We start from the raw sequence: 57671 nt of genomic DNA, 5'->3' as shown, positions 1-57671 counted from the left end.
GTAGCCGACTATTTTAAGAGCCAGCAGCGCAAGATTGACTTAAATACCGTCTACAACTATTTAAGCGCCCTCGAAAGCGCCTATATAATCAGAAAGATTCCCCGTTATGACATCAAGGGCAAAGAGATTCTACAAACCAACGAAAAATATTATATCGGGGATCAGTCCTTGGCCTATGCGGTCATGGGCTACAAAGACAGGCTGATTGCCGGGATACTGGAAAACATCGTTATGCTGGAGCTTGAGCGAAGGGGCTACCGTGTTTTTGTAGGAAAGCTCGATACCAAAGAGGTTGACTTCATTGCTGAGAGAAAAAATGAAAAAGTTTACGTTCAAGTATCCTATACACCCGCTGTCGCCCAGGAAACCATTAACCGTGAGTTTGCTCCGCTGCTGGCCATCAAAGACCATTATCCGAAATACGTCGTTACAATGGATGATTTTTGGAATGATAACGTGGAGGGCATTAAGCACAAGCATCTTGCGGAATTCCTGTTGATGGACGTGTATTAAATACACAAGCATAGCCTTAAAAATAAGACAATTACGTTTACAAATACCTGATTGACAAATATGTTAACCAGGTTTTTATTTCCTTCTTATAATTAGTATTTGCAATAAATATTTTAGTTTTGCGAGTGCGAACGATGACTGGCAGAATTTTCTTTTCGGCAGGTATCTATTGAGACCAATCGTGACTTTTTTACAACACAAGACTGATGTCTTGTGTTGCAGCAAGCACTGAATTTGGCTAGCCAAATTCGCTTGTTAGGGGGATGCCCCCCTAAAACCCCAAAAAAAATGCAGGGCTCATGGGTATTCCTATTCCGTCTTACTCCCGCTTTCATGTGCCTATGCACTGAATCATGAATGATGGCACATCAAAGCACTCGCGGGGATCGGTCCGCCGTACGCTGAGTGGTGACACTCCTCGTACCGCGGCCTTTTGATTACAAATGAATGCCTTATTTTTTGGCGATGCCATTGGGTCCGCCTTTATGTATTTTTATAAGAACATTTAATACGAAAGGGAGGAAAATGAATGGGAAATTATGGCACTATAGACCAATGGCGTAATGAATACTACTACAAATTGCGGGACTGCAAAAAAGCCATGATGGATGACTGTGCCTTATCGCAGGCGTACAACAGCAACACATTAAAGAAGTTTATGGAACAGCTTATTGGGACACATGGCTTGGAGAATGTGTCCCTTTTGCTGTCCAACACTATCCGGGAAGCTCCTTGGGACAAGCGTTACTCCAGTAAAGTCAAAGCTTGGGCGAACCGCTATCCGGAAATCCAACCGGCACCTGCGGAAGAAAAAGAGCCTCTGCGTATTTTCGCCCTAAACTTATATGAACATCCCGCCATCCTCAATCAGGCTGCGCGGATTGCTATGAAAAAGGAAAAGGAACTCTCCCAGCCCAAGCCTAAGGAGCAGGCACGATGAGAAAACGCAATATTCCAATTCTTGTACGACTGGACACCAAAGAACGGCAGAACCTTGCCAAGCAGGTAAAGAAATCGGGTCTGTCCCAGGAAACCTTTATCCGTACTCTCATTAACGGTTATGTGCCCAAAGAACTTCCTCCACCCGATTACTACGCCATGATGCGCGAGCTTCGCGCCATTGGCGTCAACTTGAACCAAATCGCGGCCAAGGCTAATGCCACGGGGCACATTGACCGGACTCTATTCCAGTATGAAGCCACCCGGCTGAGAAAGACCGTGCTGGACATCCAGGCAGCGGTCACGTCGCCGGAAAGGAGAAATGAAGATGGCGACCACAGCAATATGGGATGTAAAAGACCGCCTTGATCGGGTAATCAACTATGCCGTTAATCCCCAGAAAACAGAGAACCTCGATTTCTCAAATCCGGATTTCCAGGGGCTTCGCAACGTGCTGGAATATACCGCACAGGATGATAAGACTGAAAAACAGTTTTACGTAACCGGTATCAATTGTGATCCGGTTATTGCCTGTGAGCAAATGACCCGGACAAAGCTGCAATTCCAGAAAACCGACGGCATCCTTGCCTTCCACGGCTATCAATCCTTTATGCCGGGAGAAGCTACTCCCGAAGCCGCCCATCACATCGGTGTAAAGCTGGCAAAAGAACTTTGGGGTAACCGCTTTGAGGTGGTGGTTTCCACCCATATTGACAAGCATCACCTTCATAATCATTTTGTTCTCAACTCCGTATCCTTCGCGGACGGCAAGCGGTACTACGACAACAACGCTACCTATGCCCTCATGCGGGAGACTTCCGACCGGCTGTGTCGGGAATACGCCCTGTCCGTCATCGAAAACCCGCAGTGGGGCAAATCCAAGCACCACGCCGAGTGGCAGGCCGAACAGGAAGGAAAAGCCACCTGGCGAGGCCTCATCCGCAAGGATGTGGACAAAGCCGTTGCCGCATCCATTACCTTCACGCAATTTATCGTCGCCCTACGTCAACAGGGCTACGAGGTAAAAACGGGTGTAAAATATATGGCGGTGCGTCCCCCGGGAAAAGAACGTTTTGTTCGGTTGAAAACTTTGGGCGACGATTATGCCGAGGAAGCTATTAAGCAGCGGATTCTTCGAAACCGCGCTCCGAAACGGCCACATTCATTTCCGGAGCCAAAGCGAAAACGCTATGCCATCCGGAGTAGTAAGAACTTGAAAGCCACAAAAAAGCTTACCGGTATGCAGGCACTTTACCTTCACTACCTCTATAAAATGGGCATTTTGCCAAAAAAATCCGCGTCCAGCAAAAGGACGCATTTTTTATTGCGCGAGGATCTCCGGCACATGAAGGAACTTACCGCCCAAACAAAGCTACTCTGCGCCCGCCATATTTCGAGCAAAGAGCAGCTTCTCACCTATAAGCAGGGATTACAGCAGGAAATGACTACTTTGTTTGACTCCCGCAAAGCTCTTTATAACCGGATACGCCGGTGCAAGAACGATAAGCAAGTTTCGGCATACAAGGGGCAGATCTCCGGGCTTTCCCAACAAATCAGCCTGCTCCGTAAGCAAGTAAAGCTCTGTGCGGACATCCTGTCCCGTTCTGGGGAAATGCAGAAAAAGCTGTCCCGGATTAAGCAGGAGGAAATCCAGCAAAGGAAGGAGGAAAAGACCTATGAACAACGGAGCCGACGCAGCGGATCAGATCGTTAATATGACCTTTAAAGGAATTGAGGTACTAGCCAGAATCTCCGGCGAAGGTGCTAAAAACCTTGCCACCTACCTGTACGCTGTGTTGAGAGATCAGAAGAAAACCAGAGGTAAAACCCGTCTTGAAACGCTTTTGCGCAGCGGCAAGGAACTGAAAGTCTTTACAGTCAGAAACGAGGACTTGCAGAAATTCACCCAGGAAGCCAGACGCTACGGCATTTTATACTGCGCCCTGCGGGACAAAAAGAATCTGGACGAGATGTGCGACATCATGGTACGGGCCGAAGACGCCTCCAAAATCAACCGCATCGTGGAACGTTTCAAGCTGGCTACCGTGGACACCGCAAGCATCAGGAGTGAAATCGAAAAATCCAGGGCAGCCAAGCAAAAAGAAGCGCCGGATAAAAAAGGCCCGGACGAGAAAGCGCCTCCCATAAAGGGAACTCCCGCCGAAAAAAGTGCGGACGCTTTCCTGGACGAACTCATGCTAAAACCCACACAGTCGGAGCCTGCCGCCAAACAGCCTGACAACCCAAACCCTACGACGGCGACGGCGGAGAAACCCCTTCCGTCCGAGCCTACCTCAGAGCGCAGCGGGAAAACCGCCGGGGGTACAGTTGAGCCTGAACGGAAATCCGTCCGTCAGGAATTGAAGGAAATCCGGGAGGCTCAAAGGGAGCAGACGGAAGCCAAGCGCGAGCCTGCTAAAGAAATGCAGAAAACTACAAAACAGACAGCTAAATCAAACAGGCAGAAATTAAAGTCCAAATCCAAAAAACCGAAAGAGAGGTAAGATGCTATGAGCAGTTTCGATGATCTTTTCCGGCAGGAAAAAGAAGCACCTGCCTCCCGAAGCGACCAGCCCTTTGACAAAGAGGTATGGAAGCAACGGAAGCAGGAACAGCGGGAAATGGTATACTCCCTGATCGACGACACGGCGGAGACCATAGCGCAGGACAGCGCAAAATTCCAAAGCTATCTGGATGTACAGAGTCGCTTTGACCGTTACAGCGTTTCCAACGCCCTCTTAATCCTTGCCCAAAAACCGACTGCTACCCGCATTGCGGATTTCGATACTTGGAAAGAGCAAGGCATCTATATCCGCAAAAAGGAAAGCGGTTTTTACATCCTGGAACCGGGTGAGGAATACCAACGCGACGACGGCACCAGCGGCATCAGCTATAACCCCAAAAAGATGTTCGACATTTCCCAGACCGGGAAAGCCCTAAAACACGAGACTTCGGCCTATCCCGACGACCGCACCCGTATCAAGGCGCTGATGGATCACGCCCCTGTTCCTATTCGTATCAGTGATACGCTGCCGGAAGGCACAAACGCGCTGTATCAGCCGGACACGCGGGAAATTCAAATCCGGCGCGGCATGGACGCGGAAAATATTTTCCGCGCCTTATCCCAGGAACTAGCCCATGCCGAAATGGACAAAGGCGACGGAGATTATGGCCGTTCCGAACATGGCTTCCACGCCTACTGCGCGTCATATATGCTTTGCAAGCAATACGGTGCGGATACAAGCAGTTACCGTTTCAACCACGCTCCAGAAATGCTGGAAAACATGAATCCACAGGAGATTCGCGCCGAGCTTTCAACCATTCGAGAAACTGCTGGTGAAATTTCCGGCAGGATGAACCGGATGCTGGCGCAGCAGCGGCAGCAAAAACGGCCGGAACCGGAACGTTAGGAGGGATTGCCTATGAAGGAAGAAGAAAGGGTGCTCACCCTGGACGACTACGAATACGGCGTGGTGGTGAACGCTTTGAACGAACTGCGAAACGACCTGATTGAAGAACAACGCCCCACCGATGCTGTAGATGAGCTGCTTCTCAAAACCATCGACGCCCCGACCAAAAAGCAGAAGCGCAGGAGTCACGATGAAGCGCGCTGAAACCGCAAGGAGCAACCTGATACCCTTTGCGGTTTTTTTAATCCCTGTGGTATGGGCGGCCTTGCTGACCGCCCCTTCCCTTTCCGGAGGGCTTCCTGAAATTCTTGCCAATCTCACGCTAGCGATAAACAATCCTTTTGACATTCGGTGGGTAAACGATTCGCTCAAGTGCATCCTGCTCTTTGTTGCCGCCTACGCCATGGGCACAGGGATTTACCTCTCTACCAAGCGCAATTACCGCAGGCGGGAGGAGCACGGCAGCGCGCGCTGGGGAGGCGCGGCGACTGTCTGCAAGAAATACCGGGACAAAGATCCTCAAAAAAACAAACTCCTGACGCAAAACGTTCGTATCGGCCTGGACGGTCGTAAGCACAAACGGAATTTGAATGTCATGGTGGTGGGCGGCTCCGGCTCCGGCAAGACAAGGTTTTACGCCAAACCCAACGTCATGCAGGCTAACACCTCTTTTATCGTTCTCGACCCCAAGGGGGAAATTTTGCGGGACACGGGAAACCTGCTGAAAGCAAAAGGTTATGAAATCAAGATTCTGGATTTAATTAACATGCACCTGTCCCATTGCTACAATCCCTTCGCTTACCTCAAGGACGACAAAGACGTGTTAAAGCTCGTCACCAACCTGATCCGCAACACTACGCCCAAAGGTTCCAACACCAATGACCCCTTTTGGGAACGCGCTGAAACCGCTTTACTGGAGGCATTAATCCTCTATCTTCTTTATGAAGCGCCTAAGGAAGAGCAGAATTTTCCGATGGTCATGGAGATGATCGCCGCCGCCGAGGTCCATGAGGATGACGAATCCTATCAAAGCCCCCTTGACGAGCTGTTCGAAAGGCTGGAAATGCGGGAATCGGAGCACCTAGCAGTCAAGCAATATAACATCTTCAAACTGGCGGCGGGCAAAACCGCCAAATCTATTCTCATCGGTTTGGGTGTCCGGCTGGAAAAGTTCAACCTGTCCACCCTTGCGGGAATCACCACGGTGGATGAAATGGAACTGTCCTCAGTCGGGGAAAAAAAGACAGCGCTCTTTGCCGTGATACCCGACAACGATTCATCCTTCAATTTTATCGTCGGGATGCTTTACACCCAGCTATTCCAAAGCCTCATGTACCTTGCCGACTATAAGTACGGAGGCAGGTTGCCCATTCATGTCCACTTTGTCATGGATGAATTTGCCAATGTCGCTCTGCCTGATGAATTTGACAAGCTGCTTTCCACCATACGTTCCAGGGAAATATCCGTGTCCATCATCCTGCAAAACCTGGCACAGCTCAAAGCCCTGTTTAAGGATACCTGGGAATCTATTCTGGGTAATTGTGACGAGTTTCTATATTTGGGCGGCAATGAGCAAAGTACCCATAAGTATGTATCCGAGCTTTTAGGCAAGGAAACCATTGACATGAACACCTACGGTCAGAGTAAGGGCCGTAATGGAAGCTACTCCGTCAATTATCAGTTGTCGGGGCGCGAGCTTCTGACCCCCGACGAGGTGCGGATGCTGGACAACCGCTATGCCTTGCTCTTTATCCGCGGTGAACGGGCCATTATGGACGACAAGTATGATATCCTTAAACACTCCAATCTGAAACTGACTGTTGACGGCGGCGGCCAAGCTTTCCGGCACGGCGGTACGGAAACCGCCCTGGACTGGAAAGCTGTGGTCCTAAACGAAAACAGCGATTACGAGCTTCTCTCCGAGGAAGAACTCGAAACCCAGATACAATCCTGAAAAACAATACATTGGAGGCATGATTCTATGAAAATGTCCAGGAAAATCAAAATGACTATTGCCGTTTACTGCACACTGGTACTAATGCTTTCCTTCTTGGCCGCCCCTGCTTACGCGGCAGGCGATCCCCTTCAGGTGGTCAACAATCTGTCCGACTTCATCTTTGGACTGATCCGCGCCATTGGGATGATTCTCTTAGGCTTCGGCATTGTGCAAATCGGCCTTTCCCTTAAATCCCACGACCCTTCCCAGCGGGCCAACGGCTTCCTGACGCTGGCGGGCGGAGTGATTATTACCTTTGCCAAAGAGATTCTTACTCTGATTACAGGAGGCTGATCGCCATGTTTAATACATTTCCGATCAATGAAGAAATGCACATTCATTCACTGAACAGCGAACTGCGGAAAGCTACCATCCTCAAGAGGCTGGGTGACAACGATTATCTTGCTGAATATAACGGAGTCAAGTGTCATGCAATCTATAACCCGTTTGTCAATAAATTCTACGTGGATGACAAATATGGCGTCATCAGGGACAAAATGCCCAGCAGGGATGAACCATGCCGGTAACGATTACAATGATAAGCCCACGTTTCGTACGCGGGCTTTGTCTCGGAAATGAGGTGAGTTTATTTGTCAAACGGCAACTGGGTCATCGACAATCTCAATAACGCCCTGGCAACCTGGAATGCAAAGCTGGCGGAGATTTTGCAAATTATTACCCAATCGCCAACTGAATTTAAAGGCGGCGGTATTTGGAATGTTATTGTTAATATTCATGGCGCATTGCAGGCCGTTGGCATGGCCCTGTTGGTGTTGTTTTTTGTCATTGGCGTAGTGAAAACCTGCGGCAGCTTCGCCGAAGTCAAAAAGCCGGAACACGCTTTAAAGCTGTTCATCCGTTTTGCCCTGGCCAAAGGCGTCGTGACTTATGGACTGGACCTAATGATGGCTCTGTTCAATATCGTGCAGGGGATTATCTCCACCATCATGAGCGCTGCAGGCTTTGGGACGACCACCCAGACCGTACTGCCCGACACCATTGTGCAGGCCATTGAGAATTGCGGTTTCTGGGCGAGTATTCCACTGTGGGCGGTGACGCTTATCGGCGGATTATTTATTACGGTGCTTTCCTTCATTATGATCCTTACGGTGTACGCCCGTTTTTTTAAAATATTTTTATACACCGCAATTGCCCCTGTGCCTCTGGCCTCCTTCGCCGGAGAGCCGAGCCAAAGCATCGGCAAAGCCTTTCTGAAAGGCTACGCCGCCGTGTGTCTGGAAGGAGCCATTATCGTCCTGGCCTGCGTAATCTTTTCCGTCTTTGCGTCCTCCCCACCGATGGTGGACACCGGTGCCAGCGCCGTCACAATGGTATGGTCCTATATCGGGGAGTCGATTTTCAATATGCTGGTGCTGGTCGGGGCTGTAAAAATGGCTGACCGGGTGGTGCGGGAAATGATGGGGTTGTAAATTTAATACTCTCAGGTGTTTATGTCCTCATAATATTGGTTTTCCTTCTGCTCCCGCCTGTGCCGGATTTTTCGACGGATGGCCGCAACCCAACTCAGAGCCACAAGGCCAAGCAGGGCTAAAAAGATTAGGGTTGTCAGCATTTCATGTTCCTGTACAAAGTTTGGGAACAAAGCGCCCACCAAAAGAACATAAAGCAACGGCACGCCCAAGCGAAAAACCGACGCAATCTTAAAGATGAAGTTTAGAGCCAGCATCAGTAAAAATAAGAAAATGGATGTATACAACACAAACGAACCCTCCTTTCCTATCCCTATTATTACGTATCAAGGAAGGAAATGGAAGGCTGTGCACGGACTATTTTAGCGGCGTACCTTTATTAATCATTCCGTCTTTTCCCCAGCAAATCTTCAATAGAAATATCCAATGCTTTCGCAATCGCAACAATCTCATAATCCTGAACAAGACGGTATTGCCCTTCAAGACGTGAAAGACTTGTCGCACTGATGTCCAAGCCCACGGTTTGCAGTTTCGCTAAAAAATCTTTCTGCTTAATTTTCTTTGCTTTCCTAAGGGCAACAACCTTGGCTCCAATCATGTTTTTATTGCCGGGCGGGTTCTGTCGTGGTTTCATACCCTTGCACCTCACTATTCTTCTCAATTTTATGTGAAGAGACAATGGTTTTAATGCGATAATCGCAGTAAAATATAAAAATAAGTCGATAATCGCAGTAAAAACCGAAAGGAGTCCTTCTAAAAGATGAGACAGAAATCTGCTGTTTCATGGTACGTAAACACATCAAGCTGCATTATGAGGATGATGAAGAACACTCTTTTGTCATCCGGCTTAAAATCAGACAAAGGAGATTAGAGAATGAAAAAGGGGTCTCTCTATGACGAGTTTGAAAGAGAGAAGAAAAAACTTAACAGACTTGGTAATAAAACTTTGAAAAACGGTATTCGCCTTATAGAGGATGAGGCATTTATGGAACAGAACCGTAAGGTTGACGAATTGGTGGTCAAGATCCAAATCGAAAAAGAAAAGCATAAAAAAAACCGGCAGGAACGGTAAAAAAAATCTTGATGGCGCTTCGTTGAGGGGCGCTGTTTTTTTTCGGAGGTGGATATACTTTGGAAGTTAAAATCAACCGGGAAATCCGGGATTACACGGAAAGCTTGTTCTTTGGACTGTCCATGCGGCAGTTTGTTTTTTCTCTCCTAGCTGTTGGCGTTGCCGTCGGCATCTACTTCGGCCTGCGGAATGTCTTAGGCACGGAAACAGTGAGCTGGGTGTGCATTTTGGGTGCGTTCCCCTTTGCCGTCATGGGGTTTATCCGCTATCACGGCATGACAGCGGAACAGTTTTTCTGGGCGTATTTCAAATCGGAGTTTATCCTGCCCAAAAAACTGATGTTTTATCCGACAAACGTGTATTTCGAAGCGTTGAAGCAGAGCATTCAAAACAAGGAAAAGGAGGAATGGAAACGACATGATTAAGACCCTGCAGAAAATTGTGAAGCAGGATAAGGAGAAGTTTGTTGTCCCCAAAGGCGTCCAGCAGGTTATCCCGATTAAGGCCATTTGGTCTGACGGGATTTTTAAGGTGGGCAACAAATTTTCCATGTCCTTTCGTTTTACAGATATTAATTACGCGGTGGCCTCCAAAGAAGACAAGGAAGCAATGTTCCTGTCTTATTCGGAGCTGCTCAATTCTTTGGACAGCGGAGCGACCACCAAAATCACCATCAACAACCGCCGCTTGAACAAAATGGACTTTGAAAGCTCTATTCTCATCCCGCATAGAGGGGACGGGCTGGACGATTATCGTGGGGAATACAACCGGATGCTTTTGGATAAGGCCACCGGCGCTAACGGGATTGTCCAGGATAAATATGTAACCGTATCGGTGCTGAAAAAGAATATTGAGGAAGCACGGAACTACTTCTCTCGCATCGGAGCCGACCTGATCACCCACTTTTCCCACCTTGGCTCCAAGTGCGTGGAACTGGATACTATGGACCGCCTGCGCATCCTGCATGATTTTTTCCGTCCCGGCGAAGAAACGGATTTCCGGTTCGATCTATCCGAAACAATGCAAAAGGGGCACGACTTCAAGGATTATATTTCTCCAGACACCTTTGAATTTGCAAAAGACCACTTCCGCATGGGAAACAAGTACGGGCGCGTCATTTTCTTAAGGGAATACGCCAGCTATATCAAAGACAGCATGATATCCGAACTCTGCGATTTTAACCGCAGCATGATGTTGTCGTTGGATATTATCCCCATCCCCACGGATGAAGCGGTACGGGAGGTGGAAAATAGACTGCTTGGGGTGGAAACCAACATCACAAACTGGCAGAGACGGCAAAACCAGAACAATAACTTTTCCGCCGTTGTGCCCTACGACATGGAACAGCAACGCAAAGAAAGTAAGGAATTCCTCGACGACCTGACAACCCGCGACCAGCGGATGATGTTTGCGGTGCTGACCATGGTGCATGTTGCAGACAGTAAGGAGCAGCTGGACAGCGATACCGAAACCTTGCTGACCACTGCGCGGAAGCATCTCTGCCAGTTTTCCACCCTGACATTCCAGCAGATGGACGGATTAAATACGGCGCTGCCCTATGGGCTAAGGAAAATCGAAGCTATCCGGACGCTAACCACCGAGAGTACGGCGGTGTTTATTCCTTTCCGGGCGCAGGAAATTTCCCACAGCGGCGGCATCTATTATGGCCAGAATGTCATATCCAAGAACATGATAATCGCCAACCGCAAGCTGCTCTTAAACGGTAACAGCTTCATCCTGGGCGTATCCGGTTCCGGCAAGAGCTTTACAGCCAAGCGGGAGATTGTCAACCAGATCCTATCCAGCGATGACGACATAATACTGATCGACCCGGAGCGAGAATATTCTTCCCTTGTCAAAGCCATGGGCGGTGAGATCATCCATATTTCCGCAACTTCACCGAACCATATCAATGCCATGGACATGAACCGCGATTACGGCGACGGGGCTAATCCGGTCATCCTAAAATCTGAATTTGTCCTTTCCTTATGTGAGCAGCTGATCGGTGGCCAAAACCTGGGGGCTAAACAAAAGTCCCTGATCGATCGCTGCACCGCAAGTGTTTACCGGAAGTATCTGCAAAGCAACTTTCATGGGATAACGCCCACCTTGCAGGATTTTCATGCGGAGCTTTTAAAACAGGATGAATCGGAAGCGCAGGAAATTGCCCTGGCTATTGAGCTGTTCACCAGCGGCAGCCTGAACACTTTCGCCAAACCGACCAATGTGGACGTCAACAACCGCCTGATTTGCTACGACATTCTGGACTTGGGCAAGCAGCTTTTGCCCATCGGTATGCTGGTGGTACTGGACAGCATCCTAAACCGGATTACCCGGAACCGGGCCAAGGGTAGAAATACTTTTATAATTATTGATGAAATTTACCTGATGTTTCAGCATGAGTATTCGGCTAATTTCCTTTTTACCCTGTGGAAGCGCGTCCGGAAGTACGGGGCGTTCTGCACAGGCATTACCCAAAATGTTGATGATTTGCTGCAGAGTCACACAGCCAGGACCATGCTGGCCAACAGTGAATTTATCGTCATGCTCAATCAGGCTAGCACCGACAGAATGGAGCTGGCCAGGCTTTTGAACATTTCTGACCTTCAGCTCAGCTACATCACTAACGTGGACGCCGGGAACGGGTTGATTAAGGTGGGAAGCTCCCTTGTCCCCTTTGCCGATCAATTTCCGCGCAACACCAGGCTCTATCGCCTGATGACTACAAAACCTGGCGAACAGGCTGAAATCTAATCCTATATGTTCATTGGGGAAAGCCGGTACGTAATGACGGCTTTTTCATCATATTGAAGGAGGAAATTCAATGGAAAATATCCGATTTGCAGGCAAAGAGCATGAGGCCTTTTATTACAATATGCTTAAAGCGGCAGGTAATACCGACGTGTATCACAGGGCGTTTTTTTACACGATGGGGATTAGTAAGGAAACAAGGGAGAATATTCATTCCTTATTTGATTTTGAAGAGAATTGCATCGAGACGCAAAATCTTGCGGCAGCCTGGCAGACGGGAGGAACCATCCATCTGTGCCGCTTGGCTTTTAACCTTTGGAACGGGTGGACAGAGGGGGGAAAAGAGAGGTACTCCGCGCCGTATGAACTGTTTGACTGCCGTTTTGCTCCTTACTTTTTTGAAGCTATCCGGCTGCGCTATCCCGAGTATTGCCGGGGTACGGAGCATCCTGATCGGCAGCTCTCTGCAAAGGAACTGTAAACCTTTCAGATAGATTATGTCCAGTCGGGGAGGAGGTGTGGGTTGATGAGAGAAATAAGGACGAAATCTGTTATCAGAGATATTAAGGTACTGGATAAGGCTTCGGATGTATCTCATAGGATGAAAAACGCCTATATCCGTACAAAGGAGCAGACGGAGCAAAATGGGCATAACGAAGACAGTAACTATGTGGATAAGGCAGTGAGTGGAGTAAAAGACGGTACGGAAACAGTTGCTCAAAAAGCGCTAACTGTGGGAGAACACGGTAAAAACGCGGTGTGGGAAATCAAGGAACGGCGGGCAGGCGTGACGGGTACTTCTAACACTATTACTCGCGGGGATCAGTCGGGGCATACCTCCTATCCCGGCGCTAAAGTCCCAAAATCAAAACAGAGATATGTTCAGGGCAAAGCAACTTTAACGGCGAAGCAAGCGGCTGAAAGAAAAGCTGCACAGACCTTCCAAAATTCAGTTTTTCAGTCCGCAGAAAAAGCAGCATTGCAGGGCGGTAAAATTCACGGCCAAACAGGACGCAGGATCAAACAATCTGCCAGAGAGAGTAGTATAACCGTAAAGCAAGCGGCTAAAGGCACGGTAAAAACGGCGCAAAGAAGAGTTAAGACCATCGAACGCAGTGCTAAGACAGCCATTAAGATCTCACGGTCAGCAACCCAAAACACCGTTAAGACCGCCCAAACCGCTAAAAGGGCTACGCAGGCGGCAACAAGAGTGGCGGCTGTCTCAGCAAAAGCGGCGGTAAAAGCAATGCAGACCACAATTAAAGCAATCATTGCGGCGTCGAAGAGCCTGCTTGCAATGATTGCCGCAGGCGGCTGGGCAGCGGTTGTTATCATCCTGCTGGTATGCCTGGTAGGGCTCATGTCAGAGTCAGTTTTCGGGGTTTTCTTTTCCAATGAAGACACCGGTAAGAATACGCCGGTTATGACAGAGGCCGTTAGCCAGCTGAACGGAGAATTTGCGACAAAACTTGATCAGATAGAGAAGGAAAACCCGCATGACACGCTGGATTTATCCAACAACTATAGTAGCAATATAGTCAGTAACTGGCGGGACATCCTGGCGGTTTACGCGGTAAAAGTGGCCTCTGATCCGGAAAACGGCATTGAAGTTGCCACCCTTGACGACACAAAAGTTGGGATCTTGCGGAATATTTTTTGGGATATGAACAAAATCGACTACTGGCTGGAAACAATTGAGCATGAGGGAACGGCAACCACCACGGATAAGGACGGCAACACAAGCGAAGAAACGGTTATCAGCACCGAGACAGTCTTGCATATTCATGTCACCTCTAAATCTTATTCGAACATAATCGTCGAATACCATTTCAATCCGCAGCAAGTGGGAATGTTGAACGAGCTTATGCAGGACAAATACCAGCAGCTATTTATGAGGCTTATCGGCAGCTATATGGATATTACCCTTTCCCCGCAGGAAATCGCGGCTATTACGCAAAACCTACCGGAAGATTTGGATGAACAACGGAAAAATACTGTGCTGGCTGCTTATTCCCTTCTCGGCAAAGTAAACTATTTTTGGGGTGGCAAATCCACAGTTATCGGCTGGGACAGCCGGTGGGGAACACTTACCAAGGTAACAGCCGAGGGAAGTCCTACCACCGGAACAGTACGGCCTTTCGGATTGGACTGCTCGGGCTATGTGGCATGGGTGTTTGCCAATGCTACGGAAAATTCAGATGTCGCGGATAGAATCGGATTCGGTACCTCCAGTCAGTATACTGCCTGTACTGCGGTAAGTTGGAATCAGGCACAACCGGGAGATCTGGCGTTTTATTCCAATTTAAGCCATGTAGGCATAGTTGTAGGTAAGCAAAACGGAGATCTGTTGATTGCCAATTGCAATGCCGGAGAAAACAATGTAGCGGTAACCAGTGTTTCCGGCTCAAGTTCATCAGGCTTCTATATGATTGGCAGACCTAAGTTTTTTGAATAGCTAGCTGTCTCCTATCTTGAAAGTAAAGGCAGGTGATTATCACGAATAGCCAATCAAAAAGCTCAGCCTGTTTTCTGGACAATATTTTGTCCGGAAGGATAAAAACAGAAATAGCTTTTCAGCCAATTTGGGATTTGCAAAAAATGAAGGTATTCGGCTTTGAAGCTTTAGTCCGATGGGAAAATCTTAGGCCTGATGAAGTTTTTAGGGAGGCTGCCCAAAAAAATTTAGTGCTGGAATTGGAAACTATAATTTTAGCGGAAATATGCCGGATCGGAAAAAGCACAAAAGAAAAGACGTTTATTAACGTTCATCCAAGCTTGCCCGATCCTTATTTTTGGGAATGTTTAAAAGGTCAAAATGTAGTATTGGAAATAACGGAATCGGATAGAATTTGCTTTCCGTCTTTAAATGTCCTAAGAGACTTAGGTTTTATTTTGGCTTTAGATGATTTTGGTACTGGTTCGGCAACATTAGAATCTTTGTGCCTTGTAGATCCTGAATATATTAAGCTTGATAAGAGTCTCATCCAATCAAAGAATGTTGTAACCCGCGATAGCCTGATAACGGCTTTTGTTGGACATGCTGCAAGGCTGAATACCAAGGTGATTGTTGAAGGCATAGAAAACCATGAACAATTGCAGGCGGCAAGGATAAACGGTTCTCACTATGGACAAGGTTACTTCCTTGGAAAACCTGAAATTTTATTTTCCGGTTTCTAAAATAATAAATTGAGGAGTGTTTCTTTTGAGAAAAGTATTTTTTATTTTAGGTTTGGTTATCGCTTTAGGGAGCGGCATAGGCCTTTATTTTTATCTGGATTATGCAAAGGCTTTAATTCCTGTGGTTTATGCCGCCACAAATATTTCTGAGGATACCGTTATTAGCGCACAGCAATTGAAAGTGAAAAATGTTCCAAAGGAAAGTGTGCCTTCGGGAGTTGCTACAAGTATCAGCCAGGTAGCAAACAAGTCTCTGAATTGGCCTTTAAAAGAAGACGATCCGGTGCGGTTGGATAAAATAGAACAAAACACAAAGGCGGAGGTTGAAAATTCGAGATTAATTGCCTTCAAAACAGATTACAACGGATCCATTGCCGGTCTTGCTAAATACGGACAAACCGTTGATCTTGTTTTAACTCTTGACCCGAAACAAACGGGCAATTTATCGCTTGCAGGATATATTGTCACGGATTTATTTATTGAAGCGACTGCCGATTCAGCGGGCAAGATATTATCTTCCGCAGATATCCCGCATTTGAATGGACCAGCATCTGTTGTGAGTTCGTCAGGCAGTGAGCAAGCAACCGGCATCCCGACAGAAATAATTGCCAAGGTTACGACTAAACAGTTTTTAGTAATCAAACAGGCCGAAACAATGGGAACGATTTCGTTGGGGCAGCGCGATAGGAATGCCAAAGATCTCTACAACATAAACGATGTTATCGAAAATTCACAGATGAATATTGGCAAAGATTTTATTGTTTCATTGCTTCAGCTTCAAAAGTAATTGTTATTGGAGGAAACTTATGGCTGATGAAAATAAAGCGGTCAAAGAGCAGACAAAGAAAATAATCGCGTTGTGGAGTGTGGGCAGTGTTGGGAAGTCGACACTTGCTTGCAATTTTGCCCGGAAACTGGCAAAGGAAACAAACTTAAAAATAGGGCTATTGGATTTTTCGTTAATAACGCCCTGCCTCCACCTGTTTTTAGAGCTGGAAGATAAAGAAAGCTCGATTGAATATATCCTTAAGTCTTGGCAGGATAATTTTTCTTATCACGATTTACTTAAGGAAAATGCCCACATAACGAAGAACCTTCCCAATTTATTATGCTGGACGGGATTGACGAAAGAACCTGAATTAATAGATAAACTGGGAGATATTCAAGCCCGTACAATCATCACTGAGTTGTCCGATCTAGTAGATATACTCTTTATTGACGTCCAAAGCGATACGTTGATTATACCTACCGACGTAGCACTTAAGAAAGCAACGGACGTTTTGGTTGTTGTAGACCAAAACAGAAACACGATTGAGAACACCGCCAAATGGCTTAATAATCTGCATGTCCGAAATATAGATATAAGTAAATTCAAGCTGATCATCAACCAATATTCCAATAAGGCGCTGTACACGAAAAACAAAATTGAGAGCAATCTTGGGCTGTCTTTGCTGGGGACAATACACGGTGTTTCCAAGGTAATTTATGATAACTCCACTGTTTCGCTTATTCCATTATTGAAATACGGCAAGTTTGAAAAATCTATTGAAAACATTCTGCTGCAGCTTCATTTATCTGTGGCCGTAAAAAAACGCCGTATGTTTTTCTGGCACAGAACTAGGATCGGAGGGAGGATATTGAAATGAGAATCAGTTCAGCGAAAGCTATTGACCCAAATGCATATGACACAGATAGCAAAACCCATCTATATAAAACAACAAGTATTATCCAGTCAATATTGACTGAAAACCACCCAAAGTTGCTTAACGACGCCATTTATGGAGTAGGGGAATCTCAAAAACAAATCCGCAATGTTATAAAAGATGTCATTCGCCATGAAAAACTCGATGTACCCGATATGAGTATCGATGAGATTGCTTGGGAGGCATATAAAACCATTATTGGATATGATGTTATCCATGACCTCCTTCTTGATCCGGAGATAACGGAAATATGCGTAAACGGTCCGCATCAAATCACTTATAAAAAGAATGGAGTCAGGTATTTAGCCAAGGATATAAAGTTTGTAGATCTGGCCCATCTTGAAAAAATAACAGAACGCATATTGCTCACCTGCCACTCGGAGGCCAACGAGGGAAGCCCTATGGTGGATAATGCGTGGCTTCCGGATCGAAGCAGGGTTGTAATCAATAAAAGCGCTATCGTCCCCAGCCACGGAATTACCTTAAATATCCGAAGATTCAGGGATAAAAACTTTTCCCTGGAAGAACTTGAAAAGATCGGGACGTTAAAAACAGCTGAAAGAAGCAAATATCGCAGCTCTCTTAATAAAGAGTGTGAACAGATCAAAATTGCTCCGAACGAAGAACATTCTTACCGGCAGCTTAATTTTATTCGGGATGTGGTAAGAGCGGGGGCTACGATCATAGTCAGCGGCGGGACTCACACCGGAAAAACAACCTTGATCCGCACCCTGGCCTCGATTTTTCAAGATCTTATTCCGAATGAAACCAGTCCGGGCGATCCCGAAAGCGGTTTGCGGATAATAACTATCGAAAATGGGCCGGAGCTGCAGCTGGTAAAATACTACCCCGGCCTTGAGGTTGTTGAAATTCTGGAACGCGACACAAAATATAATCCTATAGGGGTAGAGGAAATCTACCCACAGGTTATGAGAATGGACCCGGATGTAATTTTGGTTGGTGAAATCCGTTTCCCGATCGAGGCAATGTATACTTTGCGGGCCATGCGCTCCGGCCATGCAAATACAATGGCTTCAATTCATACGTATGACGCTGAATCATGCTGTCAGGAATTAAGAACCAAGGTTCAAACTATCTCCAATGTCAGTGATAAGGTAATTAACACTGAAATAGTCACGGCAGTGGATATTATTATCCAGTTAGGGATAGTGGATAGAAAAATTGAAATCACCCAGGTAGCTGAATTAGACCTGGATACGGAGTGTAATATTGTCATTAAAGATATTTTTAAAAGAGATAGCGACGGGAAAATGATCTTTAACCCCATAAGCAAAAAACTTGCTTATCGTCTTATTGCCAAAGGCAGAAAAAATGCCAGTGATGTTAAGAGGTGGTTAATATGACGCTTGTTCTTTGTTATGGAATAAGCATTGGGCTTTTATTGTCTGTAATTGTATGGTTTCTCGGGAAAAAAGAAAAGAAGCAAATATCAGGTTTCATAAATAAAAGGATAAACTATTTGCAAGACAAAGTGAAAAATAACAATAGGATAAGTAATTTTGCAAGATATTACAATCAAAGAATCTATATTACAAATTTGAAGTTGAGCTTAAAAGCTCTTCTTTTTATTAGTATAGGGTTTTGTTTTATTGCTTTTTTCCTGTCAATAGTGATCCTTTCAGAAAAAATTCCGAATCCAATCTATCAGAATCCGGGGGCTATAATCGTAAGCCATAATATTTTCGGGATTGTTATTTTTATGATTGTCGGCTTCATGATCCCGTGGGTATTGTTAAATTTAATCTATCACAGTATGCGAAGAATGCTGAATAAACAAGCCTTGAACACTTTCAATCTTATATTAAACAATTATATTGTGCGTAATAATCTTGAAGCTGCAACCTGGGATTCAATTGCTGCCATGCCTTCTCAAATGCGCTCTTTGTTTAGCCGAATCCAGTCCCGGGTCAATAATGGGGAAGAATTCGACACGGTTATATATAAAATATCGATACTTCTAAAACTGCAGTCTTTCAGGGATTTTTACAACGTTATCGTTTCTTCGAGAATGGCCGGGGGCAACACGGAAGATCTTTTATACAGGCTTTCGGACAAAATCAGATCAAGAAAAAACAGGGCGCAATCAATTAAAGAGGATCTTAATCCTCTAATCTCAAAAGCTGTGGCATTTACGCTGGTAATGATTCTTACGTATTTAGGCGTAAGTCTTGTTTGGCCGGACTCAATAGCCCTGGTAAAACAATCCTCAATAGGACACCTATATATCAATGCGATAATTATCTCCATCCTAATTGAGGCTACTCTGTTACTAAAATTCTTATCAATGGAGGATTAGTGATGAATATGGTGTTGATTTGTTCTATAGGAATTTCACTGGGTTTAATGCTGCTTTTTGCGGCGTTTTTTATTAGGACAAACCGTAAGGAGTCTAAAAGAATAAATTCTATTCACACTACTGTGCTTTCATATAGACAAACTCAGGAATCTAGTTTAGAAAAACTTCGCAAAAAGACGGCAAATTATATCACTAAATTATTAAGCAAAAAGCCGGGGCATAATCGTTCGGAGAACATGCTGGAAATACTCAAACAGCCCGGAAAACCAATGCCGATAGGATATGCAGAATATATGACTTTTAAAAAATTATCCCCTTTCATATTTGCGATCTTATTTGGCTTTGCAGGCTTTTCTACGAAAGACTTTCTGATGATAATAGGGCTGATCTGTATAGGTTTTTTTGTGGGGATAATAGCGCCTACGGCCATTCTTTCCTATTTTTATAACCAATACAAAAATGATCTTATCAATGAGTTGTCGGAAATCATGACCTATATTGTTGATTTAAGAAAAGCAGGGCAAACAATACCTGATTCTATTCGGGGGGCCTTATTTGCGACAAATAAATTACGGCCTCTCTTAGAAAAACTCCTGCAAGATATGTCAATAACAGGGCCAAAACAGGCACTCGCAAAATTGAGTAAAGAAACTGATATTGAAGAATTGAAAAACTTAGCAGATATTTTAATGCAATCTATCACCATTGATAGTTCTAATATGGTTGCATATCTGGCAAGCCGGTCACGGGATATTGATTATATTGAGGGATTAAAAGAAATAAGGCGGTATAAAAACAAGAAAATGCTTGTTGAAGCCTTGACCGCAATTCCATTTATTATGATCCCGATAATAATTCTTGTCCCGCTGCTATACCAGGCCAACCAAAGCCTTGGCCAAATAATGTAGGGAGGTGACAATATGTGAAAAAAATTGTCCGCTATCTGGCAACAGTATTGCGTGATGAAAGGGGGGATCTTGTTCAAAATATCGTCTTGCTGCTTGGTGGTATTCTGGCAACAATAGGCATTGCGGTGATTCTTTACAATACAATAACAGCCAAAATAGCAAATGACTCAGCCGGAATGAGCAAACTTAATTAAGAAGGGGGGGTTATTTTTTTATGGGAAATTTTCTAAAAAACCTTTACAAAGATGAAGGCGGAGATCTTGTTCAAAATATTATTTGGATCTTCGGCGGTGTTCTGGCTACGGTTGCAGCCGTATCGGTGTTGTTTGTTACAATCCGCGGCAAATTGACGGATATGAATACCAGTATAACAAATATCACCACTCCTTAATGAAAATATTCCTCACCGTGAGGAGGAAGGGAGATGGCGGATAGTATATGTTCAGACGTATGCTATCCGCTTAAAATTATGCTGAAATTACAAAAAAAACTAATGAAAAACCCTGATAATGAACGCGGATCTACCTTGATTGAATTCTTAATTGTCTTTGCATTATGGATGGCGATATTCTTCACATTCATATCGATGTTTTTCCTTAATAACTTGCAGGGATCCATGGTTAACGCCGTGAATCTCGGGTTGGAAAGGGCTGCCGTTGTCGGAGGAACTACGACAGAGGTCCGAAATCTGATGAAAGATCAGCTGAAACACACCGGCGTCGATACCGGTTTATTTGTGGTTACCGGATCGGGCAGTGATGCTAGCCGCGTTACTTACGGACAATATATAACAATTTCCATAACCGGACCCCGGAAATTTACCGATTGGTCAAGCGGACACCCAGTTTCCAAATCGGAGACGGTTACGGTAACCAAAACGATCATGAGTCAATATTTGCCTTAAATGAGGTGTTTATGAAGAAGCTATATAAAATAATAAAAGACGACCGGGGTTCATCTTTAATTGAACTGCTGATTTTTTTGGGCATTTCTCTTGCCCTTATTGGCTGGGGGACGGATTACTACCACACCATAAACATAAAACGGGGAATAACGGACAGTATAAAATTTGCCGCTTTAGCAGCCAGCCAGCAAACCGACCAGGCCAAATTAAATCAAGGTATTTTAGCTATAGACCCAGCGCAAGCGGATGTTGTTTTTTTAGAGATGGTAAAGAAAAATTTGTCTTTAGACAATAACCTCAATCCGCTACCGGGCTCGCCGGTTATTTATGTCAATAAAGCAACGCTTTATTATAAAACCTATAATTCTGATGTTTTGCCGGCAGTAAGCCCGATTGACGATCACGCTATCACTGAGCCGTCCTATGTGGTTTATATCGAAGTCAGAGTAAGGCGAGGCCTTACCCAAATCGTAAATTCAACCCCTTATTGGACAATTAAAATAGCGAAAGACGCTGCTTTAAAAATCTCACCATAATTTGAATGTAAGGAATGATTAAATGTATGGTCAATTATTTAGCATTGCTGATACCTTTAGTGATGCTGTCAATTTGTGTTCTGACGGATTGGCAGAAGCGGAAAATATATAATTGGGTGACAATACCCGGATTTATTCTCGGGATAATTTATGTCATATACGCCAAAACATATTCCGTAAGCTATGGCGTTTCTTTCTTATTCCTTTTCTTAATTCTCTTATTCGTCTATTCCCACGGGGCGATGAGGGGAGGTGATGTTAAATTGTTATTGGCTCTGAGCCTGTTTTTAACACCCGGAGCCTTCTTCTTTAATTCAGCTCTCTTCATGTTTTCAGCTTTCTTTTATTTCTTTTTTCAAACTGTACGGGTTAAAGGCTTAACCCAAACTATTAATGATATAAAAACAGATTCACTTGTTTTGATCGCTATCGGAGAAAATAACAATTTCTTTGCTAATGGCGTAAAAAGCAGATTTTTTCCCGGTGGCGGTGCCACTTTGATCTCTTTATGTTATATAGTTACTTCATTATTGTTTAAATATTAAAATTATTTTTTACGAGTATTCCTATAAGGAAAGAAATGAAGGTTTTGTTATCATAAGTGTCCACCTTGAAAAAAAGTCCTATTTTTGGGGCCATTATAGCTATTATCCTTATTATCTAAATCTGAAACAATAACTGTTACCCATGTTCTTTTACCAATGCTTTGACCAAATAAAGAACACCAAGAAGCATAAAGCATATTTCCAGAAGCGCGTTTAACAGCCTTAGTTATTACCTCCTTAGGCCATACACGCACATCATCACCTGACTTTATATTTAATAAGGCTAAACGCTTTCCAGATAGTTTTTCTTTTATTTCGTCAGCAATCTCATAATTTTCTTTTTCATATTCACTTTTTAGAACTTTAAATGTTATTATTTCCGCTGTTCCAGATTTAGAAAATGCATAAAGTGGGCCATCATACGACGGCACGTGATCTTTGCTTATTATTACTTCATCAAATGCTTCAACCAAAAACGAAATTGCATACGATACTGGGTCAACTATTTTCTCATCTTCCCAATATTCATTTTCAAGAATCAAAAAAATGTCCGCTTCATTTTTTAATTTGATTAACTGCCAATTGACCTCTTAATGAGGCTTTTAGGGTAATAACCGTAATAAAGGTATGGTTATTACGGCATAGGCGGATTAATTCAATTGCATTGGTTATCTCATCACTCTTTTGAAAACAAGAGACAATATACATGTTTTTTATTTCCTTCAAAACAGGGAGCAATTTTGTAAATGGTTTAGATATATCAATAATTTTCTTTGAGAGGCTGCTAATATTTTCAGGGTTAAACAAAGCATAGTTACCAAACTGGCATATACCAAAATCATCACTAACATTAACTTCGTACATTAATTTACCCCCGCTCGCTTGGTGATTTTTACCCTAATTCTTATAATTCATTATATACAGCATTAACAGGGCGGCAGGCAAAACCCCTTCACGCAACCCTATACTGCCGATCTCTAAGATGTCCAGTTCCAGCTCTTTTTCGTTTTTGGGATTTCCACGACTTTTTTGCTCTTCCATCTTTTTTCTTACCATTGTACATAGCCGGGTCGCTTCAAACTGTGGGATAGAGTTTACTTCGTCAATAATTTTCTTCTTGGGAATTGGGTCAAACGACAACGCATTGAACACCTCGATAAACTTATCCACTTCGGGGTTATCCGGTATGGGATAGGAGTTATTATATATTTTCTTTTCAGCGTCTAACGATTTCCATAAATCCTTGACGGACAATGGTTCATAGGGTTTGGCGACAGGGATGTCTTTATTTGTTTCGGAAAAATAGTAAAACCAGACTTTGTCCAACTTGCTTTCGTTTATGCACCTAAATATATGGCTGTCATTGTTTGGGGACAGCCCTATGATATGCAGTTCCCCCTCTAAATTTGAGAGCGCTTCAAAATGATAATCCGTGCCTACCTTCAGATTAGGGTTCTGAACGTACGTGTTAACGAACTGGAAAGCATATTCGTCCTTTGCCCTCAGAAGTGCAGTTTGCTTTTTAAATTCCGCTTCGTCGCGTCTTGATAGCTCAAGCCAGCGATTCATTTCGGTGGTGCCTTTCTTGACATTTAAAGCTCGTTTAATTTTGAGTTCGCCGCTATAATCCAGCAGCGCATTGCAAAAGCAATGCCGGAACTCGTCAATGACAACCAACTGCCCTGCCTGCTGGCGCATATACCCTTCAACAGTGTCGGGGTTTTCACTGTCAGCGGGGACAGAATAGTTGCCGTGTAGATGAAGCACATTCCTACCTGTTAACGCTTCGAGGTTGCAATCATAATTAAGAGAAAAAATATTATCGAATCCAGCAAAAAAACGCTTCACCTTTTTGTTCATATTTTGATGGACGTCAGTAAGCATCCCATCATTATAGATTCCATCAAGGATCATACGCTCAAATCCTTGCTTTGCTGACTGCCACTGATCTTTTATGTCGGCATTCGCAATAAAGAACAACCGGATCAGCAGAAACCAGTCCTCAAGCATAATCTCATAATATTTGGTGACAGGAACGGTATATCTGTCCTTAAAATCCGCAATGGCTTTCCGGTCATCAGAATTGCCGATTCTATCATAATCACCGTTTCGAGCTTTGTTTGCAATATCTACGAAAGCTCTGAAGATGCTCTCAATGCCTTCACCTGAAAGTAGGCCGTCAAACAATGGATTATATTTATTCGCTTTGGCGTTGAACATGATCCTCATTAAGATGAAGTCATTGTAATAGGCCTTACCGCCAAATTGAATATTGATTCCATTGCCGATTAAAACTGATTTCATATAAAAATGACCTTTCTTTCTAATGCAAGTAGCTTTACAAATAATGGTACAACATGAGTCAATCAACATCAACTATTTTCGTCAATTCCGATACTTGCCTAATATCCAGAACGTTCATTAATCTGAGTAAGTAGTAACAGTCTGGATTCGTGTCTCCGCTTTCCCACTTTTGATATGTTCTTAGTGATGCACCAATCCAATCAGCGATCTGTTGCTGTGTTAAGCCCTCTCTCTTTCTTATGTCTTTCAGTGCCTCAAAATCAAACTCCATCAGTTGAGGACCGGCATATAGCTCGTACCAAGCGTCGGAACCATCATCATTTGGTCCCCAACAATTCCGACCTCGGATTAATGTTTTAGGATTTGCTTCAACAAACAGATATCCCTTATGCTTTTCATTGACCTCTGCCCATATGCGAGTGGCGTTTCTAACATCAACACCTATCCATCGCATAATCGGTCTTCCCTTTTCATCGCAAGGGAATGTACCTTCCATCCGGAAAATATTTTTCGTTCTGCCCACGTATTCCCCGATGTACATTTCCTTTAAATCAAAAATGACTGGGGGCAGTTTTTCCTTTTCGAGCAGACTATTATAGGAAATAAAAAAGTGTTGTGGCATTAGGTTCTCTATATCGTATTTTTGTGCTAACTCAAGATAATGCACCCATTGTAAAAGCAGGTCTGCTTGTTCGATGCGCCCACTTTGAATAATGGGGTATTCAAAGATCTCACTAACCGGAATTTTATAATCGTATAATAACTTTTCAAGCGTTTCATAAAAAACTTCAATTTTGTCGCGATAGGATTCTTCATTCCTATTTTTAATATAAAAACTGTTAATATATTGGGACAAGCAACCTACTCTATTTGCGCTTATGTCTGGCTTATAGAAGTAGAATGGAATTCTACGAAGGAATACTTTTTTGGGAATAGGTGGGAATAAGAGACTGTCCCCGATATTTGAGTAATCCTTGCCAAGATATGAAAATATCTCTCGACCAACAACATCATGCCGGTTCAGATAATCCAGAAATCTTTCTTGAACACCCTTATTTTGAAAATACTGTAATACAACTTGATTAATTAATTGCTCCATTTCCATTTCCGTTTCCTACCTCCCTTAAATTCTTATGTATATATTGTAATATGAAGAAAATGGGTAGTAAATACGTCAAATGTTTCACTATATTTTGCTTCTACCTTCTTAAATACCAGTGCATCCCTACTCAGTTTTTATTATCTCCTTGCTTGTTGGCGTAAATTATGACATATCAAGTGATAATATTTTTATTCAAATGCATCTATAGAAAACAGGCTAGAAAAAATCAAGGGGTGATGTAGTCATTATGATATAAGTAAGATAGATCTACCAGCCAAAGATTACAGTTGCCGATTCTTCGGCAAATAAGAACGATTTCTAACATTGAAAGTGGACCAGCTTTTTTGGGGGACCCTCAATCATCTGAACCACTATTTTTTTGGTTCAACTTATGGGGAGGCGATCAAGTTGTAACAACTAATGAAAATCTATGAAATAATGAATATCTAAGAGCAAATTCTATAATTGAAGAGGAGATATGGATATGTTTAAATGGGAACTAGAGGTTTCAGATAACTTAAATCAAAGAACGGAAGGATTCAGCGCGTCGATTGGGATGAGCAAGGAAAGATTTATCAAGCTTGCCATATTGTCTCAACTGGAGGAAATGGAGATGAATATGGACGAACGTCGCAGAATTGCTGACCCGTCGGAGAAAAAAACACTTTCCCAAACCTATATCGAAATAGGTGATGAGGATGTTCCGGTAGGCCCGAAAGGAGGATACGACCATGTTAAAGTTAAGAGTTAAAACATTTTCTATTCTGCTTCTTGTTTTGTCCTTGATTCTTTTTGGATGCAGTTCCAAAAAGACTGAGCCGGTACAAAATGTTCCGGTCCAGCAGGATACCCAGACTCAAAAAGACAATCAAAGCCCGGAAAAAGAGCTTGGGCCGATTAAAGAGGTTGAACCTGAGCAAGTTCCGCGGCCGGAAGTCAAAATCGAAACAAAAGCCGAGTCCAGTGAGGAGCCCAAAACCCAGCCCAAGCCTGAACCCGATCAGCCAAGCAAGCCGGAGCAGAAACCTCCCGCCAAGTCCGGGTTATCTTTGTATAGCTTGGGGCATCAGGTTGAAGTCCAGAATAACGCTGCTAAAACAGACAAAGAGAAAGCCGCTTATGAAGTGACCGCCCGGTGGCTGGTAGAATTCAAATCTACCGATTATAAGAAGCTTGAGGCAATGTCGCAAATGCCGGGAAACAGTTACACGACGGCGAATTTCCAAAATTCGTTGGATAACTTTTTTCCGAATTTCAAATCGGAAAGCATCAAAAACAAGGATACCAGACAAGTGAAGTCTCTATGCCTTGACGATATAAGTTTTAATCAAATCCCCCAATTAAATAATCAGGAAGGGGCCTTCCTGAAGTTAACCATCGTCATCAATGCTGCGCAAAATGGGGGCAACTATTGGGTAAGCAAATATGAGGAAAGAATTATTTTGCTGCAGGTAAACGGAGTTTGGAAGGTCGATTCTGAAGAAAACACCCAGCTGAAGATATAGGGGGTATGCTTATGAATTTAATAGCCAAGGATGAGTTATATCAGTTCCGTAAATTCAACAACAAATATGAAAGGGAGCTGCGCAGCTCAGTTTACCAGGAAATTATGCCCGGCATGAGTTCCGGGGAGATTCTGGACGTTATTGCCGGCAATAAAAGCTTGATGTTCTCTATGTCTCTCAAGCAAATAAAAAGGCATAATGAGTATTTTGAGGGCGATATCGATTTCAAAAAGATGGCTGCAGCAGAAAATATTACTTACCCAGATAAAACTACTTTGATTGTCAAAACGACGCATGCTTGCAACTTGCATTGCCCGTATTGCTACGATGTGATGTTTCGCAAGGAGCTTGACTCGGAAGGGAACAAAATCACGCTGGAAGTGGTCAGGCAGATTTTAAAAGTGTTCAAAGACGTGAATGTCGGCACCTGGATATGGCACGGCGGGGAGCCTTTGCTGATCGGAAAAGAATTTTATGAAGAAGCAAACGCCCTGATTAAGCAGCAATTCAAGAAAGCCAATATTTGTATGCAATCCAACTTGACGCTTATTGACGATGAAAACGCCGCTGTGTTAAGGAAGTGGAACATCCGGCCAGGGTTCAGTTTCGATGGCTTAACAAACCATTTGACCCGGAAAAATACTAATCGGTTAATGCGGTCCATTGCCACGGCAGATAAAAACAAGGTCTTGGGCGGCGCCATCATGATCATTACGAAAGATAATATCCACCACATGATTGACGATTACGAATACTTTAAACGCTTAGGCCTGGGCTGCAAGATGAACCTCATCTTTGCGGCCCATAAAAATATGAATTCCTATACCCTGGACGGGAAAGTGGTTGCTGAGGAAATCTGCAAATTCTTTGACTATTGGATCTTAGACACTTATAGACCGGCTGATTCGGATCTGTGCGAGAGATATCTCATGGCCGCATTGGATGCCGGTGGTTCCTGCGCTTTTACGGATTGCGCAGGGAAGGATTACTGGTTTTCAACCCAGCCCGACGGTACGATTTATCATTGCGGCCGGGACTGGCCGGAGAGCGCTGCCGTGTCTTTCGGGAATATTTTTGAAATGGAATCGGTTCAGGATATCTTAAATCATCCCAACCATAAAAGATTGCGCGAGGGAACCCGGCGGATGCTGCAGCATTGCGGCGATTGTGATTATTTCTACAGCTGTCATAGCGGCTGCTACAATGACAACATCCAGTATGATTTGACCATGAATAAACCGGAGCCTGAAAATTGCTACACCCATCAGCACGTGATTAGCCATATCATAAGCGTTATTAATGAAATCGATTATGACGATATGCCGAAATATAACCCGAGATTCTTGAACTTTTTATTCAGGCATCAGTTCAGGAGCGCCAAGATGATGAAAAATATTTTAGAAGAATCTATTAAACGGATCGAAACTCCTGTCAACGCGGAAAACAAGCTGAGGGAGTTTCTCGTGATTTAAAGAGAGGTTGATATTCATGATTAATATCTTTAAGAAAAAACAAAAATTTGCCCCAAAGAATCAGACGCAGGAACTGTACTACTCAGTTCCTTTATTGTTTGATTATGGGTATATTCAGGAATTAATAAGGCTTAACAGCCAGGATAAGGCGAAGTATAAAATCCGCTCTGTATATAACAGTTTGCCTGTTACTTCCTATGCCAAATCAGGGCATGAACATGGCCGGTCGGTTAATTTGCAGGAAGATAGCGGCAAAATTCGGACTCTGGAAGATTTAAAGCCCTATATAAAAATGCTTTCGGAAAACGGGCTGGCGTTTATTTACCTGATGAATAATATCTCAACCGTTTCTCTGTATGACTTTGAATCAAATATTCCCCAGCTGAAGCAGTTTGTCGAGCATCTGGCGGATATCGGGGTGCGAAGCATTACTGTCGGAAGCCAGCTTCTTGCCGACTTTTTGAAAGAGGAATTCAGCGGGTTGGCAGTAAACGCTTCAACGATGATGGATATCCGGTCAATCAACCAGGCGAAGTATGTCAGGGAAAATCTAGGGATCTCCAATATCATTCCGGCTTCCGATCTTAACAAGAATTTTGCTTTTATCGAATCGTTCAAAAAGCTGCTGCCTGATGTTGGCTTGGAGTTGATGGCCGATGAGGGCTGCATCTTTTGTTGCCCGACCAAGAATATTCATTATGCCTTGTTCGGCAAGCAGGAAAACATCCATAAATGCAGCCCTTTGTTCCGGGAATTCCCCAAATTCATCTGCGATCAGATTACCTTTAAAAGTCCTGCAATTCAAATGGTGCTGAACAGGATTATTTACCCTTGGGAAATCCCCTACTACGAGAAAATAGGGGTTAACAGCATCAAGCTGGTTGGCAGGGATCATCCCAAGCCGGAATTGGTCAATAAAATAAAGGCCTATATGCTTGGTGTTACCGATCCGGAATACGCGCTGAATGAATTCTATAATACTTACAATTCACGTTTTATGAACAAAGTTTTCCATCCGTACGGAACGCTGAAAATGAAGGAAATATTCGAGTTTTTGCCCAAGCTAGATTATTTCATGGAAAAAAAGCCGCAATGCGCCGCCCAGTGCGGGGCTATATGCAAGTATTGTTTCAATAAAGCGGAACAGATCGAGAATTATGTTGCGGGGAAAGGACAGGCCGAGCCATTATCCTGTGCAGTAGGTGAATGATATGGCAAGAACGTTTTCCAGATTGAAAAAATTACTGTTTGCCTTTGTTTCATTAAGCATCCTGCATGCTTCAATAACCCAAGACCTGGTTCTTGACAACAATCATCCGGACCGGCCCAAAGCCAAGGAGGGCAAATACTCCAAGGCTTTGGGCCTTAAGTTTTCCTTGCAGCCTGAAAAAGCTTTCGCTTGGGTGGAATGGTCCTGGCCTAACTCAGGATGGAGCAATTATGGAAATTATGGGGCTTATACCGATGTCTACAACAATACTTACGGCAATTACGTGAATTGGAACGCCAATTACTCGAATGCCGGTGCTTGGGAAAACCATACGCAATGGGAGAACCATACCGAAACATGGAGCCAATATTCTAATTGGACAGCCTATTCCAATTACAGCAACTATAGTAATTATGGCGATTGGGGTGATTATGGCAATTATTCCAACTATAGCAATTGGAATAATTGGACACCGCCTCCATCGGTTGTGGCAAGCGTACAGGCCGTCGCCTTTCCAAACACAACAGTTCAGATTACAGCGACGACAACCGGGAGCACCACTTCCGTCAATGCGACCAATTCCTTAAATACAACAGTAATTGCCTTTACAAATAACGGAGGAAATACATGGGTGGGATCTTTTACTATCCCCGCCGGGACAACTGTTCAGCCGATATCTTTTTATGTTACTGCCAGCAATAGTTCGGGATCGAGCAATGCTGTTGCAATTACAAATGTAAAACATTTCCAAAATGTAATTACCCGGTAAATGGAAGCATCATTACTATTTGTGCCGCCACCGGCGCGGCTGAATGGAGGTTACTATGAATATCATGTTAAATAATTACTGCAACTTAAAATGTTCATATTGCTTTGCAAATTGTGATCGGAAGAACAAGGTCGATATTTCTGATGATAATTATGGATATATAATTGATTTCTTTAAGAAGTCGGCACATGTTGATTTAAGGCTGCTCGGTGGGGAGCCAACACTGCATCCGAACTTCGAAAAGTGGGTGAATGAGGGAATCTGTGATCCGTTTTTCCGGAGAATTCAGATTTTCACCAATGCTATTACTTTGGATAATGCCTTGAGCCGATCCATTGTGGATAATAAGGTGTCATTCTTGATTAATCTGAATGGGCCGGATGTAATCGGTGAGCATTTATATAATAGGACAATAGACAATGTAGAAAACCTGGTATTCGAATATCACAGAAAGAATATCGAACCCCAAGTTACTCTCGGCATTAATATCTTTGAGCCGGATTTTAAATATAATTATATTATTGAGCAAAGTAAGAGACTAAAACTAAAGACCATCCGGTACAGCATTACCGTGCCCTCGGATAATAGCCAGAAGGGCAGTCTTGAACATTATGAAAGTTTTGTTCCCGGATTAGCTGAGTTTTTAGACGATTGCCATAGAAACGCGATTTCTCCCCATGTTGATTGCAATAATCCGCCCAAGTGTATCTTTTCCGGTGAGCAGCTTGTAAATTTCATTTACTCTGGTTTTGATCTGATTCACAAGGGGATATGTTCGCCGGTTATGGATATACGGCCCGATTTGAGTGTCGCCCGATGTTTCGTTTTTGAAGATTATCTGAGTGTGAATATCAAAGACTTTAATACCGTTCAAGATGTGAATGATTTTTTTCTGCGTGAGATTGACAGTAAAAGATATAGTAATCCTCCGTTTAAGCAATGCCCCGGATGCAGGTTCTGGGACGAAAAGAAATGCATTGGAGGTTGTTTAGGGTATAGTGTCAGGGGGAAATCATCTGCATGCTGTGCCAGATAGCTTTCTGTTCTACAATTCTATCAACCAAATATTAACAGTTTAAATTGACATGTGGGTAGCTTAATGTTATCTTATAAAAGAAAGCTAGACTTAATTATTAACTTAATTAAAGAATTTTATAAGGTTAGTTTCGGTTGGAATGGTTATTACCATTTTCAAGAGAAGCGGGCTCTGGGGTGGGAGGCTACCAAATATTGGTATAGCTATCCACCTTTATTTATTTTTTTTAAGACAACAACTGAATATATTTATACGCTGAATCCGTTAGGAACGGGAGACCCAAATAATAGGGGTGAATCCAAAGCGGTTGCTTTGGTAGGGTTAAGCTCTTTCGACCCGAATCCGTCAGCTAATCTCGTAAGCGGTGGAAGAGAAGGTGATTGATATGCTTAATTACACCTTTAGTTAAGGTATATATTTTAGCATACGCTGCAGATACTTCTCTGCAGCTTTTTGTTTTATATACCACAAATGTTGAGGATGACAATCTTCAATGAGAATCTGAAGGAGGAATTAAATAATATGCAAAGAAATTTTAGGGATATAACCTTGTATAAAAATGTAACGGAAGAACAATGGCGGGATTGGCAGTGGCAGATTTCCAACAGAATAACAAGGATTGATCAATTGGAACAAGTGGTCAACCTTACCCAGGATGAGCGTCAGGGAGTGGCGGTAAGTCTTAAAAAATTACGTATGGCAATAACGCCCTACTATGCTACACTTATGGATCCAAATGACGAACATTGCCCGGCAAGGCGGCAAGCTATTCCAACGACTCATGAAACCAAAATCTCCAAATTTGACAGTAGTGATCCGCTGCATGAAACAGCCGACGCGCCGGTTCCCGGCCTTACTCACAGATATCCCGATCGCGTACTGTTGCTTATTACTGATCAGTGTTCAATGTATTGTCGTCACTGTACCAGAAGACGATTTGCCGGTCAGGAGGATAAGGCGCTTTCCCTGGATAATATCAAACGGGCAATCAACTATATTAAAGCGCATAAAGAAGTCAGGGATGTGCTTTTGTCGGGCGGGGATCCATTGTGTCTCTCTGATGACAAGCTGGAAGCAATTATAAAATTAATTCGGGAAATTAAACACGTGGAAATAATTCGCATAGGCACTAGAACACCGGTTGTCATGCCTCAGAGAATCACTGATAAGCTCTGCACAATGCTGAAAAAATACCATCCTATTTGGCTGAATACGCACTTTAACCACCCCAAAGAACTGACAGCTGAGGCCAGGGAAGCATGCGGAAAATTGGCTGATGCCGGAATACCTCTTGGCAACCAGTCAGTGCTTTTAAAAGGTATTAATGATTGCCCCTATATTATGCGCGATTTGGTGCAAAACCTTGTTAGATCCAGAATCAGACCATATTACCTTTATCAGTGTGACCTTTCAGAAGGAATAGAGCATTTCAGAACTTCGGTTTCCGTGGGGATAGAAATCATAGAAATGCTGCGGGGACATACCTCGGGTCTAGCTATTCCACAGTTTGTTGTGGATGCGCCGGGGGGCGGTGGTAAGATCCCGGTTAATCCGCAATATTTGATTTCATATTCTCCGGAAAAGGTCATTCTTAGAAATTTTGAAGGTGTAATTTGTACGTATACCGAGCCTGAGGATAAAACGCACCAGTGCCAAAAATGCGGCACGTGCGGTAAATTCAAGAATAAAGAATACCGTGGATTAGAAAAGTTATACAGAGGTGAACAAGTATGTTTGATCCCAAGCACAAACGTAAGACTCAACAAGAGGGAGGGGTTTCATGAATACAGATCAAGATAACTTCAAGAATCAATATATTAATATTTCAGATATAGACATATACGTAGATTATCACAATAAAAGGCTTAAAATATTGAGTCATTCTCTTCTGTCTGAGTTGATAATCAAAGAGATTGTTGATTATGCCAAAAAAGAAAACCTGGGTAAAATTATCGTGAATTGTCATAAACATCAGATAAATATCTTTGAGGAATGCGGGTTTGTAGCAGAGGGGGTTATCGACGGTTTTTTTCAGGGAGAGGATGCAACTTGTATGTCGCTTTTTCTTGACAAAAGACGCGAAAATTCACTCTATGAGGAGAAAGAAAACAGAATTATTGACTATTGCGTTAAGAATACCAATAGATTCGAGCTGACTAAGAATAAAAACTATACAATGAGGCAGGCCGTGCCGGACGATATTCCCCAGATGATTCAGCTTTTTCAAGCGGTATTTGAAACCTATCCAACACCAATTTTTAGCAGAGAGTATCTTCAAAAAGTCATGCGGGATCATGTTTTGTTTATGGTGGCGGAAGAAGAAAGGAAGATTATCAGTATTGCTTCGGCAGATCTGGACAAACAGCACATGAACGCTGAAATAACGGATTGTGCCACTTATCCGAAATATCAAGGCAGAAACATAGTAAGTGAACTGATATTCCAACTGGAAACGCACTTGAAACATAATGGCTTTGCTACAGTATATAGCCTTTCAAGAGCGAACAATCTTGGAATCAATCGGTCTTTAAGCAAGCTGGGGTATATGTATAGAGGAAGGCTTATCAACAACTGCAATATTTGCGGTGGTTTTGAAGATATGAATATTTGGATAAAATCATTAAATTAAGTAAATTATTGGACATTAACCTGTCATTGAAACCATCAATAACTGGCAAATGTCCTTTATTCATAAGTTTTATGATCTATAATGAGGAATTAGCTTGACCACGAAGGTTTGAGCATTACTTTATTTTTGGTATAATTACTAATGAGATATTTCGGTATTAAAAGTAAGTAGGAGGTTTTCTAATGGAAGAATGGAAAAGACAGATACTTGACGCGGTTAAATTCGGACGTGCAAGTTTAGCAAATGAATATGCCCGGGCAGCAATACAAAATCCAGAGAATAAGATTTCTTTTGGGGAATTTAGGTGTGGTAAAAAATACTATATGGGAGTTATCGCTAAAAACAATGTTGAGGCTCATTTATTATATCCCGACCCGAAGAACCGGCTCGAACTTGATACTGGTGATGTAATCGCAGTTAAATATGGCGATTTGTATATAGTAGGAATATTTACGCTTTCAGACGATGAGATTGGGATAAAGACGTTGACGAGTGTGGATTGTCAAGGGGAAGAAGATTTTGTTCAATTACGTAATGGTGGAGCTAACCATGTCGCTTTTCTTTTCCATGTTCCAAAGGATGAGAGCTAGCCTGATTTGCTAAAGGATCATATTAAAAAGCAAAATACTTAAGATAAATACCTGGACACTTCAGCATAAAATGGATATATTCAGGGTATTCAAAAGAAGAATTATTTGTTATAATATAAAAGCTTAAGCAAAAATGACAATATAAAGTTGTACGAGTTGGTGTAAACTTCGTGAAAGTGAAGGACGCTAAAGCTATGGGTCTAAGGCTGCTTGTAAGTGGCTATGATTGCCAGGCTGCAAGTAATTGAACTTCTTGGGGGGGAGTAGTTCCATTTTGGATTACTCTCTTTTTTATGTCTTTTATTTTCACTTGGGAGGATGATACATATGAAACAAATAGGCATCGGACAAGCATTCAGAGCAAATTTTCTGGGTCACGCTCCGGACTGGTACAAAAGAACGATTCTTGCTTTTTTGGTGTTGAACCCTATTTTAATGTATACCGCCGGTATGTATGTTACAGGTTGGGTGTTGATTGTCGAATTCATTTTTACCCTGGCGATGGCGCTGAAATGTTATCCGCTTCCTGCCGGTGGACTTCTGGCGATCGAAGCCGTTGTGCTCGGACTTACGAACACGCAAACAGTCTATGCCGAAGTTGAAACGAACCTGCCGGTTATTCTTCTTCTGATGTTCATGGTCGCCGGTATCTATTTTATGAAAGAAGGTCTTGTGTACCTGTTTTCCAAGCTCCTTACGAAAGTACACTCTAAAGTCGCGATTTCATTCCTGTTCGCTGTACTGGGTGCGGTTCTTTCCGCATTTCTGGATGCGTTGACCGTAACGGCGGTGATTATCGCCGTGGCGTATGGTTTCTATAACATCTTCCACAAGTTTGCTTCCAGCGAAAAAGTATACGAAAAGTATGACATTAATCACGATCATAGTGTTGATGAGAAACTTCATGAGGATCTGGACGAGTTTCGTGGTTTTCTGCGTAATCTTATGATGCATGGCGCTGTGGGCACTGCGCTGGGCGGTGCAATAACACTGGTTGGTGAACCGCAGAACCTGTTGATTGGCTCCATTATGGAATGGGACTTCGTAGATTTCTTTATACAATGCGCCCCGGTGTCTATCCCGGTATTGATCGTTGGTCTTCTGACCACCATTATCCTTGAAGTTACCAAGTTCTGGGGGTACGGCTACCAGCTTCCTGAGTCTGTGCGAAAGGTTATGGAAGAGGATGTAAAAGTCAAAGATGCTGCCAGGAATATGCGTGGACGTGTACGCCTGATTGTTATGGCTTTGTGTGGCGTTCTGCTGATCTTCTCCCTGGCGCTGCACCTGGCGGAAGTTGGTCTTATTGGTCTGATGATTATTATCCTGCTTACCGCTTTCAATGGGGTTACGGAAGAAAAGCATATCGGTCATGCGTTTGAAGAAGCGCTGCCGTTTACTGCGTTGCTGGTCGTATTTTTCGCCGTCGTTGCGGTTATTCATGACCAGCATTTGTTTACGCCGATTATTCAATGGGTACTGAACATGGAAGGGCAAAATCAGCTTGTCGCTTTTTTTGCGGCCAACGGTGTCCTTTCAGCAATCAGTGATAACGTTTTTGTTGCTACGGTATATATGACTGAAACACAGCAAGCATTTGAAGCCGGAGGTATTGCGCTGGAGCAGTACAACAAGCTGGCAGTTGCCATTAATATGGGTACAAATATCCCTTCAGTTGCCACACCAAACGGTCAGGCGGCGTTTCTGTTCATCCTGACTTCCGCTTTAGCTCCGCTGATTCGTCTGTCTTACCTAGAAATGGTAAAACTGGCTCTGCCTTACGCTGTCGTTATGACTCTTACGGGCCTGCTGGCAACAATGTACCTGTTGTAATACCTTCTTCAGGTTCTTCTTTAGTTGTAAGCAAGAGCAGAGCAGATAATTGTATTCTTCCAATTCCATATAGCATGTTTTCGGCGCTTGACACAAATGACAATATGCAATATTCCTTCGTTAGTCAGAGTTGTCGTAAGCTCTTGGTAAATCGCATGGAATATTAATTAAAACGTGTTGAAGCGACCATGCTGGTACGTAATCAGAAGTTGACTTTTGGGGTGGGAAGTCGTTTATTGAGACTTTTCACTTTTGTTTTTATAAAAAATACCTTGCGGGTGTACGAACAATTGGACAAAATGAAAGAAAGTAAATTAAAATATTAAATAGGTCTATCTTTAATCTAAAAGTGGAGGAACAAGATGTCACATAATACTCAAGTTATCGTTGCAGCGGTAATTTTTTTGACCACCTATGCTTTTATAATAAGCGAGAAAATACATAGAACGGTGGTCGCTTTGGTCGGGAGTGCCCTTGTCATTTTAATAGGCATTCTAAACCAAGAGGAAGCGATTGAAGCAATTGATTTTAACACCATAGGATTACTCATTGGGATGATGATCATCGTCGGCATTACCCGTCGAACAGGTGTGTTCGAATTCCTGGCCTTAAAAGCGGCGAAGCTAGCAAAGGGAGACCCGTGGCTAATTATGCTGTTCCTGGCAATTCTGACAGCAATCGCATCTGCGTTTCTGGATAATGTGACGACGGTAATGCTTATGGTCCCTGTTACATTTTCGATAACTGAAAAACTGGATATAAATCCTATTCCATTTTTGCTTACGCAAGTTATTGCCTCAAATATTGGAGGAACAGCTACGCTAATTGGTGATCCGCCGAACATCATGATCGGCAGTGCCACAGGCCTTACCTTTGTCGATTTTATCCTTAACCTGGGTGGGGTTATTGTTATAATTTTCGTTGCGACGATGGTTGCTCTGAAATATATTTATCGGAAATCATTACGTGTGGATGATGATAAAAAAGTAATAATTATGTCCTTGGATGAAAGTCAAGCGATCAAGGATCACTTTCTTTTGCGCAAATGCTTAATTGTGCTTGCTGTTACAATAATAGGTTTTATGCTGCATGGTATGTTACATCTGGAATCCGCGACGATCGCGTTGGCTGGCGCCAGTCTTTTGTTATTAATCACCCGTGAGGAGCCGGAAGATATCCTTTTGTCAGTCGAATGGCCAACTATCTTTTTCTTTGCCGGACTGTTTGTACTGGTCGGGGCTTTAGGGCATGTAGGGATTATTGAATGGATTGCGAAAAAGGCACTGGATGCTACCGGTGGTTCGTTGCCATTAACAACGATGTCCGTTCTGTGGTTGTCTGCGATTGCTTCAGCGTTTGTAGATAACATCCCCTTTGTTGCCACTATGATTCCTTTGATTCAAAAGATAGGGGAAATGGGCGGGATAGAAAACCTAAGACCGCTATGGTGGGCTCTTTCATTAGGGGCTTGTTTGGGAGGAAATGGGACTTTAATCGGGGCATCCGCTAATGTGATCGTTGCTGGGCTGGCGGAAAAGCAAGGTTTTTCAATTACGTTCAAAATGTTCTTTAAACTGGGTTTTCCTTTAATGTTACTCTCGGTGGTAATAGCCTCAGTGTATGTCTACTTAGTTTACTTGTTTTAAACACAAAATTATCCAGCTATTTTTTCTATCGATGTCATCACCTGGAGATAATGGTTACTTCAGGTTAGGAAGTATGTTTAGGACAATGGGTTCCTTTTTAGCTCAGTTACTATAGGATTTTACCAAAAATATTTATGTCGTCGAAAAAGAGCCTTCCTCATTATGCAGGTCGCCTATAGCTAAGTCATAAATTTAACTTATAATAGTGCTGATGGCAATCAGTTATATTTTTACGACAACAAGGTAGGGTTGGTTAGCGGTTAGTGGATGAATATTATAACTTTATGATAATTACATGGAGACAAGTATGAACGACATATTTAAAATTGATATTAACACGCCAACTACGCAAGGAAAGAAAAAACTCTCGCCCCCACAGATACTGGCTATCGGATTTATTTCTGTCATCCTCGTCGGAACTTTGTTGTTGAGCTTATCTATAGCCACTGTTAACGGAAAAGGATTACCTTTTATTGATGCTTTGTTTACAGCAACCTCAGCTGTCTGTGTTACAGGCCTGGTTGTTGTAGACACCGGATCTGTGTTTTCTGTTTTCGGGCAAATCGTCATCCTTTTATTAATTCAGATCGGTGGTCTTGGTTTTATGACCTTCGCCACCTTCTTTGCCATCCTTCTGGGGAAAAAAATAAATCTTCAAGAAAGAATGATTCTGCAGGAAGCTTATAATCAGTCATCTTTGGAAGGGATTGTAAGGCTGGCAAAATATATTTTCCTGGCGGCGTTTCTTATCGAAGCTATAGGTATCATTATCCTTACGATAAGGTGGTCGTTCGATTTTAACGTTGGCAAAGCTTTTTATTACGCTTTATTTCATACTGTGTCAGCTTTTAACAACGCAGGGTTTGACCTGTTTGGAAATAGTTTGATGAGGTTTCAACGTGATATTGTTATAAATCTTACCGTAATGGTCTTGATTGTCTTAGGTGGTATTGGGTTTTCGGTAATTTCAGATGTCTATTTCCAACGTGGAAGGAAGATGAGCCTGCATTCCTGGATTGTAATCCGGACGACGGGGTTATTGATTGCAATCGGGGCTATACTCTTTTTCCTCCTGGAGTTTAATAATCCTGACACGCTTGGCAATCTTGGGTACCAAGGAAAAATTCTTTCTTCTTTGTTTCAATCGGTTACTCCCCGTACTGCCGGATTCAATACTATAGATATTTCCGCGCTTCAAGATACAACGATACTACTTATGATAGTATTTATGTTTATAGGAGCTTCGCCTGGGTCGACCGGGGGAGGGATAAAAACAACAACTTTTGTAGCGATCATGTTATCGATTTTCAGCATATTCAGAAATAAAAGTCAAGTAACCATTCATGGAAGATCTATTCCCAAAGAAGTTATCCAGAAGGCAGTGGCGATTATGACCTTGGCTATTATATGGATTATTTTAGTTACTGGGTTGTTGTCGATTACGGAAGAGGCGGACTTGATAACTTTATTGTTTGAAACTGTATCTGCTTTCGGGACGGTCGGTCTATCCTTGGGAATAACTTCCGATCTTACCCTTTTTGGGAAAATCTTAATTATTCTTACAATGTTTGTTGGAAGAGTTGGTTTATTGACAATCGCTTTTTCCATCGGTAAAGGTAACAATCCAGGTAATCAAGCAAAATATCCCGAATCAAAAATAATGATTGGATAGGAGCAAGAGAAATGAAAAAGGATAAACAGTTTGTGGTGATTGGGATCGGACGTTTTGGGAAAAGTGTGGCTACTTCCTTGTATAAGCTTGGTTATGAAGTATTAGTCATCGATAATTCGGAAAAAGAAATACAGGATATCGCTAATCAAGTAACCCAGGCGGTTCAATTGGATGCCAGAGACGAAGAGGCTTTAAAAAGGTTAGGTATTCGCAATTTTGATGTCGCCATTGTCGGGATTGGTGATGATATTCAATCAAATATTTTAGTATCTGTATTGCTCAAAGAACTTGGGGTACAGAGAGTTGTCGCCAAAGCGAAAGACGCTCTTCATGGCAGGGTTTTAGAAAAAATAGGAGTGGACAGGGTTATCTATCCGGAACGCGATATGGGGATACGGGTGGCACATAATCTCACTTCCACCAATGATTTATTAGAATATATTGAGTTATCTCCCGATTATAGCATCATAGAAGTATATGCTCCCCGGGAATTTGTAGATAAGACCATAGGAAAATTGAATTTGCGGGCAACATATCAGGTAAGTGTGATAGCCATTAAAAGTGTAGAAGAAATAATCGCGGCACCTGGCGCGGAGGCGCTTATTAAACAAGGCGATATTTTAGTCGTTATCGGCTCAAACCAAGCAATTAGTAATTTGCCAAAATGATGAGTTAAATAAAGTTATGACAGCTGGATGCAAAATAACCTACCTAATCTAAGATAGTATTTTATAATTGTTTTGAGAAAAGATTTACGAGTTTCGCACTCCCCCCCTAAAGCGGCCCCCTTTTCAAAAGCAGTAATTCCGCGTATTAGTATCTCTTTAATGCCAAAACACACGTGGAGAGTATAATTCTGATGACGTATTGTGGTCCTAAGGACAAATAAGGCACTTAGACCACGAGATGCAGTGATTCTGGAGCGAAACACTAAACTACCACTAAACCACCCGTCAAATCAAATAGCGGGTGGTTTAGTGTTTCGCACACTTTATATGCTCATTTAGTTGAGTGTATTTATCTTAACGATAAAACCCTCCTTGTTTGAACCAAATCATACCTTTCTTCAGATGAATCAATTCTAAAGCTTCTAAGTGTACTTGATCGACGAAGCTTCATTTAAACGAAAAAGGAAGTTATAAAAAATGCATTTCACGGTTATAGGTTCACCCTTATTTTTCAAAGACACTGAACCAGTAAATAATGTTTCGAATTATGAAATATATGGGTATTTTCATCAATAAGCATTACTTTTGTTTTAAGAGAGTAAAAGGGAACTTCAATAGAACTGGAATACTGACCATCCAGGGAGTATCTGCCCTTTACCATGATCAACTCAAAATACAACTCAATTATACAATATCCGCTTATTTCGACAACACAATTTGACATAGATTTATGCAAAAAGAGTTTATCATATAATTTAACATAACATGACAAATACGAACTCAATATGCGTATTTATTATTCTATGTCAATTAAGACAGTATTTTATTCCTTTAACTTAACGCATCAACTAAATAAAAAAGATAAGGGCAAAGTTGTCTAAAGACAGCGACGCAAAGCCATAGGGTCTAACGTGCCAATGCACTATGACAGCCTGGTTGCCGAACAGTTTTACGGTATATCCTGCCCTTTCGAGGCAGTTTTTTTATTTGCGTATAGTCGCATTACCCCCTGAGATTAGGGTTGTTTTTTCATGGCTTTGCTCTTTGCCCCAAGCAAAGGGAGTGCTGCTAATTGCGAAGCATGTTAAAAATTACCCTCCTGAGGTGTAAATAAAGAAGAATTTCATAATGTTCTTTATAAATCTTACTTGACAAACGTCACGGTGGATAAGCCCGCGATTTGCCTTAAGCAAACTGCGTGCTTTTTTATTTGGCAAAAACATGTTGCTTATCAGCTTAAGGCTTACAATCGCCATTATTATATATTTTCTTTTTTCTCAAGAAAATTATTTAAATCCGTTAGGTGCCGTTCCCCGCCTTCTGTTTTGGTTTTTACGAAAAAATCAAAACGGAGGTCTGAAAATGAAAAGGATTAATTTGCGAGATTATTACCCATTTTATCAATTTGACTTTTTTGTTGAAGTTGCGGATGAAATCGCTTCTTCTCTGAAGTGCTTCAAGCTGAGCGAGAATGCTTACAAATTACGCACATACAGACACAAAGCCTATTACTCTCTCGACCGTGGTGACGGTATTGAGCAGGAAATTGTTTTCATTTCCTTGTCTCCTCAAGAGATTTATGAGAGGAAAGTCACCAATCATGAGTTATATACTGCCATCAACAGTTTGCCGGAAAAGCAAGCAAAACGTGTTTATGCTCATTTCTTTTTGGGTATAAGCAAAACCGCCATTGCTAAAGCAGATGGCATTAGTGAAAGCGCAGTTAGGGAATCCATCGAACGCGGACTAAAAAATATCGAAAAGTTTTTAAAAAACTTTCTGTAACGCCCTGCGATTTTGCCTAAAAAATGAAGTGGTTATTAGAGGGACAAATTCTTCCCCCCTTACTGATCTTTGACAAGTAAATAATTGTTTTTATTCGGTACTTTCCCTGTATGCCCTGAAAAGGAAAGCCAAATAGCAGATACGCCATAACCACCAATCCTTCAACAATCAGATTTAGTGAAGCATAAATGATGTTGCGATTGAATTAGGTCAGGTACGAGCGATTAATATCCATGCTATAAATAAATGCTGGCAGCATTTAAGGCGATGACACATACAGAGGGATAATGATACTTCCGTCCAGCTACAGCCCTGCTATAGCAGGATCACGCAATGGGGGCGGCTTGCAGAGAACCTGGGAGAGGTGAAATTCCTATGAGGACGGTCAACCGCTGTCCGCCGAATAAAACCATAGTCTTATAAACCAAAACAGAAGTGCAGTATAGGGGTGCGCCTGTTTATGATATGCGCTACGTGTCTGAACGAAGGCGCATTCTCCCGCTGCGCTAATCAAAATAATGACGATTGTTTCATATAAAAATTTTTTTATGAAGTTTAGACCTGATAAAAGCAAGAGGAGGCTTAATTATGGCTAATGAAAAATTAACGCAAGAAAAAGCCTACCGAATCATGCTAAAAGGATACCCCGATGTGCTTGATATAAAGCAAATGTGTAAAATTCTTGGCATCAGCCTTAAAACGGGTTACGGTTTGATACAGGAAAATAGAATTGAATGCCTAAAGGTTGGGCGGGCCTATAAAATCCCCAAGCCTTTTTTGTTGAGTTATTTGAGAATAGGTCCAAGCAGAGACAGTGAAGAAAAATGAGATTTACACATTTTACGAACCTTTTTTATTGTGCTACATTCATCTTGTCAACGGCAGGTGAGTGAATAATTTGAAAGGAGGGACCATATGGAACTAACCACAATGCTGAAAATGGTCGGACTGACCGAGGATGAATTAATAGGAGGCTTCATTACACCTAAGAAAGGCTATTATTATACTGTTCTCAACCGAAAGAATCGGAACGGAAAACGCAAGCCCCTTTGGACATCAACCGGGCTTGCCACAACCGAGGAAAACGAAGCGGAAGCTGAAAGCAAATGCCTGGCGGCAAGAATCCAATATTCCCTTGACTTGAAAAACGGCATAGCTGATAAGGATGAAAAGACGGTTGCGCAGGAAACGCCCGAGGAAAACAACAATGCTCAGGACGATTCTGATGAAAACTATTCTGAGAATCCCTTGTTTGCAGATTTACTAAATGAATGGCTTGCCTTCAGGCACCCAGATAATATTGTAGTCGGCGAAGATTTTAACTTTGACAAAACAATCAAGCTCAATACCTGGGCCGGATATGCAGAAAACGTCGAGCACAACTTATATCCGACCTTCAAGGCTTACGGCTGCACTGTCCGGGAAATTACTCCCGAGCTGCTTAAGGGACATTATGGTTACCGACTGAAACATGGCAAGAAGAAAGCGACAGTTGCCAAGGATTACACTATTATCAACCAGGCATTGAATTATGCCGTCAGCAAAAAGATGATTAGTGTAAATCCAAACAGCGCCATCACCCTGCACAAAATCGAGAAATACAATGCCGCTACTCTCAATGCCGATCAGATGCAGTATTATCTTGAGTTTATCGTAGGGGATATTATTGAAATTCCTATATTGCTCGGCGGCTTCTATGGGATGCGGCGTAGTGAGTGTGTTGGCACCAGAGAAAGCCAGTTTGATTTCAGGTATAAATTCTTTCGGGCCAGCCACACCGTAACAAAAGCAGTGATCGACAAGAAAAAAATATATATCCCGTCCGACAAGCTCAAAACGGATTCAAGCAACCGTACTTATCCTTTAATTCCTTATGTCGAGGAAAGGATAAAAGCTAAGATAGCGGAAAATAAAGAACTGAGGGCGCTTTGCGGCAGTTCTTACAGCAAGGAATGGCTTGGTTATCTTTGCGTTCATCCTTTGGGAGAAATCATCGACCCTGACTATATAACCAACAGACACCGTGATTTGCTCAGAAAGGCCGGATTGCCTCATGTCAGGTTCCATGACCTTCGACACTCGTGCGTAGGGCTGATGATGGCCAACGAGGTGCCTATGGAGCGGATCAGGGATTGGGGTTGGTCACGAGCGATATTCGGACAACGGTTAATACTTATGGCCATCTGGAATACCAATCAAAGAAAAAAACAGCAAAGATCATTCAAAAATCTTTACCGCTTAAAATGGCAGGAGCTGCTAATCTTTAAAATTAACAGCTCCATGATGGCGGAGAAGAAGGGATTTGAACCCTTGCGCCCGGGGAAACCAGGCCTACCGCATTTCGAGTGCGGACCCTTCAGCCACTTGGGTACTTCTCCGAATTATTAACTTTATTCTAACACCTCGGATAGAACTTGGATAGAACAACTCAAAAATCCATCTCTATTCGAACTCCGAGGGCTTGGAAAACCCCATAAAATCAAGGTTTTCGGCTACATGGCTTCCACATTGCCCAACACATTTCGAGTGCGGCGCGTTACGGCCTCTTCGCTACTTCTCCATGTAAAATTTAAACGGGCACGGCCTCAAAAATATGATTTCGAGTGCGGTGCGTTATGACCACTTCGCTACTTCTCCATGATAAATATATTATTTTTAAGCTTTATGGGGTTTTGCTTTAGGCTTTGGTACGTTTTTCCCGGAAATATTGTTTTAACAGTACTGAGCATTCTTCTTCCAAGACGCCTGCCGTGACTTCAACTTTGTGATTCCAGCAGTTTCTGTTCAATACATTCATCACGGACTCAACAGCGCCGCCTTTGGCATCCGTCGCTCCGTAGACCAGATGTTTGAGCCTAGCTTGAAGAATCGCGCCGGCACACATCGGGCAGGGTTCCAGGGTGACATACAACGTCGCATCCGTCAGCCGCCAGTGACCCATCACTTCAGCTGCTCGCCGGATGGCGAGGACTTCGGCATGTCCGGTCGGGTCTTGTTTCTGCTCTTTTTCATTGAAGGCGACAGATAGAATTTGCTGATTCACGACAACGAGCGCGCCAACCGGAATCTCATTGCATTCATACGCCTTTTGGGCTTGGTCAAGCGCAAGTCTCATCCAATCTTCATGTTTCATTTCTCTCAGCCTCGAATACCATCCTGCCAGGTCGGCAAAAAAATCAAAATATGCTGGACAGGAAATACAGATTCAGGATTGACATAGTACGAGTACTTCTAATGTTTGCAGCGGCAAATCTGATAAAAAAAAGGCCTTAAAACCTTTGCAATATGATGGTGGCCCCGGGAGGACTCGAACCCCCGCAAGACAGGGTTTAGGAAACCCCCGCTCTATCCACCTGAGCTACGAGGCCATATGGATTGCATGGCGGAGGGGGTGGGATTCGCTCCGCTCCGCCTTCGGCTCGCTATCACGCCAGGGCGGGATAATGCTCCCATAGGTCGCATTATCTGACTCGCCCGTTCGAATCCCACAATAATATTTGATAATTATGCATGGCGGAGGGGGTGGGATTCGAACCCACGGCCCCTTTCGGAGTCACCGGTTTTCAAGACCGGCTCCTTAAACCGCTCGGACACCCCTCCAGCAGTAAGACGAGAGATAGTATAACATAAACTTTAGAACTAAACAAGAAGCTGTTTGCGCCAATTTTAAACAATGAAGCAACAAACAATATAATAATCTAATTGTATTAATGCTCTCAGCTAATCAAAAAAACTTTTATTCTAATCTAACCTATAAATTCCGTGCCCATGTAAGGAACCAGTGCTTTCGGAATCCTGATTCTACCGTCTTCTTCCTGGTAGTTTTCCAGAATGGCCGATACGGTCCTGCCGATGGCCAGTCCGCTGCCGTTCAAGGTATGCACAAACTCCGGTTTTTCCTTAGGTCCGCGCCGAAAGCGAATATTCGCTCTTCTGGCCTGAAAATCATTAAAATTGCTGCAGGAAGATATTTCCCTGTACAGATTAAAGCTTGGCAGCCATACTTCAATGTCGTACGTTTTAGCAGAGCTGAATCCAAGATCGCCGGTGGACAAGGCAATAACGCGGTAAGAGAGTTCCAGTTCCTGCAAAATCGCTTCAGCATCTGCGGTCAGCATCTCCAACTCCTGGAAAGAGTTCTCCGGAAAGGAAAATTTTACAAGCTCGACTTTATTAAACTGATGCTGGCGGATCAGCCCACGGGTATCCCTCCCGGACGCTCCGGCTTCGGCGCGGAAACACGCACTGTAGGCACAAAATTTAATTGGAAGCATATCTGCTTCAAGGATCTCATCTCTGTAAATATTGGTGACCGGTACTTCCGCTGTAGGAATCAGGAAATAATCAGTTTTTTCTACTTTAAAAGCGTCTTCTTCGAATTTGGGCAACTGGCCAGTGGAAAACATAGACTGCCGGTTGACCATAAACGGCGGAAAGACCTCTGTATAGCCTTTGGCGGCATGCCTGTCCATCATAAAATTGATCAAGGCTCTTTCCAGGCGCGCTCCGAGCCCTTTGTAGAACGTAAATCGAGTCCCGGTTACTTTGCCGGCCCGGGCAAAATCCAAAATATCAAGTTTTTCCCCCAGCTCATAGTGGGCCAGCGGCTGAAATTCAAACTTCCTGGGTTTACCCCATTTGCGGACTTGGATGTTATCATTTTCATCTTTACCAACCGGAACAGATGCATCGGGAATATTCGGGATCAAATAGAGTACTTCCAGCATTTTTTGCTCGATCTCGTTTAAACTGTCATCCAGCGTTTTGATGTTCTGACCAACCTCACGCATTTGAAGGATCAGCTCCTCGGCATCCTGCCCGCTTTTCTTCCGCCGGGCAACTTCTTCAGATACCTTATTGCGTTCCGCTTTCAGATTTTCCGCCTCAAATAAGATTTGCCGTCTTTTTTCCTCTTGGCGCAAAAAATCATCCAGGTTGATATCGGCACAGCGTTTTGCTAACGCTTCTTTGACAATCTCGGGATTGCTGCGCACAAATTTTAGATCGAGCATAACGGGCCCCTCCTATTTTCGATACTGATCAACGATGTTAATGAAATATTCATGAATTCTGGTATCGTCGGTAAGCTCGGGATGAAACGCGCTGGCCAGAATATGATCATCCTGGACCAAGACAATCTTTCCGGCATATGCGGCCAGCACATCGACCTCCGGACCTGCTTCCGTCACATACGGCGCGCGGATGAATACGGCCCGCAAATTTCCGCCTTTTAGTCCCTTAACCGGGATATCCGCTTCAAAACTCGCAATCTGCCGGCCAAAAGCATTTCGTTTGACGGAAATATCCAGAAGCCCCAAAGAATACTGGCTACTCTGGTCAATTCTCTTACTGAGCAGAATCATGCCGGCGCATGTCCCAAAAATGGGAAAACCTTCACCAGCCATTTCTGCAATTTTGTCGCCAAAACCGTCAATTTCGAGCTGCTTGCCAATGGCTGTGCTTTCCCCGCCGGGAATAATCAGTCCGCTGATTTCTTTTAAATCATCGACACTGCGGACTTCAACTCCTCCAACCCCAAGTTTTTCCAAAGATTTGCAGTGCTCGCGAAAAGCGCCCTGGATAGCCAGGACACCAATCTTCTTTTTCATGCTCACCAGCCCCGATCCTGCATTCTTTCCGCCGGAGCAATCGAGGAAATCTCCAGACCAGGCATTGCTTCACCGATTTCTTCGGAAAGTTTGGCCAGTATGTCCGGATCATTGTGATGGGTGGTTGCGAGAACGATCGCTCTGGCTCTCTTGGCTGGTTCAGAGGATTTAAATATGCCGGAGCCAACAAAAATACCGTCGCAACCCAGCTGCATCATGAGGGCTGCATCAGCCGGTGTTGCGATTCCGCCTGCGGCAAAATTTACAACCGGCAGTTTGCCGTGTTCGGCAACATATAGAACCAAATCGTAGGGTGCGGCCATTTCCTTGGCTGCGGTCATCAGTTCCTCTTTCGGCATGGTGGTCAGACGGCGGATATCGGCCATAACCGTCCGCATATGACGCACTGCCTCAACCACATTGCCTGTTCCGGGTTCACCTTTGGTGCGGATCATCGCAGCACCCTCGCCAATCCGACGCAGGGCTTCACCGAGATTGCGCGCACCGCAGACAAATGGCACTTTAAAATTATGCTTGTCAATGTGGTAAAGGTCGTCGGCAGGAGTCAGAACTTCGCTCTCATCAATGTAATCCGCGCCAAGTGCTTCCAGGATGCGGGCTTCGACAAAGTGTCCAATTCTTGCTTTAGCCATAACTGGAATGGTTACAGCCTCCATGATTTTATTAACAATGGTCGGATCGGCCATTCTTGCCACACCGCCTGCTGCCCGGATATCAGAGGGCACTCTTTCCAGGGCCATAACTGCACAGGCCCCGGCTTCCTCCGCTATTTTTGCCTGCTCGGGTGTTGTGACATCCATAATGACGCCGCCTTTTAACATCTCCGCCAAGCCTGTTTTTACTTTCCATGAAGCTACCTCAACCATGAATGATTCCTCCTAATAGATCTGTTAACCGTCCTATTGTTCCCTGTTAACATCATTTTATTAATCGTTTATTCTTCTTCTTTGCTTACAAATTTAGCTACGGCCACGACCTTGCTTTCACCGGTTCTCATAGCAGTGACTCCCTGGGCCGATCTCCCCTGGACGGAGATGCCGCTGACTTCCTGACGGATCACAATGCCTTCATCGGTAATGACCATCAGTTCCTGATCGGCGGTGACGACCTTGACGGCGGCCAGAGGCCCAGTCTTAGAAGTTACTCTATGCCCGATAATGCCTTTGCCACCGCGTCCCTGGATCCGGAATTCACTGAGTTCGCTTCGTTTAGCAAAGCCATTCTCGGTAACGGTCAGCAATTCCAAATCACTAGCGGTTTTATCCACGACATCCATGGCAATGACATAGTCATCTTTCCTGAGAGAGATTCCTCTTACGCCGCGGGCTGTCCGTCCCATGGCTCTGACATCTTCCTCAGAGAAACGAATCGCCAAGCCCAGACGGGTTGCAATCACGACATCATCATCTTGTTTCGTGAGGCGCACGCCGATCAGTTCGTCATTTTCATCCAGCGTCAGCGCAATCAAGCCATCACTTCTTTTTGTGTCGTAATCCTGGAGCGAAGTCTTTTTGACAATCCCGTTTTTCGTTGCTGTCAGCAGGTTGAATTGGTCTTTAAACTCCTTGACAGCAATCGTCGCAGTGACTTTTTCATCCTGCGCAAGACTCAAAAGGTTCACAATCGCAGTCCCTTTAGCGGTCCGGCTTGCCTCAGGTATTTCATGCGCCCGCAGACGGTAAACCTTGCCACGTGAAGTGAAGAAAAGAATATGATGATGTGTAGAGGCAATAAACAGGCTCTCCACAAAATCATTTTCTCCGGTAGACATGCCGTTGACACCACGTCCACCTCTTCTCTGGCTGTGATAGGTGTTTAAGGGCAGTCTTTTGATATACCCTCTGTGTGTGACCGTAATTACGACGTCCTCATCCGCGATCAGATCTTCAATTTCCATCTTCGTCGCATCAAAGGTAATTTCTGAACGTCTCGGGTCCGCAAATTTATCCCTGATTTCCTTAAGTTCAGTTTTAATAATTCCACGAACCATTTTGTCCGAATTCAAAACTGCCGTCAGGTAAGCAATCTCATCCATCAGCCTTTGATACTGGGCATCCAGTTTTTCACGTTCCAAACCAGTCAGGCGCTTTAAACGCATGTCCATAATCGCCTGGGCCTGTCTGTCGCTGAAATCAAAGCGCAGGATCAGTTTGGCTTTGGCGATGTCATCATCCTTGGAAGAACGAATGATCTCAATGACTTCATCGATATAGTCCAGCGCCTTGCGCAGTCCTTCAACAATATGTGCCTCATCTTCTGCTTTCTTCAGTTCAAACCGGCTGCGCCGGACAATAACTTCCTTTTGATGTTTGATAAAATATTCCAGAATTTCCTGCAGGTTGAGTACTTTCGGGGTATTGTCAACCAGCGCCAGCATATTGATCCCGAAACTATCTTCCATCTGGGTATGCTTATACAACTGATTCAGAATGACCTGAGGTGTAACATCCCTGCGCAGTTCAATCACAATACGAATCCCTTTCATTGTGGTCTCATCGCGCAAATCGGTAATACCTTCGATTTTCTTTTCCTGAACAAGTTCAGCTATCTTTTCAATCAGCCGGGACTTATTGACCACATACGGAATTTCCGTAACAACGATCTGCATTTTCCCGTTTTTTTCGATTTTTTCGATATTGGCCTTCGCCCGGACCTTGATTGATCCCCTGCCAGTCGTGTACGCGCTGATGATTCCTTCCGTGCCCATGATTTGGGCACCGGTCGGAAAATCAGGTCCTTTAATAAATTTCATCAGATCTCTGATTCCAGGTCGAGGTGCTCCATCTTCGTTATCCTCACTGTCCATCAAATATACGACGCCATCGATGACTTCTCCCAGATTGTGCGGCGGTATATTCGTGGCCATCCCGACAGCAATCCCGGAAGAACCGTTAACCAATAGATTCGGAAATTTTGCCGGCAAAACGTCCGGCTCTTTTTCTCTTTCATCATAGTTCGGACTAAAATTGACGGTATCCTTATCAATATCAGCCAGCATATAAGTAGCCAGCGGAGCCATCTTCATCTCTGTATAACGCATGGCAGCCGCTGAATCGCCATCGATGGAACCAAAGTTGCCATGTCCGTCAATTAAAGGATAACGGCTGGAAAAATTCTGCGCCATCCTGACAGACGCATCATAGATCGATGAATCTCCATGTGGGTGATATTTCCCCATGCAATCCCCGACCAGTCTGGCCGATTTGCTATACCCTTTATTCGGCGTCATCCCTAATTCATTCATCGCATAAAGAATTCTGCGATGAACCGGTTTCAGTCCGTCGCGTACATCCGGCAAGGCTCGGCTGACAATAACGCTCATGGAATAATCTATAAATGATTTTTTTAATTCATCGGAAATTTCAATGGGCAAAACCTTGCCGCTAAAAAGTTCCATGGACATGGTTCAACGCTCCTTTAAATATCCAGATTTCGTACATCCCTGGCATGTTTTTGAATAAATTCCTTACGGGGCTCTACTTTGTCACCCATCAGCATCGTGAATAGCTCATCTGCTCTCATGGCATCATCCATTTGGACCTGAAGTATGGTCCGGGATTCAGGATCCATCGTTGTCTCCCAAAGCTGTTCGGGATTCATTTCACCAAGACCTTTATAGCGTTGGATTTCTGTCTTATCTCTACCGACAGTTTCCATAACCTTACTTAATTCTTTATCACTATAAGCATATTGAATTTGTTTGCCGTTTTTAACCTTAAAAAGCGGTGGCTGCGCAATATAAACATAATGATTTTCAATCAGCGGTTTCATATACCTGTAAAAAAATGTCAGTAAGAGAATCCGGATATGTGCACCGTCGACATCAGCATCTGTCATAATCACAACTTTATGATAACGGGCTTTTTCAATATCAAACTCTTCAGATATTCCGGTACCAAGCGCTGTAATCATTGCTCTTATTTCTGTATTTCCCAGGATCCTGTCCAAGCGGGCTTTTTCGACGTTCAGAATTTTTCCACGCAACGGCAGAATCGCCTGGAATTTTTGATTTCTTCCTTGTTTAGCTGAGCCGCCAGCGCTGTCTCCTTCGACAATGTACATTTCACAGTATCTTGGATCTTTCCAGGTGCAGTCGGCCAGTTTACCCGGCAAAGAAGTACTTTCCAATGCACTTTTTCTGCGGGTAAGATCTCTGGCCTTACGGGCGGCAAGCCTTGCCCGGGTAGCCTGCAAGCCTTTTTCAACAATCTTTTTGGCAACGGCTGGATTTTCTTCAAAAAAAGTCGTTAAACCTTCACCAACCACGCTGTCGACAATGGATCTAACTTCACTGTTACCCAGCTTGGTCTTTGTCTGTCCTTCAAACTGAGGTTCCATGATCTTAACCGAAATAATGGCTGTAAGGCCTTCTCTGACATCCTCACCGCTTAAGTTATTCTCATTGCCTTTTAAAATATTGTTTTTACGCGCGTAGTCATTAACAACTCTGGTCAGGGCCGCTTTAAATCCCGCTTCGTGCGTCCCGCCTTCTGTGGTATTGATATTATTAGCATACGAAAACAAGGTTTCGGTATAACTTTCGTTATATTGAAGGGCGATCTCAACCTTTGTATTATCTTTCTCCGTCTCAAATACAATCGCTTTCTGATGAATCGGATCTTTATTTTTATTTAAATATTCTACAAAATCAATCAGCCCATTATTGTGATTATAGACATCTTTGGCCTCGTTCCGCTCGTCAATCAGAGTAATCATGACATTTTTATTCAGAAATGAAAGCTCCTTCAAACGATGCGCCAGAACTTCATAGTCATAAACGATATCTTCGAAGATTTCCGGATCAGGCTGGAAAGTAATCATTGTCCCGGATCTTCCTTGGTACGTACCGATTTCCTTGAGTTCCGTCAGTGTTTTGCCGCGGGAATATTCCTGGCTGTACTTTTTCCCATCTTTTTTGATCTCGACACGCAAATTAACGGAAAGCGCATTAACAACGCTCATGCCGACCCCGTGCAGGCCACCAGAAACCTTATAAGCCTCGTTATTAAATTTTCCGCCGGCATGCAATACTGTCAAGGCAACTTCCACTGCCGGCTTTTGCATCTTTGCATGCATATCAACCGGTATGCCGCGGCCATTATCTTGAACAGTAATACTCTCTCCCTGATGAATAATAACTTCTATTTCATCGCAGTAACCAGCCATAGCCTCATCGATGCTATTGTCAACGATCTCATAAACCAGATGGTGCAAACCACGGCTGCTGGTGGAACCGATGTACATACCGGGGCGTTTTCGAACAGCTTCTAATCCTTCGAGTACTTCTATCTGGCCGGCATTATAATCAGATCCGGGATTTATTTGATTTGCTAATTCCGATTCATTTTGCAAAGCTGTTCCCTCCCAAATTTATCCTTTAACCTTAATATTATACTATAAAATCTGCTTTCATTCAAACATGAAGACCTCCCAGCTTCCGGAGGTCAATAAAACAACGAATCGTCTTCCTTAAAGAAAACTTGGCTGGCGCCAATCCTTTGGCAGAAGTCCTAGCAGTCTAGATGTATCAAAAAGTACTTGCACTTGCTAATACATTAAAGAATACTTCCGCTTTGTGATCTTTTCATTAACGTTGACGAAGAAATCGGAGACAGATAATATTCCGAATCCGTCATCACAAAGGATTTTTCTTTTCCTTTTTCCGTAATATTCTGTACGGTTCCCTTTTTCATCATTTTATTCAACAAACCGCGGGAAATCTGGTTGCTTCCTGCTGTATCCAAATCAAGGATCAGAATGATTTTGTCTTTTCTCACCATAATATTATTACCGATGTGCAGAAACATCAACTATTTCCTCCTTATATTTCCATTAGATACCTGATATACCACTGCATTCTGATTCGTAATCCTGTCATCTGCACCAGTCATAGTGATGATCGTCTGTTTTTGCAGGGTATTAATATACTCAATTAAATAGTCCCTCCGATATTCATCCAATTCAGAAAGAACATCATCCAGCAGTAAAATCGGATATTCATCTTTTTCATTCCGGATGATTTCCATTTCAGCCAGCTTTAGACTAAGCACCAGAGAACGCTGCTGACCTTGAGATGCAAATATTCTTGTATCATTTCCATTCAGATAAATAATTATTTCGTCGCGGTGGGGTCCGAACAATACAGCTTTTCTCTCAATTTCCTGCATCATTTTTTTCTCAAGTATCTCCGGAAAGCTTTGTAAAGCCTGCTCTAAATCCTTTTTTCCTAAGGCTTGATAAACGATATCGAGATGGTCCTCATCCGAAAAAATGCTTTGAAATATCTTTCTGCAGTGGGTATTCAGTTTATCTGTAAATTCAGATCGATTAATGATAATTTTGGAACCGATCTCACAAATTTGATCATTCCAGGCCTGGAGCTGAATTCTTAACAGATTAATATTCCTTTCGTTTTTTAAAAGAATATTTTTCTGGTGAACAGCCCTTAAATAAGCATTGAGCAGGGCAAAATGCGTAGGTCTAATCTGGGCAATCAGCAGATCAATAAAACGCCTTCTTTCGTTGGGTCCTTTTTTAACAATATTTAAATCATCCGGATAAAAAGAAACCCCATTGACTGTACCAACGTAATCTGAAAGACGTTTACAAGCCAATCGGTTAATCTTCATGACTTTTTTTCCGGTCTCGTAATAACTCTCCAGCATGAAGAGCCTTTCTGAAACTAGAAAAGAACCTGAGAGATAAAAATTTTTCTCCCCCCAGCGTATTAAATCATTTTCTGACTTACAGCGGACCGATTTACCGCTAATAAGATACCCGATTCCTTCAAGGATATTCGTTTTTCCCTGACCGTTGGAACCCATTAGCAAGTTGATTCCCGGCTGGAAGTCAATCTTTTGTTCTTGATAATTTCTGAAATTAACCAAATATAAGTCTTTAATATACATGTTTAAACACGAATCATCATGCTAATTTCTTAGCGGCAGAACTAAACATAAGTATTTATCATTACTTTCGGGCCTGAAGATACAGGGACTAGATGATCCCGAAACTTCCATAACCACGTTTTCGGTGTCAACAACTTTAAGCAGGTCGATGATATACTTGGCATTAAAAGATATTGCAACGTCCTCTCCATTCTGTTCCACTTCGAGCTGTTCAAATACTTTACCCATTTCCGAATAATGATTGATGTTAATATGGGAATTCTCAATATTAAAACGGACCGTATTGGTCTTCAAGTAATTGTCTTTGGATAAAAGAGAGGCTCTTTCTACTGCATCCATCAATTTTCGAGTATATATCAAAAGTTTCGTGTTGCATGTTGCCGGAATAACCTGTTTGTAGCTTGGAAACTGTCCTTCAATCAGACGGGTGACAATTTGAACCTGGCTAAATTTAAAAATAATTCTGGAATTGTTAAAACTGATTAAAATACTGTCATCATCTTCCATTAGCCTATAAATCTCATGCAGGGTCTTGGCTGGAATAATCCCGTTGAACTCTTTCTGATTTCCCTGCAAAACTTCATTGCTGAGTGCCAGTCGGTGCGTATCTGTTCCGACAAGTGTTATATTTTCTTTATTCACCTGAAGCAGCACGCCGGTAAAAACAGGTCTGGTTTCTTCGACTGAACAGGCGAATATGGTCTTGCGAATCATACTTTTAAAAAGTAAAGCCGGAAGTTCAATGCTTTCATTGGAAGTAATATCAGAAATCTCAGGATACTCTTCAGGATCATATCCGTTCACCGCAAAATCAGAGGAATCGTAAAAGATATTAATATTATTGTCAGTACTTTCAATTTTAATTTCGTTATCCGGAAGCTTCCTGGCAATTTCCGAAAAAAGCCTAGCCGGTAAAACAACTTGTCCTTCTTCCTGAACATTGACTGGGACTTGGCATCGAATACCAATTTCTAGATCAGTGGCTTCAAACCAGAGATTTTGGTTTTCTGCTCTCAGTCTGACTCCTTGAAGTATAGGAAGCGTATTTTTGGAGGACACGGCTCTTTGTACAGTGTTGATTCCTAAAATCAAATCTTCCTTTTTGCATAAGACTTTCATCGGATACCTCCTATGTATTCTGACTCTATTTCAAAATTATACCATGTTTATTCACTATTCATAATAAGATATTAATTTAGTAGTAACCGTAGTAGTATAGCGTTAATAATTGTGGATAAAAGGATATAAAAAGCCAAATATGGTTTCTGTCTGATTGGATAAATGTATTGATATCATGTGGAAATGATGGAAAGATATCCACAATTATTAATTTACGGTGTGTTTAAGTAAATAAAATAAAGGTTCATCAGACTCTAACTTGATTTAATTTTACTAATAATGTCATTGATACTCTTTTCAACCAGCGGATCATTTTTTTTTAGTTCGCTGATCTTTTCACAGGCATGAATGACTGTCGTATGATCCCGTCCTCCGAATTTGTCACCGATCTGTTCCAAAGAAAGATCCGTCATCTCGCGGCATAGGAACATCGCGATTTGTCTGGGAAAAGCAATGGTTCTTGTTCTTTTCTTCTGTTTGAATTCCTGAACGGACATCTTATAATGTTCAGCAACACTTTTTTGAATCATATCAAGAGAAATCAATTTTTGATTTTTCTGCGGGATCATATCCTTCAATATCTCTTCTGCCAGGGTAACGGTTATTGGTTGGTTAGTGAGCATGCAGTAAGCTGTTATTTTACTTAAGGCACCTTCCAGCTCCCGGATATTGGATTGAATCTCGGAAGCAATAAAAATAATAATTTCATCAGGTACAATAAAATTTTCCAGCTCAGCTTTTTTGCGTAAAATAGCTATTCTTGTTTCGTAGTCAGGCGGATTAATATCAGTTGTTAAACCCCACTCAAATCGCGAACGAAGTCTTTCCTCAAGTGTTGGTATTTCTCTCGGGGGACGGTCTGAAGAAATAATGATTTGTTTGTTGGCCTCATAAAGAGTGTTAAACGTATGAAAGAATTCTTCCTGGGTGCCTTCTTTGCCTGCCAGGAACTGAATATCGTCAATTAATAAGATGTCAATTTTTCGGTAAGTGTTCCGGAATTCGACCTGTCTTTCATAACGGATAGAATCAATCATTTCATTCGTGAACTGTTCGCCGGTGACATAGAGAATTTTCATTGAAGGAAAATTCTTGCTGATCACATGGCTGATCGCATGCATTAGATGCGTTTTGCCAAGCCCGCTGCCGCCGTAGACAAATAAAGGGTTATAGGATTTAGCAGGAGATTCCGCAACTGCAAGTGCTGCGGCATGGGCAAAACGATTCCCGTTGCCGATTACAAAAGTATCAAACGTATACTTTGGGTTCAGGGAATGAGACAAAACGCCAAAATTAACACCAGGGGTTTCTATTGGGGGAAGATCGGAAGGATCTTGCTCGGCGATAAAGTTTAGAGTAACCGGTGCATTCAGGTAATTTTGAACAGTGGATTTAACGAGCGAGGAATACCTGCTTTCCAGCCAGTCTTTTGCGAACTCATTGGAAACACTGATGGTCAGCCGATTGTTGGAGAAATCAACCAGCTTCGTTGAAGACAGCCAAGTTTCAAAACTGGGCTTAGATAATTCATCTTTCAGTTTCTCAAGGATATTTTCCCAGAAAGCGTTTAAATATATAATATTAGGAGACAT

58 protein-coding genes, 3 tRNA genes, 1 pseudogene, 3 riboswitches and 1 other annotated feature (1 of these 66 running past the window's edge) are annotated in these 57671 nt (G+C 43.1%); of the genes and pseudogenes, 43 read left to right on the top strand and 19 right to left on the bottom strand.

Going from position 1 to position 57671, the window contains the following annotated elements:
* The 11 genes from DHBDCA_RS00310 to DHBDCA_RS00260 form a co-directional block, all read left to right on the top strand.
* Positions 1 to 513: the final stretch of an ATP-binding protein gene (locus DHBDCA_RS00310; RefSeq protein ID WP_015042134.1), read on the top strand. It extends 708 nt beyond the left edge of the window; 513 of the gene's 1221 nt are visible here — the last part of the coding sequence; its start codon lies beyond the left edge, outside the window; it ends in the stop codon at positions 511 to 513.
* 529 nt (positions 514 to 1042) lie between these two features.
* Entirely contained in the window at positions 1043 to 1453 is a 411-nt protein-coding gene (locus DHBDCA_RS00305) for a DUF3849 domain-containing protein (RefSeq protein ID WP_015042133.1), read from the top strand.
* Positions 1450 to 1821 carry a plasmid mobilization protein gene (mobC, locus tag DHBDCA_RS00300; RefSeq protein ID WP_015042132.1) on the top strand — a complete coding sequence of 124 codons (372 nt, stop codon included), beginning with the start codon at positions 1450 to 1452 and terminating at the stop codon, positions 1819 to 1821. Before DHBDCA_RS00305 ends, mobC begins: the two co-directional genes overlap by 4 nt.
* Positions 1781 to 3166 carry a relaxase/mobilization nuclease domain-containing protein gene (locus tag DHBDCA_RS00295; RefSeq protein WP_015042131.1) on the top strand — a complete coding sequence of 462 codons (1386 nt, stop codon included), beginning with the start codon at positions 1781 to 1783 and terminating at the stop codon, positions 3164 to 3166. Before mobC ends, DHBDCA_RS00295 begins: the two co-directional genes overlap by 41 nt.
* The gene (locus DHBDCA_RS00290) at positions 3129 to 3956 is read left to right on the top strand and encodes a PcfB family protein (RefSeq protein ID WP_015042130.1); all 828 of its coding nucleotides are present in this window, start codon (positions 3129 to 3131) and stop codon (positions 3954 to 3956) included. The genes DHBDCA_RS00295 and DHBDCA_RS00290 overlap by 38 nt, the downstream gene beginning before the upstream one ends.
* A 6-nt stretch (positions 3957 to 3962) precedes the next feature.
* A complete protein-coding gene (locus DHBDCA_RS00285) occupies positions 3963 to 4862 on the top strand; it encodes an ArdC-like ssDNA-binding domain-containing protein (protein WP_015042129.1) in 900 nt (299 codons plus the stop codon).
* 12 nt (positions 4863 to 4874) lie between these two features.
* Positions 4875 to 5066 carry a hypothetical protein gene (locus tag DHBDCA_RS00280; protein WP_015042128.1) on the top strand — a complete coding sequence of 64 codons (192 nt, stop codon included), beginning with the start codon at positions 4875 to 4877 and terminating at the stop codon, positions 5064 to 5066.
* The gene (locus DHBDCA_RS00275) at positions 5053 to 6816 is read left to right on the top strand and encodes a VirD4-like conjugal transfer protein, CD1115 family (RefSeq protein WP_015042127.1); all 1764 of its coding nucleotides are present in this window, start codon (positions 5053 to 5055) and stop codon (positions 6814 to 6816) included. The genes DHBDCA_RS00280 and DHBDCA_RS00275 overlap by 14 nt, the downstream gene beginning before the upstream one ends.
* A gap of 27 nt (positions 6817 to 6843) precedes the next feature.
* Positions 6844 to 7152, top strand: a complete 309-nt coding sequence (locus DHBDCA_RS00270) for a TrbC/VirB2 family protein (RefSeq protein WP_015042126.1) — start codon at positions 6844 to 6846, stop codon at positions 7150 to 7152.
* Between the two features lie 5 nt (positions 7153 to 7157).
* Positions 7158 to 7385, top strand: coding sequence for a hypothetical protein (locus tag DHBDCA_RS00265; protein ID WP_015042125.1), 228 nt, complete (start codon positions 7158 to 7160; stop codon positions 7383 to 7385).
* A 63-nt stretch (positions 7386 to 7448) separates the two neighbouring features.
* Positions 7449 to 8288 carry a hypothetical protein gene (locus tag DHBDCA_RS00260; protein WP_015042124.1) on the top strand — a complete coding sequence of 280 codons (840 nt, stop codon included), beginning with the start codon at positions 7449 to 7451 and terminating at the stop codon, positions 8286 to 8288.
* An 11-nt stretch (positions 8289 to 8299) separates the two neighbouring features.
* Here the strand turns inward: DHBDCA_RS00260 and DHBDCA_RS00255 are convergent, their stop codons facing one another.
* Both DHBDCA_RS00255 and DHBDCA_RS00250 read right to left on the bottom strand, forming a co-directional pair.
* Positions 8300 to 8578: a hypothetical protein gene (locus tag DHBDCA_RS00255; protein WP_015042123.1), complete on the bottom strand. Its 279-nt coding sequence runs from the start codon at positions 8576 to 8578 to the stop codon at positions 8300 to 8302.
* 89 nt (positions 8579 to 8667) lie between these two features.
* Positions 8668 to 8922, bottom strand: a complete 255-nt coding sequence (locus DHBDCA_RS00250) for a helix-turn-helix domain-containing protein (protein WP_015042122.1) — start codon at positions 8920 to 8922, stop codon at positions 8668 to 8670.
* Between the two features lie 240 nt (positions 8923 to 9162).
* Between DHBDCA_RS00250 and DHBDCA_RS00245 the strand changes: the two genes are divergently transcribed.
* From DHBDCA_RS00245 to DHBDCA_RS14725, 16 genes are all read left to right on the top strand, one after another.
* Complete coding sequence (locus tag DHBDCA_RS00245; protein WP_015042120.1) at positions 9163 to 9360, top strand: hypothetical protein; 198 nt, start codon at positions 9163 to 9165, stop codon at positions 9358 to 9360.
* A gap of 59 nt (positions 9361 to 9419) precedes the next feature.
* Complete coding sequence (locus DHBDCA_RS00240; protein WP_015042119.1) at positions 9420 to 9785, top strand: PrgI family protein; 366 nt, start codon at positions 9420 to 9422, stop codon at positions 9783 to 9785.
* Entirely contained in the window at positions 9778 to 12114 is a 2337-nt protein-coding gene (locus tag DHBDCA_RS00235; protein ID WP_015042118.1) for a VirB4-like conjugal transfer ATPase, CD1110 family, read from the top strand. Before DHBDCA_RS00240 ends, DHBDCA_RS00235 begins: the two co-directional genes overlap by 8 nt.
* A gap of 70 nt (positions 12115 to 12184) precedes the next feature.
* Positions 12185 to 12592, top strand: coding sequence for a DUF6075 family protein (locus DHBDCA_RS00230; RefSeq protein WP_015042117.1), 408 nt, complete (start codon positions 12185 to 12187; stop codon positions 12590 to 12592).
* Between the two features lie 45 nt (positions 12593 to 12637).
* A complete protein-coding gene (locus DHBDCA_RS00225; RefSeq protein ID WP_015042116.1) occupies positions 12638 to 14566 on the top strand; it encodes a C40 family peptidase in 1929 nt (642 codons plus the stop codon).
* Between the two features lie 32 nt (positions 14567 to 14598).
* Positions 14599 to 15288 carry an EAL domain-containing protein gene (locus DHBDCA_RS00220; protein WP_015042115.1) on the top strand — a complete coding sequence of 230 codons (690 nt, stop codon included), beginning with the start codon at positions 14599 to 14601 and terminating at the stop codon, positions 15286 to 15288.
* Positions 15289 to 15313: 25 nt separating this feature from the next.
* Positions 15314 to 16075: an SAF domain-containing protein gene (locus tag DHBDCA_RS00215; RefSeq protein WP_015042114.1), complete on the top strand. Its 762-nt coding sequence runs from the start codon at positions 15314 to 15316 to the stop codon at positions 16073 to 16075.
* A 19-nt stretch (positions 16076 to 16094) separates the two neighbouring features.
* The gene (locus DHBDCA_RS00210; RefSeq protein WP_015042113.1) at positions 16095 to 16934 is read left to right on the top strand and encodes an AAA family ATPase; all 840 of its coding nucleotides are present in this window, start codon (positions 16095 to 16097) and stop codon (positions 16932 to 16934) included.
* Positions 16931 to 18355, top strand: a complete 1425-nt coding sequence (locus DHBDCA_RS00205) for an ATPase, T2SS/T4P/T4SS family (RefSeq protein WP_015042112.1) — start codon at positions 16931 to 16933, stop codon at positions 18353 to 18355. The genes DHBDCA_RS00210 and DHBDCA_RS00205 overlap by 4 nt, the downstream gene beginning before the upstream one ends.
* Positions 18356 to 18711: 356 nt before the next feature.
* Complete coding sequence (locus DHBDCA_RS15605; RefSeq protein ID WP_242824930.1) at positions 18712 to 19308, top strand: type II secretion system F family protein; 597 nt, start codon at positions 18712 to 18714, stop codon at positions 19306 to 19308.
* A gap of 2 nt (positions 19309 to 19310) precedes the next feature.
* The gene (locus DHBDCA_RS00195) at positions 19311 to 20216 is read left to right on the top strand and encodes a hypothetical protein (RefSeq protein WP_015042110.1); all 906 of its coding nucleotides are present in this window, start codon (positions 19311 to 19313) and stop codon (positions 20214 to 20216) included.
* 14 nt (positions 20217 to 20230) lie between these two features.
* Positions 20231 to 20410: a hypothetical protein gene (locus DHBDCA_RS00190; protein WP_015042109.1), complete on the top strand. Its 180-nt coding sequence runs from the start codon at positions 20231 to 20233 to the stop codon at positions 20408 to 20410.
* Positions 20411 to 20430: 20 nt separating this feature from the next.
* On the top strand, positions 20431 to 20607 hold the full coding sequence (locus DHBDCA_RS15325; protein ID WP_015042108.1) for a hypothetical protein: 177 nt from the start codon (positions 20431 to 20433) through the stop codon (positions 20605 to 20607).
* A gap of 33 nt (positions 20608 to 20640) precedes the next feature.
* On the top strand, positions 20641 to 21120 hold the full coding sequence (locus DHBDCA_RS15600; protein WP_242824929.1) for a TadE/TadG family type IV pilus assembly protein: 480 nt from the start codon (positions 20641 to 20643) through the stop codon (positions 21118 to 21120).
* An 11-nt stretch (positions 21121 to 21131) separates the two neighbouring features.
* Entirely contained in the window at positions 21132 to 21656 is a 525-nt protein-coding gene (locus tag DHBDCA_RS00180) for a TadE/TadG family type IV pilus assembly protein (protein ID WP_015042106.1), read from the top strand.
* Positions 21657 to 21670: 14 nt separating this feature from the next.
* Positions 21671 to 22201, top strand: a complete 531-nt coding sequence (locus DHBDCA_RS14725) for an A24 family peptidase (protein WP_343205466.1) — start codon at positions 21671 to 21673, stop codon at positions 22199 to 22201.
* A 50-nt stretch (positions 22202 to 22251) separates the two neighbouring features.
* Here the strand turns inward: DHBDCA_RS14725 and DHBDCA_RS00170 are convergent, their stop codons facing one another.
* From DHBDCA_RS00170 to DHBDCA_RS00155, 4 genes are read right to left on the bottom strand one after another with little or no spacing between them, the layout of a single operon-like run.
* Complete coding sequence (locus tag DHBDCA_RS00170; RefSeq protein ID WP_041225748.1) at positions 22252 to 22743, bottom strand: hypothetical protein; 492 nt, start codon at positions 22741 to 22743, stop codon at positions 22252 to 22254.
* Positions 22744 to 22756: 13 nt separating this feature from the next.
* Entirely contained in the window at positions 22757 to 23065 is a 309-nt protein-coding gene (locus tag DHBDCA_RS00165; RefSeq protein WP_015042104.1) for a hypothetical protein, read from the bottom strand.
* A gap of 33 nt (positions 23066 to 23098) precedes the next feature.
* Complete coding sequence (locus DHBDCA_RS00160; RefSeq protein WP_144020258.1) at positions 23099 to 24505, bottom strand: hypothetical protein; 1407 nt, start codon at positions 24503 to 24505, stop codon at positions 23099 to 23101.
* A gap of 58 nt (positions 24506 to 24563) precedes the next feature.
* On the bottom strand, positions 24564 to 25610 hold the full coding sequence (locus DHBDCA_RS00155; RefSeq protein ID WP_015042102.1) for a helix-turn-helix domain-containing protein: 1047 nt from the start codon (positions 25608 to 25610) through the stop codon (positions 24564 to 24566).
* 481 nt (positions 25611 to 26091) lie between these two features.
* Between DHBDCA_RS00155 and DHBDCA_RS00150 the strand changes: the two genes are divergently transcribed.
* From DHBDCA_RS00150 to DHBDCA_RS15595, 16 genes and pseudogenes are all read left to right on the top strand, one after another.
* Positions 26092 to 26358 (top strand): hypothetical protein, encoded by a 267-nt coding sequence (locus DHBDCA_RS00150; RefSeq protein WP_015042101.1) that lies wholly within the window; start codon positions 26092 to 26094, stop codon positions 26356 to 26358.
* Positions 26339 to 27112 (top strand): hypothetical protein, encoded by a 774-nt coding sequence (locus DHBDCA_RS00145; protein ID WP_015042100.1) that lies wholly within the window; start codon positions 26339 to 26341, stop codon positions 27110 to 27112. The genes DHBDCA_RS00150 and DHBDCA_RS00145 overlap by 20 nt, the downstream gene beginning before the upstream one ends.
* Positions 27113 to 27123: 11 nt before the next feature.
* Entirely contained in the window at positions 27124 to 28584 is a 1461-nt protein-coding gene (locus DHBDCA_RS00140; protein WP_015042099.1) for a radical SAM/SPASM domain-containing protein, read from the top strand.
* A 16-nt stretch (positions 28585 to 28600) separates the two neighbouring features.
* Positions 28601 to 29794, top strand: a complete 1194-nt coding sequence (locus DHBDCA_RS00135) for a U32 family peptidase (protein WP_015042098.1) — start codon at positions 28601 to 28603, stop codon at positions 29792 to 29794.
* A 1-nt stretch (position 29795) separates the two neighbouring features.
* Positions 29796 to 30563 carry a hypothetical protein gene (locus DHBDCA_RS00130; RefSeq protein ID WP_015042097.1) on the top strand — a complete coding sequence of 256 codons (768 nt, stop codon included), beginning with the start codon at positions 29796 to 29798 and terminating at the stop codon, positions 30561 to 30563.
* Positions 30564 to 30618: 55 nt separating this feature from the next.
* Complete coding sequence (locus tag DHBDCA_RS00125) at positions 30619 to 31599, top strand: radical SAM protein (protein WP_015042096.1); 981 nt, start codon at positions 30619 to 30621, stop codon at positions 31597 to 31599.
* Positions 31600 to 31731: 132 nt separating this feature from the next.
* Positions 31732 to 31785 (top strand) — a sequence feature (sodium ion sensor (DUF1646 type); this cis-regulatory element may regulate processes involved in with the transportation of sodium ions).
* 57 nt (positions 31786 to 31842) lie between these two features.
* Positions 31843 to 31979, top strand: a riboswitch (cyclic di-AMP (ydaO/yuaA leader).
* Between the two features lie 142 nt (positions 31980 to 32121).
* Positions 32122 to 33399: a lysine 2,3-aminomutase gene (gene ablA / locus DHBDCA_RS00115; protein ID WP_015042095.1), complete on the top strand. Its 1278-nt coding sequence runs from the start codon at positions 32122 to 32124 to the stop codon at positions 33397 to 33399.
* Positions 33380 to 34228, top strand: a complete 849-nt coding sequence (gene ablB, locus DHBDCA_RS00110; RefSeq protein WP_015042094.1) for a putative beta-lysine N-acetyltransferase — start codon at positions 33380 to 33382, stop codon at positions 34226 to 34228. Before ablA ends, ablB begins: the two co-directional genes overlap by 20 nt.
* 182 nt (positions 34229 to 34410) lie before the next feature.
* Complete coding sequence (locus tag DHBDCA_RS00105) at positions 34411 to 34818, top strand: hypothetical protein (protein ID WP_015042093.1); 408 nt, start codon at positions 34411 to 34413, stop codon at positions 34816 to 34818.
* 150 nt (positions 34819 to 34968) lie between these two features.
* Positions 34969 to 35060, top strand: a riboswitch (cyclic di-GMP riboswitch).
* 85 nt (positions 35061 to 35145) lie between these two features.
* Positions 35146 to 36651, top strand: coding sequence for a sodium/proton antiporter NhaB (gene nhaB / locus DHBDCA_RS00100; RefSeq protein ID WP_015042092.1), 1506 nt, complete (start codon positions 35146 to 35148; stop codon positions 36649 to 36651).
* 362 nt (positions 36652 to 37013) lie between these two features.
* Positions 37014 to 38297, top strand: a complete 1284-nt coding sequence (locus tag DHBDCA_RS00095; RefSeq protein WP_015042091.1) for an ArsB/NhaD family transporter — start codon at positions 37014 to 37016, stop codon at positions 38295 to 38297.
* Positions 38298 to 38604: 307 nt separating this feature from the next.
* Positions 38605 to 39969, top strand: coding sequence for a TrkH family potassium uptake protein (locus tag DHBDCA_RS00090; RefSeq protein ID WP_015042090.1), 1365 nt, complete (start codon positions 38605 to 38607; stop codon positions 39967 to 39969).
* 11 nt (positions 39970 to 39980) lie between these two features.
* A complete protein-coding gene (locus DHBDCA_RS00085; protein WP_015042089.1) occupies positions 39981 to 40637 on the top strand; it encodes a potassium channel family protein in 657 nt (218 codons plus the stop codon).
* 856 nt (positions 40638 to 41493) lie between these two features.
* A riboswitch (cyclic di-GMP riboswitch) is annotated at positions 41494 to 41581 on the top strand.
* A gap of 418 nt (positions 41582 to 41999) precedes the next feature.
* Positions 42000 to 42422: an RNA polymerase sigma factor gene (locus DHBDCA_RS00080; RefSeq protein WP_015042087.1), complete on the top strand. Its 423-nt coding sequence runs from the start codon at positions 42000 to 42002 to the stop codon at positions 42420 to 42422.
* A gap of 588 nt (positions 42423 to 43010) precedes the next feature.
* Positions 43011 to 43250, top strand: a complete 240-nt coding sequence (locus DHBDCA_RS00075; RefSeq protein ID WP_015042086.1) for a helix-turn-helix domain-containing protein — start codon at positions 43011 to 43013, stop codon at positions 43248 to 43250.
* Between the two features lie 87 nt (positions 43251 to 43337).
* Positions 43338 to 43931 (top strand): annotated as a pseudogene (locus DHBDCA_RS15595) (site-specific integrase); the annotation flags it as partial.
* A 775-nt stretch (positions 43932 to 44706) separates the two neighbouring features.
* Here DHBDCA_RS15595 and DHBDCA_RS00065 read toward each other — a convergent pair.
* From DHBDCA_RS00065 to dnaA, 13 genes are all read right to left on the bottom strand, one after another.
* Positions 44707 to 44800 (bottom strand) — tRNA-Ser (locus tag DHBDCA_RS00065).
* 299 nt (positions 44801 to 45099) lie between these two features.
* Positions 45100 to 45555 (bottom strand): tRNA adenosine(34) deaminase TadA, encoded by a 456-nt coding sequence (tadA, locus tag DHBDCA_RS00060; RefSeq protein WP_015045015.1) that lies wholly within the window; start codon positions 45553 to 45555, stop codon positions 45100 to 45102.
* A 156-nt stretch (positions 45556 to 45711) separates the two neighbouring features.
* Positions 45712 to 45790 (bottom strand) — tRNA-Arg (locus tag DHBDCA_RS00055).
* Between the two features lie 143 nt (positions 45791 to 45933).
* Positions 45934 to 46022: transfer RNA gene (locus DHBDCA_RS00050), tRNA-Ser, on the bottom strand.
* A 146-nt stretch (positions 46023 to 46168) separates the two neighbouring features.
* Entirely contained in the window at positions 46169 to 47434 is a 1266-nt protein-coding gene (gene serS, locus DHBDCA_RS00045; RefSeq protein WP_015042084.1) for a serine--tRNA ligase, read from the bottom strand.
* A gap of 12 nt (positions 47435 to 47446) precedes the next feature.
* Positions 47447 to 48037, bottom strand: coding sequence for a pyridoxal 5'-phosphate synthase glutaminase subunit PdxT (gene pdxT, locus DHBDCA_RS00040; RefSeq protein WP_015042083.1), 591 nt, complete (start codon positions 48035 to 48037; stop codon positions 47447 to 47449).
* Positions 48034 to 48918, bottom strand: coding sequence for a pyridoxal 5'-phosphate synthase lyase subunit PdxS (pdxS, locus tag DHBDCA_RS00035; protein WP_015042082.1), 885 nt, complete (start codon positions 48916 to 48918; stop codon positions 48034 to 48036). The genes pdxT and pdxS overlap by 4 nt, the downstream gene beginning before the upstream one ends.
* A 68-nt stretch (positions 48919 to 48986) precedes the next feature.
* Positions 48987 to 51455, bottom strand: a complete 2469-nt coding sequence (gyrA, locus tag DHBDCA_RS00030) for a DNA gyrase subunit A (RefSeq protein ID WP_015042081.1) — start codon at positions 51453 to 51455, stop codon at positions 48987 to 48989.
* Between the two features lie 14 nt (positions 51456 to 51469).
* Positions 51470 to 53404, bottom strand: a complete 1935-nt coding sequence (gene gyrB / locus DHBDCA_RS00025; RefSeq protein WP_015042080.1) for a DNA topoisomerase (ATP-hydrolyzing) subunit B — start codon at positions 53402 to 53404, stop codon at positions 51470 to 51472.
* A 203-nt stretch (positions 53405 to 53607) separates the two neighbouring features.
* On the bottom strand, positions 53608 to 53859 hold the full coding sequence (locus DHBDCA_RS00020) for an extracellular matrix regulator RemB (RefSeq protein ID WP_015042079.1): 252 nt from the start codon (positions 53857 to 53859) through the stop codon (positions 53608 to 53610).
* Positions 53860 to 53862: 3 nt separating this feature from the next.
* On the bottom strand, positions 53863 to 54960 hold the full coding sequence (gene recF, locus DHBDCA_RS00015) for a DNA replication/repair protein RecF (protein WP_015042078.1): 1098 nt from the start codon (positions 54958 to 54960) through the stop codon (positions 53863 to 53865).
* Positions 54961 to 54981: 21 nt separating this feature from the next.
* Positions 54982 to 56079, bottom strand: coding sequence for a DNA polymerase III subunit beta (gene dnaN / locus DHBDCA_RS00010; protein WP_015042077.1), 1098 nt, complete (start codon positions 56077 to 56079; stop codon positions 54982 to 54984).
* A gap of 254 nt (positions 56080 to 56333) precedes the next feature.
* A complete protein-coding gene (gene dnaA, locus DHBDCA_RS00005; protein WP_015042076.1) occupies positions 56334 to 57671 on the bottom strand; it encodes a chromosomal replication initiator protein DnaA in 1338 nt (445 codons plus the stop codon).

Origin of the sequence: Dehalobacter sp. DCA, from assembly GCF_000305775.1 — a bacterium.
GTDB lineage: Bacteria > Bacillota > Desulfitobacteriia > Desulfitobacteriales > Syntrophobotulaceae > Dehalobacter > Dehalobacter alkaniphilus.
Note: the sequence above shows the minus strand (reverse complement) of the source record. Positions and strands in the feature narration are given on the sequence as shown.

Excerpts from the sequence above, each read along its gene's own strand:
- DHBDCA_RS15605 (WP_242824930.1), top strand. The coding sequence starts at position 18,712 with ATGATTGTCGGCTTCATGATCCCGTGGGTATTGTTAAATTTAATCTAT.
- DHBDCA_RS00290 (WP_015042130.1), top strand. The coding sequence starts at position 3,129 with ATGAACAACGGAGCCGACGCAGCGGATCAGATCGTTAATATGACCTTT.
- DHBDCA_RS00150 (WP_015042101.1), top strand. The coding sequence starts at position 26,092 with ATGTTTAAATGGGAACTAGAGGTTTCAGATAACTTAAATCAAAGAACG.
- tadA (WP_015045015.1), bottom strand. The coding sequence starts at position 45,555 with ATGAAACATGAAGATTGGATGAGACTTGCGCTTGACCAAGCCCAAAAG.
- DHBDCA_RS00180 (WP_015042106.1), top strand. The coding sequence starts at position 21,132 with ATGAAGAAGCTATATAAAATAATAAAAGACGACCGGGGTTCATCTTTA.
- dnaN (WP_015042077.1), bottom strand. The coding sequence starts at position 56,079 with ATGAAAGTCTTATGCAAAAAGGAAGATTTGATTTTAGGAATCAACACT.
- DHBDCA_RS00130 (WP_015042097.1), top strand. The coding sequence starts at position 29,796 with ATGGCAAGAACGTTTTCCAGATTGAAAAAATTACTGTTTGCCTTTGTT.
- DHBDCA_RS00195 (WP_015042110.1), top strand. The coding sequence starts at position 19,311 with ATGAATATGGTGTTGATTTGTTCTATAGGAATTTCACTGGGTTTAATG.
- DHBDCA_RS00020 (WP_015042079.1), bottom strand. The coding sequence starts at position 53,859 with ATGTTTCTGCACATCGGTAATAATATTATGGTGAGAAAAGACAAAATC.
- DHBDCA_RS00275 (WP_015042127.1), top strand. The coding sequence starts at position 5,053 with ATGAAGCGCGCTGAAACCGCAAGGAGCAACCTGATACCCTTTGCGGTT.
- DHBDCA_RS00245 (WP_015042120.1), top strand. The coding sequence starts at position 9,163 with ATGAAAAAGGGGTCTCTCTATGACGAGTTTGAAAGAGAGAAGAAAAAA.
- recF (WP_015042078.1), bottom strand. The coding sequence starts at position 54,960 with ATGTATATTAAAGACTTATATTTGGTTAATTTCAGAAATTATCAAGAA.
- serS (WP_015042084.1), bottom strand. The coding sequence starts at position 47,434 with ATGCTCGATCTAAAATTTGTGCGCAGCAATCCCGAGATTGTCAAAGAA.
- DHBDCA_RS00270 (WP_015042126.1), top strand. The coding sequence starts at position 6,844 with ATGAAAATGTCCAGGAAAATCAAAATGACTATTGCCGTTTACTGCACA.
- DHBDCA_RS00295 (WP_015042131.1), top strand. The coding sequence starts at position 1,781 with ATGGCGACCACAGCAATATGGGATGTAAAAGACCGCCTTGATCGGGTA.
- DHBDCA_RS15600 (WP_242824929.1), top strand. The coding sequence starts at position 20,641 with ATGGCGGATAGTATATGTTCAGACGTATGCTATCCGCTTAAAATTATG.
- DHBDCA_RS00135 (WP_015042098.1), top strand. The coding sequence starts at position 28,601 with ATGATTAATATCTTTAAGAAAAAACAAAAATTTGCCCCAAAGAATCAG.
- DHBDCA_RS00125 (WP_015042096.1), top strand. The coding sequence starts at position 30,619 with ATGAATATCATGTTAAATAATTACTGCAACTTAAAATGTTCATATTGC.
- mobC (WP_015042132.1), top strand. The coding sequence starts at position 1,450 with ATGAGAAAACGCAATATTCCAATTCTTGTACGACTGGACACCAAAGAA.
- DHBDCA_RS00075 (WP_015042086.1), top strand. The coding sequence starts at position 43,011 with ATGGCTAATGAAAAATTAACGCAAGAAAAAGCCTACCGAATCATGCTA.
- DHBDCA_RS00080 (WP_015042087.1), top strand. The coding sequence starts at position 42,000 with ATGAAAAGGATTAATTTGCGAGATTATTACCCATTTTATCAATTTGAC.
- DHBDCA_RS00095 (WP_015042091.1), top strand. The coding sequence starts at position 37,014 with ATGTCACATAATACTCAAGTTATCGTTGCAGCGGTAATTTTTTTGACC.
- dnaA (WP_015042076.1), bottom strand. The coding sequence starts at position 57,671 with ATGTCTCCTAATATTATATATTTAAACGCTTTCTGGGAAAATATCCTT.
- DHBDCA_RS00105 (WP_015042093.1), top strand. The coding sequence starts at position 34,411 with ATGGAAGAATGGAAAAGACAGATACTTGACGCGGTTAAATTCGGACGT.
- DHBDCA_RS00280 (WP_015042128.1), top strand. The coding sequence starts at position 4,875 with ATGAAGGAAGAAGAAAGGGTGCTCACCCTGGACGACTACGAATACGGC.
- DHBDCA_RS00145 (WP_015042100.1), top strand. The coding sequence starts at position 26,339 with ATGTTAAAGTTAAGAGTTAAAACATTTTCTATTCTGCTTCTTGTTTTG.
- ablA (WP_015042095.1), top strand. The coding sequence starts at position 32,122 with ATGCAAAGAAATTTTAGGGATATAACCTTGTATAAAAATGTAACGGAA.
- DHBDCA_RS00205 (WP_015042112.1), top strand. The coding sequence starts at position 16,931 with ATGAGAATCAGTTCAGCGAAAGCTATTGACCCAAATGCATATGACACA.
- DHBDCA_RS00210 (WP_015042113.1), top strand. The coding sequence starts at position 16,095 with ATGGCTGATGAAAATAAAGCGGTCAAAGAGCAGACAAAGAAAATAATC.
- DHBDCA_RS00305 (WP_015042133.1), top strand. The coding sequence starts at position 1,043 with ATGGGAAATTATGGCACTATAGACCAATGGCGTAATGAATACTACTAC.
- DHBDCA_RS00225 (WP_015042116.1), top strand. The coding sequence starts at position 12,638 with ATGAGAGAAATAAGGACGAAATCTGTTATCAGAGATATTAAGGTACTG.
- DHBDCA_RS00230 (WP_015042117.1), top strand. The coding sequence starts at position 12,185 with ATGGAAAATATCCGATTTGCAGGCAAAGAGCATGAGGCCTTTTATTAC.
- DHBDCA_RS00085 (WP_015042089.1), top strand. The coding sequence starts at position 39,981 with ATGAAAAAGGATAAACAGTTTGTGGTGATTGGGATCGGACGTTTTGGG.
- DHBDCA_RS00265 (WP_015042125.1), top strand. The coding sequence starts at position 7,158 with ATGTTTAATACATTTCCGATCAATGAAGAAATGCACATTCATTCACTG.
- DHBDCA_RS00160 (WP_144020258.1), bottom strand. The coding sequence starts at position 24,505 with ATGAAATCAGTTTTAATCGGCAATGGAATCAATATTCAATTTGGCGGT.
- gyrA (WP_015042081.1), bottom strand. The coding sequence starts at position 51,455 with ATGTCCATGGAACTTTTTAGCGGCAAGGTTTTGCCCATTGAAATTTCC.
- DHBDCA_RS00140 (WP_015042099.1), top strand. The coding sequence starts at position 27,124 with ATGAATTTAATAGCCAAGGATGAGTTATATCAGTTCCGTAAATTCAAC.
- DHBDCA_RS00155 (WP_015042102.1), bottom strand. The coding sequence starts at position 25,610 with ATGGAAATGGAGCAATTAATTAATCAAGTTGTATTACAGTATTTTCAA.
- pdxS (WP_015042082.1), bottom strand. The coding sequence starts at position 48,918 with ATGGTTGAGGTAGCTTCATGGAAAGTAAAAACAGGCTTGGCGGAGATG.
- DHBDCA_RS00235 (WP_015042118.1), top strand. The coding sequence starts at position 9,778 with ATGATTAAGACCCTGCAGAAAATTGTGAAGCAGGATAAGGAGAAGTTT.
- ablB (WP_015042094.1), top strand. The coding sequence starts at position 33,380 with ATGAATACAGATCAAGATAACTTCAAGAATCAATATATTAATATTTCA.
- DHBDCA_RS00090 (WP_015042090.1), top strand. The coding sequence starts at position 38,605 with ATGAACGACATATTTAAAATTGATATTAACACGCCAACTACGCAAGGA.
- DHBDCA_RS00285 (WP_015042129.1), top strand. The coding sequence starts at position 3,963 with ATGAGCAGTTTCGATGATCTTTTCCGGCAGGAAAAAGAAGCACCTGCC.
- DHBDCA_RS15325 (WP_015042108.1), top strand. The coding sequence starts at position 20,431 with ATGGGAAATTTTCTAAAAAACCTTTACAAAGATGAAGGCGGAGATCTT.
- nhaB (WP_015042092.1), top strand. The coding sequence starts at position 35,146 with ATGAAACAAATAGGCATCGGACAAGCATTCAGAGCAAATTTTCTGGGT.
- DHBDCA_RS00250 (WP_015042122.1), bottom strand. The coding sequence starts at position 8,922 with ATGAAACCACGACAGAACCCGCCCGGCAATAAAAACATGATTGGAGCC.
- DHBDCA_RS14725 (WP_343205466.1), top strand. The coding sequence starts at position 21,671 with ATGATTAAATGTATGGTCAATTATTTAGCATTGCTGATACCTTTAGTG.
- DHBDCA_RS00165 (WP_015042104.1), bottom strand. The coding sequence starts at position 23,065 with ATGTACGAAGTTAATGTTAGTGATGATTTTGGTATATGCCAGTTTGGT.